The sequence below is a fragment of the Flavobacterium hydatis genome (assembly GCF_000737695.1).
Taxonomy (GTDB): domain Bacteria; phylum Bacteroidota; class Bacteroidia; order Flavobacteriales; family Flavobacteriaceae; genus Flavobacterium; species Flavobacterium hydatis.
Genome location: NZ_JPRM01000039.1, coordinates 1 through 41,023 on the forward strand (window position 1 = coordinate 1; position 41,023 = coordinate 41,023).

General features: G+C 31.9%; 29 protein-coding genes and 1 pseudogene. 19 read left to right on the forward strand and 11 right to left on the reverse strand.

The features are described from left to right. Nucleotides 1–4,574 (reverse strand): FG-GAP-like repeat-containing protein (locus IW20_RS20115; RefSeq protein ID WP_035626698.1); only part of this gene is annotated, 4,574 nt, incomplete at its 3' end. A gap of 597 nt (nucleotides 4,575–5,171) precedes the next feature. On the opposite strand from IW20_RS20115, the gene IW20_RS20120 reads away from it, so the two are divergent. Next, nucleotides 5,172–5,579, forward strand: a complete 408-nt coding sequence (locus IW20_RS20120) for a hypothetical protein (RefSeq protein ID WP_035626701.1) — start codon at nucleotides 5,172–5,174, stop codon at nucleotides 5,577–5,579. A gap of 241 nt (nucleotides 5,580–5,820) precedes the next feature. On the opposite strand, the gene IW20_RS20125 is transcribed toward IW20_RS20120, so the two are convergent. Further along, nucleotides 5,821–8,376, reverse strand: coding sequence for an adenosylcobalamin-dependent ribonucleoside-diphosphate reductase (locus IW20_RS20125; protein ID WP_035626704.1), 2,556 nt, complete (start codon nucleotides 8,374–8,376; stop codon nucleotides 5,821–5,823). 1,248 nt (nucleotides 8,377–9,624) lie between these two features. On the opposite strand from IW20_RS20125, the gene IW20_RS20130 reads away from it, so the two are divergent. Both IW20_RS20130 and IW20_RS20135 read left to right on the forward strand, forming a co-directional pair. After that, complete coding sequence (locus IW20_RS20130) at nucleotides 9,625–10,128, forward strand: CAP domain-containing protein (RefSeq protein ID WP_035626706.1); 504 nt, start codon at nucleotides 9,625–9,627, stop codon at nucleotides 10,126–10,128. 526 nt (nucleotides 10,129–10,654) lie between these two features. After that, on the forward strand, nucleotides 10,655–11,008 hold the full coding sequence (locus IW20_RS20135; RefSeq protein ID WP_316930743.1) for a CAP domain-containing protein: 354 nt from the start codon (nucleotides 10,655–10,657) through the stop codon (nucleotides 11,006–11,008). A gap of 169 nt (nucleotides 11,009–11,177) precedes the next feature. On the opposite strand, the gene IW20_RS20140 is transcribed toward IW20_RS20135, so the two are convergent. Continuing rightward, nucleotides 11,178–12,080, reverse strand: coding sequence for a carbohydrate kinase family protein (locus IW20_RS20140; RefSeq protein ID WP_035626709.1), 903 nt, complete (start codon nucleotides 12,078–12,080; stop codon nucleotides 11,178–11,180). 148 nt (nucleotides 12,081–12,228) lie between these two features. Beyond that, the gene (locus IW20_RS20145; RefSeq protein ID WP_035626711.1) at nucleotides 12,229–13,395 is read right to left on the reverse strand and encodes an MFS transporter; all 1,167 of its coding nucleotides are present in this window, start codon (nucleotides 13,393–13,395) and stop codon (nucleotides 12,229–12,231) included. Between the two features lie 103 nt (nucleotides 13,396–13,498). On the opposite strand from IW20_RS20145, the gene IW20_RS20150 reads away from it, so the two are divergent. From IW20_RS20150 to IW20_RS20190, 9 genes are all read left to right on the forward strand, one after another. Then, on the forward strand, nucleotides 13,499–14,332 hold the full coding sequence (locus IW20_RS20150) for an AraC family transcriptional regulator (RefSeq protein ID WP_035626713.1): 834 nt from the start codon (nucleotides 13,499–13,501) through the stop codon (nucleotides 14,330–14,332). A 466-nt stretch (nucleotides 14,333–14,798) separates the two neighbouring features. After that, nucleotides 14,799–15,788, forward strand: a complete 990-nt coding sequence (locus tag IW20_RS20155) for a PorP/SprF family type IX secretion system membrane protein (protein WP_035626714.1) — start codon at nucleotides 14,799–14,801, stop codon at nucleotides 15,786–15,788. Between the two features lie 309 nt (nucleotides 15,789–16,097). Beyond that, nucleotides 16,098–17,204, forward strand: coding sequence for a helix-turn-helix domain-containing protein (locus IW20_RS20160; protein WP_035626717.1), 1,107 nt, complete (start codon nucleotides 16,098–16,100; stop codon nucleotides 17,202–17,204). 131 nt (nucleotides 17,205–17,335) lie between these two features. Next, nucleotides 17,336–18,130, forward strand: coding sequence for an SDR family NAD(P)-dependent oxidoreductase (locus IW20_RS20165; RefSeq protein WP_035626720.1), 795 nt, complete (start codon nucleotides 17,336–17,338; stop codon nucleotides 18,128–18,130). Beyond that, nucleotides 18,130–19,122, forward strand: a complete 993-nt coding sequence (locus IW20_RS20170; protein WP_035626724.1) for an NAD-dependent epimerase/dehydratase family protein — start codon at nucleotides 18,130–18,132, stop codon at nucleotides 19,120–19,122. Before IW20_RS20165 ends, IW20_RS20170 begins: the two co-directional genes overlap by 1 nt. Before the next feature lie 117 nt (nucleotides 19,123–19,239). After that, the gene (locus tag IW20_RS20175) at nucleotides 19,240–19,800 is read left to right on the forward strand and encodes a 2'-5' RNA ligase family protein (protein WP_051886034.1); all 561 of its coding nucleotides are present in this window, start codon (nucleotides 19,240–19,242) and stop codon (nucleotides 19,798–19,800) included. 108 nt (nucleotides 19,801–19,908) lie between these two features. After that, nucleotides 19,909–20,838 carry a helix-turn-helix domain-containing protein gene (locus IW20_RS20180; RefSeq protein ID WP_035626726.1) on the forward strand — a complete coding sequence of 310 codons (930 nt, stop codon included), beginning with the start codon at nucleotides 19,909–19,911 and terminating at the stop codon, nucleotides 20,836–20,838. Nucleotides 20,839–20,940: 102 nt separating this feature from the next. After that, a complete protein-coding gene (locus tag IW20_RS20185; protein ID WP_035626727.1) occupies nucleotides 20,941–21,666 on the forward strand; it encodes an SDR family oxidoreductase in 726 nt (241 codons plus the stop codon). Nucleotides 21,667–21,685: 19 nt separating this feature from the next. Then, complete coding sequence (locus IW20_RS20190) at nucleotides 21,686–22,453, forward strand: SDR family oxidoreductase (RefSeq protein ID WP_035626729.1); 768 nt, start codon at nucleotides 21,686–21,688, stop codon at nucleotides 22,451–22,453. A 65-nt stretch (nucleotides 22,454–22,518) separates the two neighbouring features. Here IW20_RS20190 and IW20_RS20195 read toward each other — a convergent pair whose 3' ends face one another. Continuing rightward, nucleotides 22,519–23,613 (reverse strand): DUF695 domain-containing protein, encoded by a 1,095-nt coding sequence (locus tag IW20_RS20195; protein ID WP_035626732.1) that lies wholly within the window; start codon nucleotides 23,611–23,613, stop codon nucleotides 22,519–22,521. 425 nt (nucleotides 23,614–24,038) lie between these two features. On the opposite strand from IW20_RS20195, the gene IW20_RS20200 reads away from it, so the two are divergent. The 7 genes from IW20_RS20200 (at nucleotide 24,039) to IW20_RS20230 (ending at nucleotide 31,153) form a co-directional block, all read left to right on the forward strand. After that, a complete protein-coding gene (locus tag IW20_RS20200; RefSeq protein ID WP_035626735.1) occupies nucleotides 24,039–25,130 on the forward strand; it encodes a sensor histidine kinase in 1,092 nt (363 codons plus the stop codon). 5 nt (nucleotides 25,131–25,135) lie between these two features. Further along, nucleotides 25,136–26,455: a sigma-54-dependent transcriptional regulator gene (locus IW20_RS20205; RefSeq protein WP_035626737.1), complete on the forward strand. Its 1,320-nt coding sequence runs from the start codon at nucleotides 25,136–25,138 to the stop codon at nucleotides 26,453–26,455. Nucleotides 26,456–26,675: 220 nt separating this feature from the next. Beyond that, complete coding sequence (locus IW20_RS20210; RefSeq protein ID WP_051886036.1) at nucleotides 26,676–27,248, forward strand: DMP19 family protein; 573 nt, start codon at nucleotides 26,676–26,678, stop codon at nucleotides 27,246–27,248. Between the two features lie 208 nt (nucleotides 27,249–27,456). Continuing rightward, complete coding sequence (locus tag IW20_RS20215; RefSeq protein WP_035626739.1) at nucleotides 27,457–27,840, forward strand: GreA/GreB family elongation factor; 384 nt, start codon at nucleotides 27,457–27,459, stop codon at nucleotides 27,838–27,840. Nucleotides 27,841–27,904: 64 nt separating this feature from the next. After that, a complete protein-coding gene (locus IW20_RS20220; RefSeq protein WP_035626742.1) occupies nucleotides 27,905–28,885 on the forward strand; it encodes a helix-turn-helix domain-containing protein in 981 nt (326 codons plus the stop codon). A 186-nt stretch (nucleotides 28,886–29,071) separates the two neighbouring features. Beyond that, nucleotides 29,072–30,052, forward strand: a complete 981-nt coding sequence (locus IW20_RS20225; protein ID WP_035626744.1) for a helix-turn-helix transcriptional regulator — start codon at nucleotides 29,072–29,074, stop codon at nucleotides 30,050–30,052. A gap of 69 nt (nucleotides 30,053–30,121) precedes the next feature. Beyond that, entirely contained in the window at nucleotides 30,122–31,153 is a 1,032-nt protein-coding gene (locus IW20_RS20230; RefSeq protein ID WP_035626746.1) for a helix-turn-helix domain-containing protein, read from the forward strand. Nucleotides 31,154–31,311: 158 nt separating this feature from the next. Here the strand turns inward: IW20_RS20230 and IW20_RS26415 are convergent, their stop codons facing one another. The 6 genes and pseudogenes from IW20_RS26415 to IW20_RS26420 all read right to left on the reverse strand — a co-directional run. Beyond that, entirely contained in the window at nucleotides 31,312–31,482 is a 171-nt protein-coding gene (locus IW20_RS26415) for a hypothetical protein (protein WP_165571464.1), read from the reverse strand. 327 nt (nucleotides 31,483–31,809) lie between these two features. Beyond that, nucleotides 31,810–33,777, reverse strand: a complete 1,968-nt coding sequence (locus IW20_RS20235) for an OmpA family protein (protein ID WP_035626760.1) — start codon at nucleotides 33,775–33,777, stop codon at nucleotides 31,810–31,812. 20 nt (nucleotides 33,778–33,797) lie between these two features. Continuing rightward, the gene (locus tag IW20_RS20240) at nucleotides 33,798–34,718 is read right to left on the reverse strand and encodes a PorP/SprF family type IX secretion system membrane protein (protein ID WP_035626749.1); all 921 of its coding nucleotides are present in this window, start codon (nucleotides 34,716–34,718) and stop codon (nucleotides 33,798–33,800) included. A 36-nt stretch (nucleotides 34,719–34,754) separates the two neighbouring features. Further along, nucleotides 34,755–36,056 carry a gliding motility-associated C-terminal domain-containing protein gene (locus IW20_RS20245; protein ID WP_051886040.1) on the reverse strand — a complete coding sequence of 434 codons (1,302 nt, stop codon included), beginning with the start codon at nucleotides 36,054–36,056 and terminating at the stop codon, nucleotides 34,755–34,757. Nucleotides 36,057–36,613: 557 nt separating this feature from the next. Continuing rightward, the gene (locus IW20_RS20250) at nucleotides 36,614–39,031 is read right to left on the reverse strand and encodes an autotransporter outer membrane beta-barrel domain-containing protein (RefSeq protein WP_035626752.1); all 2,418 of its coding nucleotides are present in this window, start codon (nucleotides 39,029–39,031) and stop codon (nucleotides 36,614–36,616) included. 72 nt (nucleotides 39,032–39,103) lie between these two features. Further along, nucleotides 39,104–41,023, reverse strand: a pseudogene (locus tag IW20_RS26420) (hypothetical protein); the annotation flags it as partial.

Consider the following 41,023-nt stretch of genomic DNA (forward strand, 5'->3'; position numbering starts at 1 on the left):
GCTGCTGTTACTGCTAAATTTCCATCAACATAATCAAAAATATAATTTGGATCTACTCCGCCACTGGCTACAATTGGATAATTTCCAACTGGACTTCCTAAAGCGGCTGTTGTAGCAATCGTTGGTGGAGTAAGTAAACTTGCCTCTGTTTCGCTATTGAAAAATCCTGAATATGTAATGGTAAGCGTTGGATTTGCTGCTCCGTAAATTTTAGTTTTATTATCGGCAGTAGCTGTTAGAGTTGCTTTATTTACAGTACTAGAAACTGTAGGCACATTTACTGTTATCGCACTATCACTGGTTAAAATTATATCGCCAGAATAACTTCCCGCTGGGACATTCTTTTTTAATCTAATGTAAACTGGCGTAGATGCAATAACTCCAGTTGCTCCAACCGTAACAGTATTTGTAAAAGTAACATCATCTGTACTTATCTCAAATCCTGAAGGTGCAGTAACTAAAATCCCCTCAAGCATATCCGTACCTGAAACATTAAAGGTAGTAGATGCCGAAGCTGTACCATAAGTAGTCGTTAAGGCTGCTAATGTTCCTGTTGTTACAATTGCAGGCAGAGCTGTTCTGGTTACTGTTACCGTATAAGTCTCTATTGTTGTACCATCCTGAGCAATAACTAACGTGTTGATAACATTAGCTCCAACCAGCAAAGAAATTGAAAAAGAAGGACTTCCGCTAGTTACCGTTACTCCATTTACTTTTACAGTAGCATTACTATCTGTTGCAGTTGGCATTACTGTTAAACTTGTAACAGCATTAGCTACATTAGCAGTATAAATCGTAGTTCCTGATGCAAAAACAGGGTTTAACGTACCTTGACTAATCGTTAAATTACTTAATGTCGCTACATTATTTAGAGTGATTACGTTTGCAGGATTACCTGTACTTACTGTCGATAAATACATCTCGTCACCTGCTGAACCATTTTGCTCCACCACCATAACTCTATAATTCGTTGCAAGAGTTAATCCTGTTATATCCACAGTAGTTCCTGTACCATTATAAACACAATACCAGCCTGATGTACCAATTTGTGTTCCTGTACCAAAAGCAGCATTTGCTGTATATACTGTAACATCTATTGGCAAAGGACTACCAATAATACCTGCATTCATGAATACTGCTCTTGAAGAGCCATTACCATTTGTCCAACTGGCTGTCGTTGTTGTTTTCGTAGTAGCTGTAAACACAACATTGGTTGCCTGAACTGTTGGGGCAAATAAAGGATTATTACGAAATACTGAAAGAGTACGATTATTATTAACAGTAGCGATATCACTTTTACCATCTCCATCAAAATCATCGATAACTACACCAGTAGCAAAACTATTATTAATGAAACTTACTTTAGGAACAAAGCTTATAGTTCCTCCAGATCCTGAATTACGTAAAATGTTTAATAAAGAATTCTGCATACCACCTGCCAGGTCAGGAAAACCATCTCCATCAAGATCTCCTATTATAAAATCATTTATACCTGCATCAATTGGCAAATCAATTTTTGGAGCAAAACTGATACTCCCTATTGCAGCCGATGTATTTTGCAAAATATAAATAAAAGTATTTCCTCCTCCTCCAGTTACAATATCAGGTTTACCATCTTTATTTAAATCACCAATTTGTACACGTGTAGCTGTAAAACCTGTACTAAAACCTATTTTTGGATCGAAATTAATTGTACCATTGGTAGAAATATTACGAAAAACCGATATTGTTTCAGTTGTACTGCTATTAGTAACAACCATATCAAGTTTACCATCACCATCTAAATCTCCTAAAGTGACTCCGTAAGGGCTATTAACAACACTAAAATCAACTTTAGCGTTAAAATTAATATTGCCTATTCCTGAGGATATATTTCTTATAACTGAAACCGAATTTCCATTAAGATTTGATGTAACAATATCAGCCTTTCCATCACCATCAATGTCGCCAATTACTACTCCGTATGGTTTATCTCCTGTATTAAAATCTTGATGTGCCGTAAAACCAATATTTCCGGTTCCAGATGAAGTGTTTCTTAAAACAGAAATTGTATTTGTACCTGTAAAAGTATTCGTCACTACGATATCTAGTTTACCATCACCATCAAGATCTCCTGTCCTTATAAAAATTGGAGTCGTACCTGTCGCAAAAGTCCCAGAGGCTGTAAAAGATGATGCATCGATCGTACCGCTAACAGAAGTATTACGATAAATAGCCACAAGATTATCAGAAGAAAAAGTTACCGCTATATCAGCCTTACCGTCTCCATCAAAATCTCCACTTGTAGTAGCTTGTACAAAATTAACAGTTGCAAAATCTACTTTTGGCATAATATCATCAATTGTTATTCTTCCTTTATTAGGTGCAAAAGTTGTAATAAAAGGTATACTCGAATATCCTGACAACACAGTTGTAGTATTTAAAACTGAAATAGCTTGATAAATTGCTCCTACAGGAACCGTTACTGTTAAACTAACTGGAGTTGCCGCTGTAACAGTTGCTCGAGTAGCTCCAAAAAACACTATATTTTCAGCTATTGTAGCTCCAAAATTAGCTCCGGTAATTATTACTGTTGTTCCAACTGGACCTGTTTGTGGGCTAAAATTGGCTATTGTTGGTGATGCGCTTGCTCCCAATGGTTCCCTGTCAACTGTTAGAATATAGTTTTCTATTGTAATTCCATCCTCAGCTGTAACTTCTGTAGTAATAACATTAAGACCAACGACTAAAGTAATTGCTCCAGAAGCTGTTCCACTTGTTACCACAACTCCATTTACCTTTACTGTTGCATTACTATCTGTTGTAGTTGGTGTTAGCGTTAAGCTTGATGTCGAATTAGTTACTGTTGCAGTATAAATTGTAGTACCTGTTGCAAAAACCGGAGCTAATGTCCCTTCACTTATACTTAAATTACTTAAAGTCCCCACATTATTCGGGATAGTAATTCCTCCCGGATTACCTGTACTTATCGTAGAGAGGTATACTTCATTTCCAAGAATCGAAGCACTATATTCAAGCGTCATCACCTGATAGGTCGTTGTGGGAGTCAATCCTGTTATGTTTACACTCGTTCCTGTACCATTATAAACACAATACCAACCAGTTGAACCAATTTGTGTTCCTGAACCAAAAACAGCATTTGCAGTATAACTTGTCAAATCAATTGGCAAAGCACTACCACTAGCTCCAGCGTATACAAATACCGCTCTCGATGAACCGCTTCCGTTTGTCCAACTTGCTGTAGTACTAGTTGCCGTAGTTCCTGTAAAAGCGATATTAGTTGCCTGAACAAGCGGAACTCCTAATGTCTGAATTGTAAACACAGCACCCGTTGGTAAACTTACTGTATTAAAAGAAACCTTATTTCCTGCAAGCGATGCTCCTGTATATTTTACTACAGAACCTCCAACAAAATCTCCCAAACCTGTAGGATCTACTAATAAAACAAAATCATTAGCGTTTTGTCCGGAATAAGTTTGTCCGGTTATATCATAACTTAAAGTTACAGTTCCTGGATTCCCCGTAGTTTGAGCTCTCCAGATTCTTTGTACGCGTTTTGTTAGTTTGCCTCCAATAGTTATATCGGCTTCCGCCAAAAGTCCTATATCATGACCAATCATTATAAAACCATTATTGGCTAATGACGAAGGATTACTTATTATAATATTTCCTTTTCCGCTTTGTCCCGTACCATCTCCGCTACCAGTATTCGCACTGTTCGATTGTGTTTGCACTAATCCAGAAGCATTATCGTGTCCAATCCCGAATACATCATTATCATACAATACATTTGCAACTGCATCCCAAACAACAGTACCAGAACCACTAAGATAATTTCCTGTTTTATGAATACCATATTTTATAGCTAGATAAGATTCTACACTTAATGCAGGAGTTCCTGTTACTAATGATGGATATATGATTACCTCGGCTATATTACCATTCCATTGGTCGCTAGTACTATTTACATAAGAACCTATTCTTCCGCTATTTGGTGCAACTACTGTGTTCCAGCCTGTTTGAATAGCTGTTCCAATAGGTACTCCGGCGTCAAAAAATGATACTGTAGGTACGCTATACATAACTCTACCTAATTTGGGTACATTGGCACTCCAAAAACCAGGGGTAGATTCTGAATCATCATTAACCCCATTTACATAAAGAGCTGTTGAGCCAGATACTTTTCCTATATTAAAAGCTGATGCTAAACTTGCTGTACCATAACCATAAACCCAACTATTACCTGGTTGAGTATTAGTAGATGTAGCTACGACAAATACTGTACGGGCACTATTGCCTGATGGTAAATTAGTTGTTGGAGTTGTTAAATAATTAGCGCCAGAAAAAGTAACTGCCTGATTAAAATTAATACCATTAGTAGTATAAGCAGGCTGATTTACTGTAGTAATTTGTGTGGCGTTATTGGCACTTGTGCTAGAGTCATTCCATACAGCTACATTGCCAGAAACTAAAGATACTCCTGAGTTTGCTTTATACCATAAGACTTCTCCCGAAATCCCACCCGGATTTTGAGCTATTCCACAAAAGGGAATCCCCAAAATCACAATTGACATTGAGCTTAAAAAAAGTTGCTTCTTTTGTTTACAAAATAGAAATACTATCCAACGTAACAAAAAAGATATTATCGTAAAAAAATGCGTAGAGTTATAAACCATGCCAAGTATTTTTTAAATTTTAGGTAAAAAGGGGGCTATTATATTCTAAAACTGCTGTATAATAATTGGTAAACATTCTCGATACACAAAAACAAGACTATTCGCAATTAACTAATATTAGGTATTTTAATAATTTGAAATAAGGCAATTAAATACGTTTTTTTGGGCGGAAAATTAATTTAGGTATCCTGTGGTATAAAAGAATTAATATTGCTTAAATAGGCATCACAATATATTATTCTGAATAAAGATAGTGCCCTCTATGTTGTTTTTTTCTCAAATACATGTTGCATATTCGAAGATGAAACGCGTTTAATTTTGAAACAAACTATCTGAATAACAAGCAAATAAGAAAAACACAATCTATACTAAAAGATAAATTTAGTCTCAGATGAACTGAAATAGCTCGTAATTCAAATCTTTTTTGTTTAAATTCGTTATTCATTTAACAACAACCATAACACACTATAAATTAAATATTTACAAATAAAACATATGAAAAACATTCTAAAAAAAACGCTACTTACTATGCTATTTCTTACAATTATTAGTTGTCAAGAGAAATCCGTATCAGATGAATTGAACGGAACATGGGAACTCAGACATATTGAAGGCATTCAGGTAGCCCAAGTTGATCCAACCTTTAAAGCCGGAAATGGTAATTTGCTAAAATTTGAAGGGCAAAATTATGAACGCTATTATGAAGGCAAAAAAAACGAAAACGGAACCTTTACTGTTACGCCAGAAGATACAGCAATAAATAATCGTAGAGCCAATTATAGTTTTACATTCAATGACAATAAAGAAAAAATATACTTCTCTTTGATAAAAAATAAATTAATCGTTTTTAATGGTATTATTGCTGCAGACGGAACAGAATCTACTTATGAGAAAAAAAGATGATTTAGATTTGGAGATGAAAGACTTGGAGAGAATAGAGAATAGAGAATAGAAAATAGATAAAAGACAAAAACGCCTGCAAAGAATCCTTGCAGGCGTTTTATTTAATATATTTATAATACCGTTTTTCTTAAAAATTTAGAACCTTTGTTCCTAAAAACCTTAGAACCTCAGTATCTCAGAACCTTAGAGCCTCAAAAAAAACCTTAGAACCTCAGTATCTCAGAACCTTAGAACCTTAAAATCACCCACATTTAGATGATCCACAATCATTACAAGTAAGGCAGCCTTCTTGATAAATAAGATTCTCAGAGTTACAATTACTACATTTTTGACCATGGGCTTCGGTACCATCTACGATATAACGCTTAAGCGCACGAGCAACACCATTTTTCCAAGTATTTATAGATTCACCGTCTAACTGAAGACTGCTTATTAAATCAACAGCTTTATCTATTGGCATACCATGGCGTAAAGTACTTGATATTAGTTTGGCATAATTCCAATATTCAGGATTAAATTTATGCGAAAGACCTTCGATAGTTGTTTTATAACCTCTGGTATTTTTATATTGAAAATCATAACGAGTAGTTCCGTCTTCTTTTTTATTCTTGATAATAAGTCCTTCCGAAACCCAACGCGGAATTAAAATACCATCTTCATCATCTACAAGTCCTGTAAAAATTTCATAAGGTCTGCCGTCAAGCAATCCTATAAAAGCAATCCACTTATCTTTACTATTCTGAAAACGAACCACATCGGCTTCTAATACTTGAGGACGTTTAGTCGGGAAAATACTTGGTACCGTAGGAGCAGTTTCTTCTTTCTTCTCGGTATTGGCAATAAGAACTCCCGAACGTGAACAATCACGATATACTGTAACCCCTTTACATCCTGCTTCCCAAGCTTCCATATACAATTTATCCACCATTTCTTCTGGTGTTTCATTGGGTACATTTATAGTAACAGATATGGAATGATCTACCCATTTCTGAATCTTTCCTTGCATACGAACCTTACTCAACCAGTCGATATCATTACTTGTCGCTTTATAATAAGGTGACTTTTTAACTAAATCATCTATTTCTTCCTGACTGTAGTTTTTAGTAACATCATATCCATTAATAAGCATCCACTCCTTAAATCTATGGTGAAATACTACATATTCTTCCCAGCTATCTCCAACCTCATCTACAAAATCTACACGAGCATCTTTGTCATTTGGGTTTACCTTTCTTCTGCGTTTGTAAACAGGCAAGAAAACTGGTTCAATACCCGATGTCGTTTGTGTCATTAAACTCGTTGTTCCTGTAGGTGCTATAGTAAGCAAAGCAATATTACGACGACCGTGTTCTTTCATTTCATAATACAATGCCTCGTCAGCTTCTTTTAATCGAAGTAAGAACGGATTGTTTTTTTCTCTTTCGGAGTCATAAATAGTAAACATACCACGTTCCTTGGCTAAGTTTACTGATCCTCGATAAGCTTCGATAGCTAGTGTTTTATGTATTTTTTCAGAAAAAACAACTCCTTCGTCGCTTCCGTAACGTAACCCAAGCGCTGCAAGCATATCACCTTCGGCAGTTATTCCAATTCCGGTACGACGACCTTCTTTAGCTTTATGTCGGATATTAAGCCATAAATTTTTCTCTACAAGTTTTACTTCGTCACTTTCTGGATCAGCATCTATTTTTCCTAATATAGCATCAATTTTTTCTAATTCAAGATCAATAATATCATCCATTATTCTTTGAGCCCCAGCTACATGTTTCTTGAAAAGCTCAAAATCAAATGAAGCTTCTTTAGTAAATGGATTATTTACATAAGACAATAAATTAATAGCCAATAAACGGCAAGAATCATACGCACAAAGCGGAATTTCTCCGCATGGATTTGTAGAAAGTGTTTTGTATCCTAAATCGGCATAACAATCAGGCAAGGATTCATTAATAATAGTATCCCAAAACAAAATACCTGGTTCTGCAGATTTCCATGCGTTATGAATAATTTTATTCCACAGTTCTTTCGCTTTAATCTCTTTAGTATACAAAGGATTATCACTAAATATTGGATATTTCTGAACATATATTTCATCAGCCTTAACAGCTTTCATAAACTCATCATCTATACGCACAGAAACATTCGCTCCTGTAACTTTTCCTTGTTCCATTTTGGCATCAATAAAATCGGCAGCATCAGGATGATTAATAGATACCGAAAGCATCAATGCTCCACGGCGACCATCTTGTGCAACCTCGCGAGTCGAGTTAGAATAACGTTCCATAAATGGTACTAATCCTGTAGATGTTAAAGCTGAATTTCGAACTGGTGAACCTTTTGGGCGAACATGTGATAAATCGTGACCAACTCCTCCTCTACGTTTCATAAGCTGGACTTGCTCCTGATCCGTTTTCATGATTCCACCGTACGAATCAGAATTGTCATTTCCTATTACAAAACAATTCGATAATGATGCCACCTGAAATGGATTTCCAATTCCTGTCATTGGACTTCCTTGTGGAACTAAATATTTAAAATCTTTTATCAAATCAAAAACTTCAACTTCAGATAAAGGATTAGCGTACTTTTTTTCAATACGAGCAATTTCTCTTGCAATACGTTGATGCATATCGTTAGGAGATAACTCAAAAATATTGCCTTCAGAATCTTTAAGTGCATACTTACTCACCCAAACGGTCGCAGCAAGACTATCGCCTTTAAAATATTCTAAAGATGCTTGCATAACCTCATCCTGAGTGTACATAATTGCATTGTTTTTTGTAGCTAATAATTTGTCCATGATATTGATAATTTTAATATTTAAATCCTGAAGCAAATTTAAAAATAATTAAACTACTAAAAAAATAATAATAAAAAAGTTTACAAATAAATCAATTCAAATAACTAAAAATCAACACGTTAAAAATTTACTAACATCAAAAAGTTAACAAATTTTTATTTTTAATGTAATACTTTGTAATTTTTTAATCACAAAAATACATCATTACTAAAACAGTTTTTATGCTGTTAAATACCATCAATAATTCACAAAAATTTGGACTTTTTTTAGAGAAAACTCCCCTTATTAAGAGTTTTAACAAATAATAAATTTTCCCGTTGAAGATATGTTGCTATCTGTTTTCCGCAATATATTTTAGCGTTACGTTAATTTGGATTCACACAGGTTTTTTTGTTTGGTATTAGGATTCGGTTTATAGATTTGGTTTTCTTTTTAGGATTCGGTTTTAGGATTTGGTTTTAGGATTCAGTTTATGGATTTGGTTTATGGATTTGGTTTATGGAATTTATTACGGGAGACGCACTGCGGTGCGCCTCTACAGAAAACCCTAGAACCTCAGAACCTTTAAAAGAAAAAAAGAGTAAATACTCTCAACCTTTTAAACACACTGCAATACGTCCCTACAAAAAACCTTAGAACCTTAGTAGCTCAGCACCTTTGAACCTTTAAAAGAAAAAGAGTAAATACCCTCAATCTTTTAAACACACTGCAATACGTCCCTATAAAAAACCTTAGAACCTTAGAACCTTAGTACCTCAGCACCTTTGAACCTTTAAAAGAAAAAAGAGTAAATACTCTCAACCTTTTAAACACACTGCAATACGTCCCTACAAAAAACCTTAGAACCTTTGTCCCTTTGAACCTTTGAACCTTTGTAACTCAGAACCTTTGAAGCTAAAATATACATAAAAAATAAATACATACAATGCTGATTTTAAGCAAATTACAAATACAACCAAAAATATTTTTACCGAACTTTACTACAATAAACAACTGCATTATAATTAATAGAATACCCGTTGGGTGTAAATTAATTTTTAGAACATAGAAATATAGCTTACATAAGCATGCATTAAAACTATTTCTTTCGGACAACAAGCTATACATGTTTTAAATAAGAAACGTCTTTTTTTTTTGAAAGTGTCAAATCTACTTTCCTTATTACCTGTTAGATAAAACTTTCATAGACCGAGCGAAGCGAACAGACGGAGTACTTACAGCCTACGAGTTAATAAAATATATTTTATTATGGCAAAAAATTACTACCAAATAGCATTAGTAATCGTACTACTATTTACCATCTATTCTTGTTCTAATGATACTAGTATTAGTAATGAACCGGAGCCTATCCATGAAGTAGTTGTAGAATATAATTACACACCTATAGAACTAGAGACAATGGATTTAATTAATAAATACAGGGTTAGTAAAGGCTTAAATGCCTTAGGTAAGATAAATTACCTTTCTGTTAAAGCCGAAGAACATACCAATTATATGATGGCAAATAACGCTGTAAGTCATGATAACTTTGCTGATCGACTAAAAGATATCGTCAGAACTTTGGGCGTTATAAAAGTCAGCGAAAACATTGCCTATAATTATAATACTCCACAAGAAGCCTTAGATGCCTGGCTAAATAGTCCAGAGCACAAAAAAAATATTATGGCAGATTATACCAACTTCGGTATTTCGGTGAGACAACATCCCATCAATGGAAGAAAATATTACACAAACATCTTTGTAAAATATTAATCTATTAGCTTATACTTAAAGCATTAAGACTTCTATTTTATAATAAGGAATTTCAGGATTTTCTTTCTGACAATCTTCCGTCAGGATACAAATATTTCAATAGATTAATCTTGTTTGTGAAATTAATTTCACAAACAAATTAGTGACAATTCGTGCAATTCGCGTTTTTTCACACTTGTATCCACACAGTAAACTGCCTGCCCCACTACCAAATCTCCATCCGAATCTTTATTCCTTAAAACCTTTACTCTACAAAAGTAAAAAAAACCTATTGTATTGATTTTAAACCCTATACAGATAGAAATAAAAACAAATTGACCTGACCTTTGCCGTATCAAATAAATCTAACTGAATCAGTAAATTATTTTTTATTATAGCAAAAAACATAAGTCTAATTATATCATTAATTACGATAGTATTTACACTCCATTCATGTTCTAATGACAGTAGTAATAGTAATGAAACAACAAAACCTATCCCTGAAATAGTCATAGACTACAATTATAATTCTTCAGAATTAGAAGTAATGGATTTAATAAATGAATACAGAACTAGTATCGGCTTAAATACTTTAGAAAAGATAAACTACGTTTCTGTTAAATCCGAAGAACACAATAATTACATGATTACTAATAATATTGTAAGCCATGATGATTTTGTAGCTCGTTCAGGAGATATTATTAAAGTTCTAGGTGTTATAAAAGTAAGTGAGAATATTGCTTATAATTACAACACCCCAAAAGCTGCCCTGGATGCTTGGTTAGCAAGTCCTGAACACAAAAAAAACATTATAGGTGATTATACTAATTTTGGCATTTCGGTTACCGAAAACCCTATTAATGGCAGAAAATATTACACCAATATCTTTGTGAAATATTAATAATACAAATCAAAAAAGTTTTTTTGATCTTACAATAAATGCAACATCCAATAAAAATTAATTAAAGAAATACCACATCTTAAATTATTGAAATATCCAAAAGCGAAAAAACACTCCTAAAAAGAGTGTTTTTTTTTTATATCATTCTCCATCAAAAACAATGAAAAATCTAAGATTCTTTAAGCATTAATTCTTCTATTTTAGAATAAGAAATTTCAGGATTTGCACCTGCCGACCCTGCTACCAAAGCTCCAACTGCACAAGCAAGATCTATCGATTCCTGAGGTGATTTATCTGTAAGTAATGAAGTAATTAATGTTGCCAGAAAAGAATCTCCTGCTCCTACCGTATCTACTACTTTTATTGAGTAACCACTATTATGATATAACTTACCTTGCCATAATAACGATGCTCCGTGTTTACCTTTGGTTACACACATAGCCTTAGAGTTTGTTTTTTCGGCAATAAACTCCATATTTTCCTCTAAATCAACAAAAGGAGAATCCATAGCCGAAGCAATTTCTAACAATTCTTCGTCATTAAACTTTATAAAACTAGCCGATTGCATTAGCTTCTCGATTATATCGTACGAGTAATGTGGCTTTCTTAAATTGACATCAAAAACCTTATAAACATCATTTTTAAGTAATTCCTCTAGTGCTAAACGCGAAACAGAATCCCTACAAACCAAACTTCCGTAAATAAGTACATCGGCTTGAGCAACCAACTTTTTTGCAGCATCATTTAAAACAATTTTATCCCATGCCGATGGATAATTAATTTCATAACTAGCCGAACCATTTTCATTTAATGAAACTTGAACCAAACCAGTCGGGAATTCCTCCGATTTAATAATAGCATCGGTTTCTAGACCAAGATTTTTGACTTGATTTATAATAGCAATTCCGTCTGGATCATTACCCACACAACTCACCATAGCAACATCGCAACCCAATGCTTTCATACGCAAAGCTACATTAAGCGGAGCTCCTCCTATTTTCTTTTCGTTGCCAAAAACATCCCAAAGTACTTCACCGTAAGAAACCGCATTAAGTTTTTTTCTGTTATTCATCCTGAAATTAATTTAAATATTGCTACCAAAACCTGCATCGTAAAGTAAAAATAATTTTTCATTTTATGTAACCAAATGAGCAAGAAATATTTGAGCAAACAAAAAAGACAAACCGAATAGACTTGTCTTTTTATAAAATATTTATTTTTTAAGCTCTTTGTAATTGCATCACGTATTTTTTTCTTTGTATAAATATAAAGGTAAAGAGCATTCCAAGAAACGACATTCCAACCCCAATTAAATTAGGCGAAGCATAACTGTAACCTGCTATCAGAGGTAATCCTCCTAAAAATGCTCCCAATGCATTTCCTATATTAAAACTTGCCTGAATCGCTGCCGAAGCAATCATCTCTGCTCCAGTTGCTGTCTGAATCATTAACATCTGGATTGGCGCAACGATAGAAAACGAAACGCAACCTGTTAAGAAGGTTAAAAATAAAGAGGCATACTGATTATATGAAAAGAAATAAACCAAAAGCAAATCGATAGCCATTACAAAAAGTAACATGATAACGGTAGTTGCTGCCGAAAATTTATCAGCCAATTTTCCTCCTATAAAGTTTCCTATTACCATTCCTGATCCTGCTAAAATCAAGATATACGGAACATTTTCGGGCGAGAAACCAGAAACATTAGTTAGCAAAGGCGCGATATAACTAATCCAGGAAAACAATCCCCCAAAACCTATTGCAGTTATTGCAATTATTAACCAAGCCTCAGTTTTCTTAAAAAACTGCAATTGAGTTTTCATACTTTCGTTTTTATTTGATTCCAGATTTGGCATCCACAAATAAATAAAAAGAAATGTAAGCAATCCTATTGCTGCAATTAGTACAAAAGTATAACGCCATAAAAAATGATGTCCGATATATGTTCCGATAGGGACACCTATTAAATTTGCCAATGTTAATCCCGAAAACATGATAGAAACTGCCTGAGCTTCTTTTCCTTTATCGGCAAGTCGGCTTGCTACAACAGCTCCAACCCCAAAAAAAGCTCCGTGAGGTAATCCCGAGAGTAATCGCGATGCAAATAATATTTCGTAAGTAGGCGCAATAATCGAAAGTGCATTAAATACAGCCAGCATCATTGCCAGAATTAAAAGCATTTTCTTAGGCGGATAATTCCTTCCTATAATAACCAATAATGGTGCACCTATTACAACACCTAAAGCATAGGCAGAAATTAAATATCCTGCTACAGGAATTGAAACATTCATATTCTGAGCAATATCAGGTAACAAACCCATCATCACAAACTCTGTGATTCCAATAGTTAAACCGCCCAATGAGAGCGCAATAAGACTTTTTTTCATTTTATTTTTCTAGAAAAGGAATAGATTTTCTATGGCGCAAATTTACATCCAGCAACATTTAAATAAATTGTATATTTACAACATTAACTTGTACATATAAAGCATGCCGAAATTAAATCAATTTGAAACACTTGTTATAGATGAATTTGAAGAAGAAAAATTTCACCTTCCTTTTCATGGCCATACCTATTATGAAATTATTTATATCGTGAAAGGCAATGGAGTTCATCATCTTAACAAAAACTTACTTCCGTACAAAACAGGTGATCTATTTGTAATTTCGCCCGAAGATGAGCATTGTTTTGATATCAAGAAATGTACCCGATTTGTATATATAAAATTCACAGATAATTATTTCAATTCAAATAAAAGTCTTTTCTGCGATGATTTATTACTTAATACTCCAGAGTGTTTTATGCGGGATAAACTCTTAAAAGAAACAGTTCTGAAATTAGATGAACCCTGCAAAACAATTCTAAAAAATACAATAGAAAATATTACGGCTTACAATAGCCGAATAGATGTAACAACTTCACCAATCGTATTCTATCAGATACTTTCTATCTTCGGATTAATCAAAGAAACTATACGTAGCATGAATCCTAAAGTACAAGGAAATCATTTTGATAGCGAACAAATTACATCTTATATTCATCAGAATATTTATTCCCCAAAACTAGTTCAGATAAAGGTAATTTCAGCTCATTTTAATATAGCTGAGACTTATTTTAGTGCTTATTTCAAAAGAACATTTACTATTAGTTATCGTGATTATATCAATAATCTAAGAACGCTATTAATCGAAAAAAGAATTACCAACAACCAAATGCCCATCAAGCAAATTGCTTATGAGTTTGGTTTTACAGATGAAAGTCATTTATCAAATTACTTCAAGAAAAGAAAAAACATGAATCCCAGCGATTTCAAAAAATTGTAAATTGTAAGACGTGCGTGTGATAGCCCATAATGGAACGCGGATGATACGGATTCGCTAAAGTGAAAACACAGATAAAAACGGATTTTTTTTTAAGGTTCTAAGGCGCTAAGAGACAAAGGTTCAAAGGTTGCTTAGTTTGGGTTTATAACAATCGTTGTGGTTTTTGACCTTTGCGTAAATGAAAAACAATAAAAAGAAATCACAAACTAAGCAACCTCAGAACCTTAGTACCTCTGCACCTTTCCTAAAAAAACCTTTGTCTCTTAGCACCTCAGAACCTTAGTGTCTCAGAACCTTTCCCAAAAAAAAGCTGGCTTATTCAGTAACTTTTATGGCTTATTGCGGTAATCAGCTCATCCTTTCTAAGCGTACTTTGTAAAAATCCAGGTGTTTATTATATCGTGAAAACAAGTGTGTTTCAGTATAATAGCCTCTTACCATTTTAATAAATACCATTACGGCTTTGATGTATACTAAAATTAGATTTTCAGTTCTTTTATTATTTATATTTTCCTATTCTTATTCTCAAGAAGGAATCCCTATATACTCAGATTATTTATCAGACAACTACTATTTGATACATCCATCAATGGCAGGTGCTTCTGATTGTACTAAACTAAGAGTAACATCACGCAGCCAATGGTCTGGGCAAGACGATGCTCCTTCGCTTCAAACTGTAAGCCTTAGTAGCCGAATTGGAGATAGAACTGGTGCAGGAATCATACTCTTTAATGATAAAAATGGATATCATTCTCAAAAAGGAGTAAAACTTACTTATGCATATCACATTATGTTTTCAAGAGATGAAATGGACTTAAACCAACTTTCATTTGGTGTAAATGCTGGAGTTATTCAGAGTCAGCTAGACGAAACTTCATTTATTGGGTTTGACCCAATTGTTACTGGAGGCGTGCTGAAAGATTCATATTTTAATGTTGATTTTGGTGCATCTTATAATTTTTTAAATTTTTATACCCATGCCACAGTTCAAGGTGCTCTAGAAACAAGACGCCAATTATATACAGAAGCAGAAAGTAAAAATATCCGAAAATATCTTTTGAGCGCAGGATATACTTTTGGGAGTAAAAAGAAAATATGGATAGAACCCTCATTCCTTTTTCAGCTTGTAGATAAGACCAAAGAAAAAATATTTGATATTAACTTAAAAGCCTATAAAAAAATTGGTGAAGGCAATATCTGGGCAGCTTTATCCTACCGAAGAAACTTTAACGGTACCGAATACTATGATGGCATTGATGTTTCTAAACAAAACCTACAATACGTAACTCCTATTTTGGGTGCTAAGTACAAAAACTTCATGTTTGCTTACACCTATTCTAAAGTTATAGGCGATATACAATTTGATAGCGGAGCATATCATCAAGTTACATTAGGAATAAATTTATTCTGCAAAAAAGAACGTTACGAATGTGAATGTCCTGCAATAAATTTATAGTTCCAGAATAATCAAAGACAACCGATTATAACAAACAAAAAAGCGAATAGCCTAAAATGGTTATTCGCTTTTTAAGTAACTTGGCATTGATATTTTTTTTGCTAATATATTGAATCTCAAAAAACATAAAAAATCTTTTCAAACTTAATTTTGTGATTTTTTAAGCAAACACTAAACTGCAACATATTCAATAATATTGACTTAAAAATCAAACAAACCTACCCTATTAATCATGCAGTTTTTTATCTAAAAAAGTTTATCCAAGTCTGAAATGCTTAAATTTGATAAACTATTTTAAACAAAAGCATAATGATCATAAGTGAACTTAATTCCTTAATAATAATTTTGATTTTCGGGTCACTCATTTTGCTTTCATTTCTTAAGATAACTAATCCGCTAAATGTAAACAAGAAAGCAAATTTTTGTTTCGGAATATTTCTGTTTTTATGGGCAACATTCTGGATTGATGAAATTTCATTGTTTCTAGGCAATCACAAAGTAAGTGAGTCTTTAAATTTATTTATCCACTTTATTCAGTTTACAACACCACTTGTATTTTATTTTAGTATTGTGTTTTTTACAAATCCTAATTACAAATTCAGCAAATACGACTTTAAATATCTAGTTCTCCCAATAATATTCTTTTTTGTATTACTCTTGAGTATAAATGAAAACTCAACTTCTCTTAAATTATTTTCGATTACACTTATGCTCGCACAATCTATTTTTTATGTTCTAGCTTCATATTTAAAGATTAGAAAACATAAAAAAAACACACTCCTTTTTTCATCTAATGCTAATGAAATTGATTTAAACTGGTTAGAATACATCATTTTTTTAATTCTGTCAATGAGCATAATTGTTACAGTTTATAATGTGTTCTTTTATTCTTCTACTCTAAACGTTTTTATAAATAGTGCTTCGTTAGTAATCATTTTTATTATTGCATATTACTCTCTTAAACAAAAAGAGATTTTCCCTTTGGATGAAAAGCAACGCTCTGAGATTATCTTAATAAATGAGCAAGAAGAACTAATCGAAATAAAACGAAAAGTTATTTCTGATACCGAATTGGTTGTTATAAAAACGGAGCTAAATCGCATAATGCTTGAGCAAAAACCATATCTGGATAGTGAATTAAATCTCATAAAATTATCCGAACTCGTAAACCGTACGCCACACCAAGTATCGTATGCAATTAATTCTGGTTTTAACGAAAACTTCTTTCAGTTCATTAATAAATATCGTGTAGAAAAAGCAAAAGAGTTATTGGCTAAAGAGGAAATGAATAACCTTTCTATTTTAGGTATTGCCTACGAATCTGGCTTCAACTCAAAAACCTCATTTAATAATACGTTCAAAAAAATCACCAACCAAACTCCATCCGAGTACAAAAAGAATAGTCCAAGTTTATAAGTTCGAACTTTTGCCTAAAAACAACATCTCATTTACAAATACTTACCTCAACACAAAAGGGGTTCTTTGTTATAAACACGAACATTTACGGTTATAATCAAATCTACATTTGCTGCAATAAATTAGAGATTATGTTAACCGAAAAAAAATCAGAAGAATCATTTGTTGTCATCACAGGCGCAAGTCAGGGATTAGGAAAAGAGTTTGCTTTGGAATTTGCCAAAAGAAAAATGAACCTTATATTGGTAAGTTTACCCAATCAGGGACTTTTGGATTTATCCAATGAAATAATGACTAAATACAACGTAAAAACATCTCATTTCGAAACCGATTTATCTGTTTCTGATAATGTTCTAGCGCTTTCTAATTGGATAAACAAGAACTTTGAAGTTCATATTTTAATCAATAATGCTGGAACTGGCGGAACAAAAAAGTTCATCGATGCCAAAGTCGATTATATCAATACTATTATGCAGGTAAATGTTGTAGCAACATCTATACTAACGCATCAGTTATTGCCTAATTTAATGAGACAGAAACAATCTTATATCTTAAATGTTTCGAGTATGGCGGCTTTTTCTCCCATTGGTTACAAAACGGTTTATCCTGCATCCAAAACCTTTATCCATTCCTTTTCAAGAGGTTTATATCAGGAATTAAAAGATACAAATGTCTTTGTAAGTGTTGTAAATCCTGGTGCAATGAAAACCAACGACGAAATTAAATCGAGAATAGAGAAACAAGGTTTTTTAGGAAAACTAACTTTATTAGATCCGGAGAAAGTTGCTCAATATTGCATCAAACAATTATTTAAAAAAGATTGTGTAATCATGGTAAACCCTATTAGTTGGGCAATACTAAAAATTTTACCAATAGGAATACGATTGCCATTAATGACACGAGCAATTAAAAGAGAAATTGTATAATGAAAAAAGTATTCGTAACAGGAATTAATGGTTTACTAGGCACTAATCTGGTCGAAACATTATTAGAGAATAACTATTTTGTAAAAGGATTAATACGTGATAAAGCAAAGTTTGAAGGTAATAATCATTTGAATCTAGAATTATATCAAGGCAACTTATTTGATGATTTAACCTCAGCTTTAAACAACATAGATTATGTGATACATATTGCCGCTGAAACAAATCAAAGCTTAATTAATTATCGTGATTACCAAAAAATAAATTACGATGCTACAATCCAATTATTCAATGCGGCCATTAATTGCAATGTCAAAAAGTTCATTTTCGTTAGCACTGCAAACACATTAGGATTTGGTTCATTATCCGATTTGGGAGATGAAACAAAGAGAATAAAATTGCCTTTTACTACTTCGTTTTATGCCAAAAGCAAATTAGAGACAGAAGAGTATTTATTGCAAAAAAGTGATAAAATGAAACTTATAATAGTAAATCCAACTTTTATGCTTGGTGCTTATGACACAAAACCAAGCTCAGGGAGAATTATCTTGATGGGCTGGAAAAAGAAAATCTTATTTTATCCTCCGGGAGGAAAAAACTTTGTTCATGTAAAAGATGTTGCATCTGGAATTATCAAGAGTTTAGAAAAAGGGAGAAATAAAGAAAAATACATTTTGGCAAATAAAAATCTTAGTTACTTCGAGTTTTTCGAGAAACTTAATTTAATTGCAAATCAAAACCCTATTATGATAAAGATTCCAAAACCTCTTTTAATAGGATTAGGTTATTTGGGAGATCTTATTAGATTATTAAAAATTAAAACAAGCATTAGCTCTACCAATATGAAAGCACTTTGCATTGATAATTTTTATTCTAATGAAAAATCGATACAAGAATTAGGAATAAATTACAGACATACCGAAGTTGCTATAAATGATGCTTTAAAATATTTTGAAAGTAGAACTAAATTTAACAAAACTGCTCATCATAAGTAGTAAATAAATCTATTTATGAAAGACGCCCTGCGGTGCATCTCTACAGAAAATCTTTGTATCTCTACACCTTTGCACCTTTATACCTTTTTCATATTTTTACATCAAAACAAAACCATCATGCAAAAGCATTATTCAGTAGCTATATATCCTCCAGAGACAACAATTGCTTTGATCAAATCGATGAAAGAACAATTGGCTAATGAAATAAAATGGTTTAACAGCAAAAACTCTGTTGCACATATTACCATCTGCGAATTTAAAGCTTCAGACAAAGAACTTGAACTGGTTAAAGCTAAATTAAGCCGTTTATGTGATTCTTTTACTTCATTTGAGGTACAATTAAACAAATTCGATTCTTATTCTAATGGTGCGTTTGTAATAACTCCAAACGAGGATTCTAAAAACAAATTAAAACCAATTATGAAACGGGTTCAACAATCGCTGGTTATTTCGAATATGAAAAAAAGTGATAATCCGCATCTATCTATTGCAAGAAGATTAACTTCTGAAAATATCGAAATTGCAAATCGACTATTCACTACAATTAATACCAACTTTATATGCGATAGTATCGTACTAAGACAATTTGATGAAGTTGTAAAACAATTTTCGGTAATCGACACATTTATATTCAACGGTAATACGCAGCCAGAATTAATACAAGGAACTTTATTTTAGTTTTAAATCTAGCAGAACAAAAAGAATAGCGGCAACCAACAACTATAAACTATAAACTATCAACCAAAAAAACAAATTTCGTATATTTGAATTTCACAAATCATTTGTATGAAAACAACTTCTATAGACGAATTTTACAAAAATCTCACTGAAGGTTCAGATATAGATCCAAGTTCGTTATTACCAAATGATATAAAAAAGGAAATTGGTCACTTTAATGTTTTCAACACAAAAGAACTCTGGGAAAAACTTCGAGAAAAACCTTTTATGCCTTATGACCGAAGAGCTTACTACAAAATAAGTTTAATAAGAGGTAAAAACAGAGCCGAATATGCCGACAAAGTAATTGATATTGAAAAAAATGCTATTCTGTTTGCAACTCCAAAAATCCCTTATCATTATGTACCACAAGACATTTATCAATCGGGGCATTTTTGTGTTTTTACATCCGAATTTATAACAGGAAATAAAAACGGAATAGAACTCGACGAGCTTCCAATTTTTAAATCAGATGGTTATCCTATTTTTCTATTAACGGATGAGGAAACTGCAGAAATCGAATTGATATTCCAAAAGATACATAAAGAAATCAATTCTGATTACCTCTACAAGTACGATTTAATTCGTAATTATGTATCCGAGTTAATTCATTTTGGGCAAAAATTACAGCCCGTAACAGCTTTATATTCCAAACATAATTCTGCAGCCAGAGTTTCATCGTTATTTATAGAATTACTTGAGAGACAATTTCCTATAGAATCTCCACACCAAAGATTGGAATTAAAAACAGCTAAAGATTTCGCAACACGATTATCCATACATATAAATCATCTTAACAAAGTACTTAAAGAAAATACAGGTAAAACAACTACCGAATTAATAAGTAGCCGACTAACTCAGAAAGCAAAAACTCTATTAAAAGAAACAGATTGGAATATATCTGAAATTGCATATTCGCTTGGTTTTGAAGAGCTAGCACACTTTTCTAATTTTTTCAAAAAACAAACTACTCTTACCCCATTATCATTCCGCACATAATTTGTCTGATTTGAATTTTGCAAACATCAGATTGATATTTGCAATTCTTCCGTTTTACTTCGTTCCTACCTTTGTCTTATCAATTTTAAAATAAATATAGCAATGGAATTACAGAACAATAAAATACTAATTACTGGTGGCGCAAGCGGCATTGGTTTAGGACTTACCGAAAGATTTATTAAGGAAAACAATACTGTGATTATTTGTGGAAGACGCGAATCGGTCTTAAAAGAAGTTACCGATAAGTTCCCTACTGTAATTACCAAAGTATGCGATTTATCGATTGAATCTGAACGAATAAATCTTTATAAATGGATATCCGAAAATCACAGCGATTTAAACGTCCTTGTAAATAATGCCGGAATTCAGCAATGGATGAATGTTTCTGACGAAGATTTTTTTGAACGTGCAAAAACTGAAATAGCAACTAATATTGAAGCTCCGTTACATTTAATCTCACTTTTCATTAATTTAAAATCGCTCAAAACGGTTATGAATGTAACATCAGGACTTTCTTTTTCTCCTTATGCCAAAGTGCCTGTTTATTCGGCAACAAAAGCGTTTTTTCGTTCATTTACCTTATCGCTTCGTCATTTGCTAAAAGCAAAAAACATTGAGGTAATCGAAATAATTCCGCCAGCACTAAATACTGACCTTGGAGGTATTGGTTTACATAATACTGCACCAAGCGTAGAAAGTTTTATCGAATCTATTTTTGAACAATTAAAAGAAGGAAAAGACCAACTTACATTTGGTTCTAGCGAAACGAGAGCCAATGCAAGTGCTGCCGATTTAAAAACTGCATTCGACCAAATGAATGCTAATTAATAACAATAAAAGAATCTAAATGACAACAAACACAAAAATAGCCTTAGTAACTGGTGGTAGCAGAGGATTAGGAAGAAATATGGCAATAAGCATTGCAAAAAAGGGAATTGATGTTATACTTACTTATAATAGCAACGAAGATGAAGCGAAAACTGTTGTAGCCGAAATTGAAAAACTAGGACAAAAAGCTGTTGCTTTACAACTTAATACTGGTGGAGATATAAAGAGTTTTGATACTTTTTATGATCGAATTACAGTAGCTTTAAAAGATACTTTCAACGCGGAACGTTTTGATTTTTTAATCAATAATGCTGGCATCGGAATAAATGCTTCTTTCGCTGAAACTACCGAAGAACAATTTGACCAATTACTGAATATTAATTATAAAGGTGTTTATTTCTTGACTCAAAAAGCATTGCCTTTTTTACAAGATGGTGGTCGAATAATTAATATCTCTACAGGATTAGCACGATTTACTGGACCTGGTTATTCAGCTTATGCCTCGATGAAAGGCGCAATAGAAACATTTACAAAATACCTTGCTAAAGAACTTGGTAACCGCAAAATCACAGCCAATGTTGTAGCTCCTGGAGCTATAGAAACCGATTTTGGTGGTGGAGCCGTTAGAGACATTCAGCAATATAATGATTACGTAAAATCTGTAACTGCATTAGGTCGTGCCGGATTACCTGATGATATAGGTGGTGTTGTAGCATTTTTATGTACTGAAGATGCCCGATGGATTAACGCTCAACGTATTGAAGTTTCGGGTGGAATGAATTTATAAAAATAATTAAGGGATTAAGTTAAACTTAATCCCTTATTAAATTATATCAGAACTTTTTACAAAGGCTAATTCATATATCTATTAAATGATTGCCAATATTTGTCTTTATAAATTTCATATTCAATCTCAACTTGAGAGCCAAATTTATCTTTAATTTCCTCAAGTACTTTTGATGGTTTTCTGAAATCTTTGCAGGCAAAATAAATTTCTCTTAAGCTATCGGCAGTCTCACGTCCCAAATTAAGATACCCCTCAGAGTCTTTAAGTTTTTTCGTTAAAAAATTATCCTCAATTTCATTCAATAACTGGAACATTTCATTATCTGGAAATCCGTTATTTTGTTCCCCGTTATAACCTATTTTTACGGTAAGAATCCAAGGATGAGATGGTTTTGCATCCCATTCAAACAATGTAGAATTAATAACTGCAATTAAAGGCAATCCATTATTAAGTGTAGCTTCAAGACTAGAATAACCATCATTTTCGGTATTATGCCTCACTCCTTCATACTTTTCTACAAATTCCTTTTGTCTCCAGATCAGAAAAGCTTGTAGTTTCTCAATAGGTATTAATTCTTTATTTGCTTCATCTTTACCAATTACTTCAATTATGTCTATATTTTCGGTAAAATGTAATTCACCCAGATAATTATCTAAGAAGATATAAGTACCATTAGTTATAATTGGTTTATTTTCTTCATTACAATCCAAATGCACTACTGTAATATCTATTGTATCTGGATATTCTTTATCATCATTTGAATAAAAAAAAAGATTTTCAGTACCAAAAGTATAATCTCCCATTTTTATAGAAACATTTTCAATATTTGTTGCAGGTTTTAAGGCAGTAAATTTCCAATTTGGAAGTTTAGGTGCGGCATTAACCAATTCTTCTACAAAAACAATGTTCTTGATATTACCATCGGCAGTAAGAACCAACTCGGCAGTTTGTTCATTAAGCATTCCTGTCAAGAAGAAATACCCCTCTTTTAAAGCTTGCAACTGAGGAGATAATTTATCAAAAAAGTCTTTCTCGATATTTGTACCTCTACTTACAGCGTTATAAAAATCTTTTTCATTTTTTTCAAACCAATTCCAGAAATCAGCATTTGACTTTATAGCTTCCTCTTTTTTACTAAAAATATTTTTAAGTATACTCATTCTATTATTTTCTAATTATCTTTTAAATTTTCAATTTATATTCAAATATAATAAAGTGAAAAATTATAAAGAAATTAAAGACATAAAAGACAACAAAAATTTTAAAGTTTATTTTCCTCTTTCTTTTATATAAAACTGCATATTTATTTTTTTCAAATATTTATTTTCACTTTTTTAAACTAAAAAAGCTAAAAAAATTTGTTTCATTTTTATTAAAAAAAATACGCTTTTAAGCTAATCAAAAAAGCGATTACAAAACAGCCCTGAAAAGTTATAATAATAGTAAAATAAGTCACATTACATTACCGTATTTAGTTCATTTTTAAATAGTTAAAAGAAAACACGAATTCCTAGTTTCAATTAGGAAATTTATCTAACTTTGATTAGTTTTATAAATTTTTTAACCTTTTTCCTACAAAAAAGTAATGATTAATAGCGCCCCAGAAGAAAAACTTAAAGAAAGAATTAAAGAATTATTATGTCTTTATCAAATTTCAAAAATAATTTCAAAATCTAATAATGTTGATCAAATTGTTCTAGAAGAAATCATTTTTTCTGTAGCAAAAGCATGGAGATTTTGTGAGGATTCTATAGTCGAAATTCAGATAAAAGATTATGTATTAACTACAGCTTTAATTCCAAAAAATAATGTTTCACAACATAGTGATATAATTGTGTCAAAAACAGTCTCAGGATTTATCAAAGTATATTATCCTCATCCAAAATATAACCTTAGTCATTTTCTAAAAGAAGAACAAGAACTCTTAGATACTGTTTCATTTGAAATTGGCAATTATATTGAAAAATATCAAAGTCTAGAAAAAAAAGCTACTCTAAGAAAAACTTTAGAGAGAAAAGACAGATTATCTATTCTTGGAGAAATGACAGCTGGAATTGCACACGAACTTAATACTCCTCTCGCAAATATTTTAGGATTTGCAGAGCTTATTAAAACTGAGACCAAAGATCTGGTAATTATTGATGACATAAGCAAAATCATTAATTCAGCAATCTATTCCCGTGAAATAGTAAAGAAATTAATGTTTTTTTCATGCGGTGTGCCTCAGCAATTACAATTATTGAAAATAAAACCTATAGTAACTGATGCGCTTTCATTTCTTAAACCAAATTTTCAGAAAAAAGGTGTGCAATACCAACTTGATTTTCAGGATGAAAATATGATTGCAAAAGTAGACTCGATTCAACTTACTCAGGTTCTATTTAATCTACTTATAAATGCAATATATGTAGCTCCTAAAAATAGTACTATCCATATAGGAGTAAATAGTGATGAAAAAAATATGATACTAAAAATAGCAGACAATGGTTCTGGTGTTCCTCAAGAGATTAAACAAAAAATATTTGACCCTTTTTTTAGTACTAAGCCTGTAGGCGAAAGCTGTGGTCTTGGACTTAGCGTAGTACACGGAATAGTTAAAAATCATAATGGAGAAATAGAGGTGATTGATAATAAGCCAACTGGAACTATTTTTTTAATAAAGTTACCATTACAATAATTAAGATGAACTTAAAGAAAGAAAACATACTAATTGTAGACGATAATTACGATATGCTAGATTTACTTCAACGGAATCTAAAAGCATTAAATTATCATATATACAAAGCATCGTCAGTTAATGAAGCATTAGGTATTTTAAAACATACCTATATAGATCTCCTTATAACTGACCTTAATATGCCGGAAATAAATGGTATTGAATTGATAAAATTCACCGAAGAACATTATCCATTAATGCCAAAATTGGTAATAACTGGAGTGCCATCAATTAATAGCGCAGTGATTTCAATACAATCTGGCGCATTCGATTATTTGGTTAAACCATTCACAAATGAAGAACTCAAGAAAGCAGTTGAAAATTCGTTCGTAAAAACAAGGAACAAAGCTAAAAAAACGCCAGTAACAATAGATAATGATTTTTCAGGCATTGTAGGTAACTCTGAGCAATTAAGAGATTTAATTGAGGTTATAAAAAGGGTTAAAAATAACATGGCAACAGTACTTATACAAGGAGATAGCGGTACTGGCAAAGAACTTATCGCTAAAGCAATACACTCTAATGGTACTTTAGCAAAAATGCCTTTTATTACTGTTAACTGTGGCGGAATTCCAGAAGGCCTGATGGAGTCTGAACTTTTTGGTTACGTAAAGGGAGCATTTACAGGAGCTAATGAATCAAGAATAGGGCTATTTCAAGCAGCTTCTGGAGGAACAATTTTTCTTGATGAAATTGGCACAGCATCATTGTCTGTACAAACAAGGCTTCTTAGGGTACTTCAGGAAAAAGAAATCACAAGAGTAGGATCACAAATTCCTGAAAAACTTAATGTGAGAATAATTGCTGCATCCAATGCCGATTTGTTTCAAATGGTACAAAAAAACACTTTTAGAGAAGATTTATATTATAGATTAAATGTTATTAATATTAAAACAACACCATTAAGAGAAAGGAAAGAAGATATCATTCCTATAATAGATACTTTTTTAAAAAAATATAGTGTTGAATATGGCAAACCAAATATCTCAATCACCGAAAAAGCGACTGAAATATTACTACGATATTCTTGGCCTGGTAATGTTCGCGAGCTCGAAAATATTATACAACGCATGATAATAATGAGCGATGACAGTATAGATATTCAACAAATACCTGAAAATCTTAAATATCATATTACCAATGGAGAAATGAATATTCTTAAATCACTAAAAGAATATGAAAAAGAACAAATTTTAAAAGTTCTTGCAGCAGTTGACAATAATAAAACTCATGCAGCAAAAATATTACAAATTGATCGTAAAACACTTAATCAGAAAATTATATGAGCCTGAATTGGGTAATTATTCCTCGAATGACACCAAATTCCCATGGCAAAAAAACAAATCCGTTTATGAGTCTATATATCATTAAATTGATTAACAACTTGTTAACTTTTGTAAGAGTTTAAGGCATACCTTTTGCCTTAATTCATACTTAATTACATACAAAAACAATATTTAGTATTGTTACATAATAAATTAAAACAACCTCAATAAAGCAGAAAGAATGGAAAAGATGATGAAAACGAAAATGGATATGACAATGGAAGTGAAAACTGAAATAAAAACAGGAACTTTAAAAAAGACGTTACCAAAAATTACAAAAGAAGAAATTTTAGAAGCTAAAGAAAATACTTGGGACTTTTTCTTTCTATTACTTTCTAAATATTATGAAATAATGGATGTGCAGCATGATGAAGTTGAAAATGAGTTTAATACTGCCCAACATACATTAATGGCATATAATATATTATATGGTGAGGTTACTAATGGTGGCTATTTATCCTTAATACAAAATGGATATGGTGGTTATATATTTGAGACTCTTTTCTCTGACACAATGAAAATTTGGGGAATAAAAGAAATGGCATTAAACATAGATAAAGCCAAAGAAATTTATTTAACACATAAGGCTTTTTTAGAAATAGAAAGAACAGAAGAGCAGTTTTCAAGAATGTATCAGGAATTTCCATATTTTAATTCCATCGATAAAGATTTTTTCATGATTATGGATTCTGAAAGCGAAAAAATAAAAATCCATATTCAAGAAAACATAAGTGATTTTGCAACTGCAATATAAGTATCACTTATAAAAAACTGTAAACATCATCATCCTAAATAGGATAAATAAGACATGCCTTAAGATTATACAATAATATCATTGTTATTCTTTAGGGACGCCTTATAGTTTAACAACAACTTGTTAAAAAATGATGATGCTCATAATTAAAAACAAAAAAAATAGACCGCCGATAAAGCCAGCGTTTATTAAGTAAAACTAAATCACAATGGAAAATAATAAGATAGTAATAGAAGCAAAAGAACTTGAATTATTAAAAGAAATCATATCAACTGTACAAAACAATAGCGATAGAATATATAACCTCTCTCTTAAAAGATTATCAAGAGAACTTGAGACTGCTACAGTTATGACACATAATCAAATGCCCGAAAAAATAGTAAGAATAAATTCAAAGGTAACCGTACAAATAGCAACCAACATTATTAAAAATTTTCAGATTGTCGTTCCAGAAAAAAGCAATCTAAACCTTAACAAACTATCAGTAATGTCACCAATGGGATTAGCTCTATACGGCTATACCGTTAATGATGAAATTTCATGGCAGTTTCCTTCAGGAATAAATAAATTAAAAATATTAAATGTCGAATAAGCAACTTTTAAAAAATAAATATTAAAAAAAACTAGTTGTATAACTTTATTATATCAATATTACTGTGAAAATAATTAAACACTCATATGGAGCCAACTTAGATTGGGTTGCTCCACTAGCAGAGCAAATGGGCGGCAAAGTTGATGGTAATTTTATTATTTCATCAGACAAACTTTTCTCTGGAAATAGATACTTTTTAGATTGTGGAGATGATATTGTTGCTTATTATGTAGACGGAATAAACAATATGGATCTTAACCTGATTCAAAAAAATACAAGTAATGATTTTATCGGAATCTATTATAATTTAACTGAAGGAGGAATAAAATATTCGAGCAGCAATTTCGAACAAGAAATAGGTCGTTGGCATTATAATCTATTGGTTATCGATAGTTCTCTAGAAACAAATTATTTGATTGAATCTGGAACTAAATCATACGTTTTTTGCATTTTCATCAAGAAAAACATGATGGAATCCTATGCCAAGAAAAATAATATTACGCTAAAAGATATAGACAAAATAACAGATCCTACAAAAAATACTGTAATAAGATTTGATAGGATGAGTAGTGATAGTTATCATATACTAACCGACTTACAAAAACTAAAAGTTGGCGGCCCCATATTTGATCTGAACGTTAGAGGTACAGTGCATTTATTGTTATCAAACTTTTTCAAAAAAATGTCAAGTACCAGGATTATTATCCAGACTGTAAATAAAATAGACTTGGCTAATATTGTAGCTGTTCAAATGTTTTTAATAGATAATATTGAAGATCATTTTCCTACCATCAAATTCATTGCTAATAAAGCAAACATGTCAGAGTCTAAATTTAAAAATTTGTTCAAAAAAATAACAGGCATGACACCTAATGCTTTTTTTATGGATAATAAACTACTAAGAGCTAAAGAACTATTAGAAAAGAATCAGCTGTCTATATCTCAGGTATCCGATAAGCTTAATTTTACTAACAATTCTTATTTCGCTTCAAAATTTAAAGAACATTTTGGGATTTCACCAAAAACATTTATTAAACAATTATAACATAGAACAAAACTACTTTTTTATTAACTCTAAAACGACAACCTTATATTCTAAAACAATGAGGTAGGCAAATAGAAAATCATATATGAATAATACAAAACAGATTCACGACTAAATAATAAATACTGACAATCAACATTTTAATATAAAAAAACTTAACTTTATAGTGCATAAAAATATATCTCTGTGAAAATAATAGAACATACTTATGGTGCCGACCTGAACTGGGTTGCTCCTTTTGCATTACAAATGGAAGGAAAAACGGATGGTAATTTTATAGTTATACCAGATAGTATACAAACTGGAACAAGATATGTTCTTGATTGTGGTGATGGCATTATCGCTTATTATATTGATGTAACTTATAATAAAAATTTACACTTAATCCAGAAAAACAATACTAATGATTTTATAGGAATCTATTATAATTTGACCGAAGGAGAAGCTTCATTAAGGAGTAATACCTTTATGCATGATATTGGCCGCTGGAAATATAATTTGACAGTTATTGATGGAGGACTAGAATCTAATTATTTTGTTAAGAATGGAAGTAAGACATATGTTCTTTGCATTTTCGTCAAGAAAACTACAATAGCGACATTCGCAATAAAGAATAATATTACTTTCCAGAATATTGATAAAATTGCCGATCCAGCAAAAAATACCATTATCCGATTGGACAGGATGAGCAGCGAAAGCTATCATATACTAACCGATTTACGTAAATTAAAAGTTGGAGGGCCTGTATTTGATTTAAATCTAATAGGTACAGTCCATCTATTGCTTTCTAATTATTTAAGGAAGATGGCAAGCCATAGAATCATTATTCAAACAGTAAATGAATCTGATTTAGCTAATATCGTGGCAACACAAATGTTTTTAATCAATAATATAGAAGATCATTTTCCGACCATAAAATTAATGGCTAGTAAAGCAAACATGTCAGAATCAAAATTTAAAAATTTATTTAAAAAAATTACTGGAGCAACACCAAATGCATTTTTCATGGATAATAAAATGCTATTAGCAAAAGAACTACTTGAAAAAAAACAATTATCAATATCTCAGGTTTCTGATAAGCTTAATTTCACTAACAACTCTTATTTCGCATCGAAATTTAAAGAGCAATTTGGGATAACTCCAAAATCATTTATTAAACAATTATAAAAAATACCGGATTAAAAATATCCTTAGCAGTGAATAGAAAATAAAAGACTGAACAAAAACTTATCTGCAATGAAAAAAATTACACATTTTTATTCTTTAACTCCAGAATGGCAATACAAACTTGCTGAAGAAATGGGTGGAGAACTTATTGATGATAAAATAATTGTTATTCCTGAAACATTAGGACACGGGCAATCCTATTTTACTCAAATAACACCAGGAATTTCTGCATTATTCATGGATTTTGTTTTAACAACACCACTAAAAATAAACCGCCTTAAATCTGAAAACGAATTATATATATTTCATTTTGACTTAAGTGATCATACTAATTTGATCAAAATAGATGATATCGATTATGAAATTGGTTCTTCAATAAATGTAGGCTTGGCAGTTATAAGCAACGATATAGAGAGTTCGTTTAAACCTGCTGTAGGACAAAGAACATTAGCTCTACGCCTACTTGTTGATAAGAATCTATTAAACGAATTTGTCGAAAGTCATCCAAGTGAAGAGTTTACTAATAGAAGAATAAAAATAAAAAAAACAGTCCCTTATTACTATGACAATATTGATAGTAATAGTATATTACTTATTCAATCTCTTAAGACTAGATCTGTATATGACAGCTCATTTGATCCCTATCTCAAAGGAATTTCTCTAAAACTGTTAGGCAATTTTTTAAATAGATATTCAGACTCTGAAGCAGTAAAGAATGAAACTACTGAAATTGAAATAGAAGCTATTACCAAAACAAAAATGTATCTTTTAGATCATCTATACAACCCATTCCCTTCTGTTCCCTTTTTATCTAAAATGGCAGGGATGTCGCCTTCAAAATATAAAATGCTATTCAAAAAAGAATTTCATAATACGCCAAATAATCTTTTTATAAAAGAAAAGATGCTTCTTGCAAACCGTCTTTTACAAAGTGGGGATTATAACACTTTAACGGAAATAATTTATGAATTAAATTACACCAAATTAAGCTATTTCTGCACAAAGTATTATGATCTTTTTCATAGAAAACCTTCTGAAGACTTTATTAAAAAGAAGAAACAAAAAAGTTTTGCTGTCCTTAGGCCAGACACTTTTCTATAATAATAAATACTACTCTTTTTGATCTAACCCAAAAAGAGTAGTAATTGATAATTCCTTTTTTAATCCTTTGTTTTAGCTCTATTTAATTAGTTACAATCATCTATTCAATCATTTAACAATTACTATCTCCCCTTAGCAATTAATATTTACCATTCTCTTCAAGTATTCGAAATACCTTTCCTGTTTGCATATTTTTTTAGTGTTAATTCAGCAACAACAGTTATTTCATCTATAAGATCACATAAATCTTCGCTTACACCAAAATCAATTATACCTTTCTCATCATTAAGTCTATATAGTGATTTAATTGTAACTTCAAATAATAGCATTTTACTTATTTCTAAACTTCCTCTCCAAGTAGATTTAATTTACTAATAAGATGGTTGAAAATGGCTTTTACTGCATCACAATTCTTATGAGTATATTGTTTCATCTCTATATCATTTTTGTCCTCTGTATCTGCTGAAAAATCATCTATACATCTATCAAATGATAATTGTTCTTAGTTTGGTTTAATTTTCTGGTAAGTAATTTATAATAATCATTTTTACTCGATTTAAATATTATCAACTTATATATTTCATTTTATAAAACAAAAAATGGGTATCATAATGATACCCATTTTTTGTTTTAAATATATTTCAATTCAAAAATCCTTATTCGTGATGAAAAGAAATAATAAACTCTGAACGTCTGTTTAATTGATGCTGTTTCTCAGAACATTTTACACCGTCAGTACATTTATTTATCAATTGAGTTTCACCGTAACCTTGACCTGTAACTCTATCAGCTTTAATTCCTTTACTTACGATATAAGCAATAGTAGCTTTAGCCCTTCTATCAGAAAGTTTTAAGTTATACTCATTATCTCCGCGACTATCTGTATGTGACTTAATATCAACAGTTAATCTTGGATAATCTTTTAAAATCTGAACTACTTTATTTAATTCTTTTTCAGAAGATTTTCTAATATTAGCACCATCTAAATCGAAATAAATTGGTTGCAAATCTAGAGTTTTAGTTAAATCAGATCCGTCTGTTATAGTTTTTCCACCTTCACCTTCTAACTCTTTTACATTAGGATCTGTTACTAAATATTTATCGATTTCAAAACTTTGATTCTCAAATTTATTAGGAATAACTAGTTCATGCGTTTGTTGATAATAACCAACTTTATCATAAACTAAAGAATAATCTCCTACTGGTACCTTTAACAAATATTCACCTGCATTATCAGTATAAAATTCATCAACCATTTTCTTATTTGCATCAAGAACGGTAATCTTAACTTTTGGTAACAATTCGTTTTGTTTACTGTCATACACTTTTCCGAAAACAACAAGATCATATTTCACCTTAATTGGTTCTAATTCTGTCAAACCATAGATTTGATCATCATTAGTTCTATTAGAAGCAAAGAATCCTTTATGTGTTTCAGGATTAATTACAAATCCAAAATCATCACCAGGTGAATTAATTGGCTTCCCAACATTCACAACTTTATAAGTGTTATCTGTATTCTTGATAGCTTCAAAAACATCTAAACCTCCAAGTCCTGAATGTCCGTCAGACGCAAAATAAAGTTGACCTGTAGTTGACATAGAAGGAAAAGTTTCTCTTCCGATAGTATTAATAGTTGGTCCCATATTTTTAACTTCACCAAAAGTACCATCCTCATTGATTGCAACTTCATATAAATCCGTTTGCCCAACAGAACCAGGTCTGTCTGAAGCAAAAATTAAACTTTTACCATCAGGTCTCAAAGCTGGATGAGCATTTGAAAAAGAATCACTATTAAAAGATAAATCCTCAATGTTTGTCCATTTGTCTTTTACAAGTGTAGCTCTGTAAATTCTAAGACGGTTTGTTTTTGTTTCATCAGTACCATATTTATTCCCCAAAAAGTTACTTCTAGTAAAATACATTTGGTTTCCATCTGCTGTAACTACTGCTGTAGATTGATGAAAAACTGAATTCACTTTTCCATTCATTCTTTTGGCATCAACTAAATCACCATCATCAGTAATTGTAGCTTCATAAAGCTTAAAAAATGGTTTTTTATTCCATCTATCTTTCATTCTTTCAACTACATTCGTATCTCTTGCAGAAGTAAAAATAACTTTATTGTCTTTATAAAAAGATACTCCGTAATCAGGCATATTAGAATTAATACTAACAGGTTTAATTGTAAAACGATTTGACTGTTTTTCAATATTCTGTAAATACTCTGTACCCGTAGCAATTGCTTGCTGTCCAGATTTACTATTAAGCTCTTTTATCATTTTTGATGCTTCATCAAATTGTCCATTAGATTTTAAACATTGTGAATATCTAAATAGTTGGTCATTTGTAAAAACATAATTATCTTTTAATTTTGCAATCTGATTATAAGATTTTAGAGCATTCTTGTAATCACCATTGAAGAAATAGGAGTCTCCTAATTTTGCATAAATTCCCGAAGAACCAAATTCTTTTTGAACTAGTTTGTCATATAAATCGCTTGAACTTACGTATGCATATGCCTGTTTATCATAATCTTTTTCTGCTCTATTAACTAATCTGGCTTGCGAATAAGAATTATGCAGACCAAATAATACGATCCAAAGTAAAAAGTATTTTTTCATATGTATTTTTATAATCATTATTAAAAGAATCTTGGATTAATCATTCGTTTATTTGACTTATTGAAAAGGTCAAATCGTAAGAAAAACTCATGAGAACCTGAATTATAGTTTCCTAGGTTTGTAGTTTCATAATCATACGCATATCCAATTTGTATACCATCTGTTACCTGAAAACCTGCTAATCCACTAACACTGGCATCTACACGGTATGCAGCTCCAAGAGTAAATTTATTATTGATCAAGAAGTTAGCAGATACATCGACAGCAATTGGTGCTCCTGATACAAATTTTGCCAAAACAGCAGGCTTAAATCTTAAGTATGGATTAAGATCAAAAACATATCCCGCGATACCATAAAAATGAGATTTTGTAGTATAAACTGATGATGAAACATCATCAAAAAAATCTGTTTTTAATAATTTTGGAACCGATACTCCTACATACCAGTTATAGGTATGTACGTAAACTCCTGCTCCAACGTTTGGTGAAAATTGAGATTCTTTCCCCAATAAATACGGATCCTCTGGATTTTTGATATTTAACTTAGAATAATCCACTACAAAATTGTCAAATCCACCAGAGATTCCAAAAGAAACTTTTAAGTCACCATTATTGCCCATAATTGTATAAGCATAATTAAGCATAACTCCAGTATTTTTTGTTGGTCCTATCTCATCACTTACTACGTTTAAACCAATACCATTTCCGTGATAGCCTAAAGGACTTTGTATAGAAAAATTCATCGTTTTTGGAGCTCCATCAAGACCAACCCATTGGGTTCTATATAACCCCATTGCACTTACCACATCTCTTGAACCAGTATATCCTGGATTAAAAGTCATCGTATTGTACATATATTGTGTGTACTGAGACTCTTGTTGTGCCGAAGCATCAAAAATCCCTAACAATACAATTGTTACTATGTAAAAAATCTTTTTCATTAGTTGTAATTATTTTTAATTTACTGATTTTTAATTTTATTGATTATTGATGTATAAGTATCCTGATTTCTCTTTTCCTTGTACTCCATTGTTATATCTCAATATGTAGAAATAAGTTCCTGTAGGAAGTTTTTCTCCTCTATTTACAGTTACACGACCATCTGAGTATCCTCTAAACATATTATCACTCTCATTATATGATTTTGCATCATAAACTTTAACTCCCCAACGATTGTATATTTCAACGGAATTATCTGGAAAATCTTTAATCCCTTCAATAAGGAAACTATCATTAACTCCATCACCATTTGGAGACACAGCATTATAAACAATTATTTCTTCATCTTCTATCTCTTTATTAACTAAAGCCATAGTGAAAATTCCATAACCACTAACCTGTGCTGTTAGTAATTGAGAGTACCCAGCATCTTTACTTGTATTAGGAATAGGGTCACTTACCTCACCTTTTTCCTCAATCCATTTAGACAAAGCTGCATCCCAACGCACAATAACAACTTTCATTTTTGAATTAACATCAAGGAACTCATTTGGAGTTGTTTGCGAATCTAATGTAAGAGTTAATACAATTTTATCAGTACCACTATCACGTGTTACATTCCAATATTCTTTATCATTAATCAATAAGATAGACTCTTCTTTATTTGTATGTTTATAAAGATTATCCGAATTTTGGTGAAAGTATTGAGCCGTATAAACACTACCATCACCAGTGCCTTCAGTAGCATGAAAAGTAGGTCTGAAATAAAGATCATTCCCAACTGGGAATTCAAACATCTTATTCCCTATTTTTTCCACTTTACCATCAACAAAACTTAAGTCACTAGCATCAGAATGAATGGCATTTTCTTTAAAAATCACTCTACTCTCCTTATGAACTTCAATTATTCCATTTACAAATTCAGCCTTACCATTAACCGTAATTACTTGATTTAAACGAAAGGGAACTAATGTATCCGACTTGCTATCAAAAATCACATTCTGAAAATTACTAGTTGTACGACCATCTAGTATCTGTACCTTTTTACCATTAAAAAAAGTTTTCCCTTCACTTTTCTCGCTGTACAATACATCACCATTATTACTCCAGTTATCAAAAATGTAAACAATTCCATCATTAGTAAAATCTCCTGAAGGTTTATTTACGTAAGGTTCATAAACCGATAATATAGTTTTATCATCTACTTTTATGATACCATCATTAATAAACTGCGCTTGCCCACTTTGAGAAGCCAACAAAACCAGCACAAAACTTAAGATACCACCAGGATATCTAACAATTGATTGTTTTGTCTCTTTATATAAGTCATTTTTTTTCATATATAATATTATAATTCATTACACAAATCACACTTTCTATTATGATACAAAGCTAAATCAATGACAAAATCAACTTAACCTGTAAAAGTTATTGCTATATCAGAATAAGACGAATTTGTTTCATTAATAAAAAACATAGAGATGTTTTTTATTAATTCAAATTTTAGCTATCACATTATTTTTCTAACAGCTGTCTAATCATTTTTATTTAAAACCAATTTTATACAATATATCAATCTGTTAAAAGAAAAAAAGAGAACCTAAGTTCTCTTTCTTACAAAAATCTAATCATCTAAAACAATAATATTCAAAATAAAAAGTTGTCCTTCTTTTCACTCAAATACCCCGTTTCATTAATAATACAAATTTCCAATTAACTCATTATTATTTTTACCCCTAAACGTCTTTCAACTTACAGATTTAGACATAAAAAAGAGAGCAAAAGCTCTCTTTATAAAAAAAACAAAACCTATGATACAGATTTAATCTATATATTATTTAAACACCTCAATCATTATACTAATAAAAGAGGTGTTTTTAGCTTTACTTACTTCGTATTATGGAAGTTTGTAAGTTTGAACTGTGTTATTTTGTACGAAATCTACAGCCCATGCAAAAAGATTCGCATAGAAAATACTATTATATACAGTAACATTAGAATCATAACCATAATTAGCTTTTGCCGCAGGAACACCACCAGCAAGCATTTTTGCAGGGTAATTTCCATTTTGATTATTATTTACTACACCCGCATTATAACCAGCATCTCCAATAAAAACAAATCCATATGTATTATCTCTAAAAGAGAAAACTTTAGACGAACCTTTTTCTGTTGCCAGTACTGTACTATTTGCTGGTGCTGTAGTAAGGAATATTGAGTTATCAACGTCACCTCCCATGTTTAACCCAGCTGTATTACCAAAAGGACCATTTAAAATAGGATCCGCAATATTTGCCAAATCAGTTATATTTCGACCAACTCCATTATTAGCTGCAACAGTTGAAACATTAGCCCCTAAAATACCATTAATAACATTTGGTATATTAGCATCTCTTTCTGAAGCAAAAATTACCACTCCTTTTTTATTCTTAACAAAATCAGCTAAAACTGCAATTACATCTGCATTAGGCTGGAAGTTATATGCAATATGAATGATATCAGTATTATCTCTATTAATGTAACCCTTAAGTACAGTAGCACTTGGCGCACCGTAAGTAAGAAGTTTCAGTCCTTGTAAAATTTGAACTTTACCAGTAGTTCCAAAATTAGTTGCATTATTTAATACTGCATATGAAGTTTGGCCATTGTTAACACTTCCTGGGTTATAAAGACCATCCCCAATACCAGCAACAACCATTGGACGATAAGTGAACAAAATCGCTTTCGAACAAGTTACACTGCTTGAAGTACTGTTCGTACTAATTGTATAAGAATATGAACCTCCAGCTGTAGGAGTTCCAGAAGCTTTTAGTGTTATTGTTTGATTACCTGTAGTTGTAAAAGTTCCAGTAGCTGAGAAAGAAATTCCATTAAGCGTATTAGTAGAAATGTTATAATCTCCTACATAAGTCACATTTACTGGAACTGCCATAGAATTTTCACCCGTCATAGCCACATTAGGCACATAACTCCCCGAAGTTGAAATACTATTACATGTCATTGTAAAAGCAATAGGCTGTTTTGCAATGGTCAAATTATAATAACAAGTTGCTGTAGCCGCCTGAGTCCCTGTCACTGTTAATTCTGCTGTAGCCCCACTCGTAGGAGTTCCAGTTCCTCTAAGCACTACTGTATCTGCACCAAGTTTTGTCAATACGATTGGTCCTGATGTAAAAGATACTCCGTTAACCGTATTAGTCGAAATTGTTGTTGCTCCTGTAGCAGTAACATTTACAGGTAAAGTAATTGTATTATTTGTTGAATTAAGCGCAACATTTTGCATGTATACACCACTTTGTGTAGCCCCTGCACAATCCATAGTAAAAGCTACTGGTGCAACTATTACTGAAATACCAGTACAAGATCCTCCTGCAACAGTGCTTGCATTAGAAATAATATCAAAAAGATCAGTTCCCGAAGCTATTGGAGCACCAGTTCCTAATAATTCAACCGTTTGAAGTCCTGTTTTAGTAAAAGTCCCCTGTCCCATGAATGAATAACCATTTACAGTATTCGTTTTCATACTCCAAAAACCTGTATTAGATACATTAACATCAAGAGTTAACTTATTTTCTCCTGTTAATGGTATTCCAATATTATAAGATCCTAATCTAGTAAGACTTCCACAAGAAATAGCAAAATCAACGTTAGCTTTTTCAATATAGATATGAGGTGTACAATTACATACTACTCCATTTAAAATCACAGTAACTACATCACCAGGATCACCTGCATCATATCCTGAATTAGGTCTTCCTGTTCCTTTTAGTGTTATATCATATACGCCTGCAGAAGGAAAGTTTCCACTAGCTTCAAAATAATATCCATTGGCAGTTGTAGCTGTCATTGTATATGTACCTGCTTGAGTAACCGTAACTGGAACTGTAAGTGTATTGTCTCCTGATAAAGTAACTCCTTGTTTATAAGTTCCATTAGCAATAACTAATGAACATTGTGCTGCAGAAACGTCAAATACAGCTGGTGGTGGTGTGCCACACATACTTAACCATTGCACTCTTAAAGAATCCCAATAATCAAAACAATTTGAATTTGTATTAAATATCAACAATCCGTTTGATAAATTAGCCGTAGGGATCGCATTACGCTGAGCAGTTGTTAAACGTGAGATTAACATCCCTTTATTATTACTCTCCAATTCGAAAATCGCACCATCTTTAGCTTTGGTTGCTCCACCGCTAATAGTTCCGTCTTTGATTTTTGCTGTTTCCACCTGAGCAAAAACAGAACCAAAACTTAATAAACATAGGATAACCGCTAAGATCATCTTCTGCATTTGATTTATATAATTTTTCATATTCTTAAATTTTAATCAGTGTCAAAGCACTTAAAAAAAGTACTTTGACATGATTAATTATTAATTGATTTACTATTTATTTGACATTAATTTTTCCAATTTTTCTAAACGTGCATTCATTTCATCAGTTGCAACTTTCAATGATTTTGATTCCATTTTTAATTTTTCAATCTCATTATTTTTAGCTTCCAATTCTTTGTCCTGCTCAATAATATGTAAATACAACTCTTCTGTTTTTTCAAGTAATTGTATTGATAACTCAGAAACATTGAAAGAATATCCCTCTTTTGTTTTCATCAATTCGTTAATTGGTGTTATACCTGGCAAGTGATTGTTCTTTTTGATATAAGCATCTATTTCTGCCAACGTTTTAAATTTATAATCTGCTTTAATATCAGAGAATCCTTTAAAGTAATCCTCAAACACGTAATCCGCATAATATGAATTCACAGTTGTTATTGCACCGTTTACTCTCAGCTTTTCATTTGGAGCATCAGATGGAGCTGTAAAACCAATTCCAACCCATCCTTGTGTGTAAATATTATCAGTATTTAAAGTCGCTCCTTTTTTAGAATCAACACCATACCAAGGTTCTTTTACAAGATCTGCAAGATCCAAAGGATGTGTAGCTTTGTTTTCATCAGTATAATCTAATGTACCATCATCACTATTTATAACAAGTTTCGTTAATGTTTGATTAGCACCTACCATATCAACCATATTAAAACTTGTAGTAACACCTGCCTCATCTTTATAACTTAATTCACCCAGTGAACCATCATATGCAAGAGAAGTTAACGTTTCAACTCCTTTTACTAAAGTAGACATATCAATAGCATTTTTTGCACCTGTCTCATTTGTATATGTCAAAGTATGCGTTTCGAATACTTGTCCACGTACATCAGTTTCCTCCGTTACAACATCTTCTAAAGAAGTAATCGTTTCTTTAATAGCCGCAGGATTTCCTGCTGCATCTGTAAAAGTTGCAATATCATGTCCAGCAGTTACAGTTGGCACAAATGATGTTACTCCATCAACACCAGGATTTCCTTTTAATCCTGCAAGTTCTTCATCTGTAAAATCTGCGTAAGTGAATGATTTACCATCTTTTCCGTCATTACCACTAACCTTAACCCAATTCCCATCAGCGTCTTTGATATACACAATACCTGATGTAGTATCGATCCAGGTAGTCGTACTTGCAGGTGGCGTAACACCATTTAAGCCAGGAACTCCAGGACCTCCAGCTAAACCAGCTGCGCCGTCAACTCCATCTTTTCCACTTACTTTAACCCATTCTTTAGTAATAGGATCTTGAACATAGATATAACCTGTGGTAGTATCAACCCAAGCAGTAGTGCCTGCAGGAACAGTAATTCCAGGATCTCCAGGAAGTCCAGGACCTCCAGCTAAACCAGCTGCACCATCAACTCCATTGTTCCCACTTACTTTTATCCAGTTTCCTGTATTAGGATCCTTGATAAACACAACTCCTAAGTCATTCACTAATATAGTAGCCTCTGCAGGAATAGTAACTCCAGCATCTCCAGGATCTCCTTTGATACCTATAATACCATCTTTTCCATTGTTTCCACTTACTTTAACCCATTCTTTTGTTGCTGGGTCATAAATATAAACAATACCTGTTTTTGTGTCAATCCAAGCAGTAGTACCTGCTGGTGGAGTAACTCCATCAAGTCCAGGAACTCCAGGACCTCCAGCTAAACCAGCTGCGCCATCAACTCCATCTTTTCCATTTACTTTAACCCATTCTTTAGTAACAGGATCTTGAACATAAACATAACCTGTAGTTGTGTCAATCCAAGCAGTAGTATCTGCAGGAACAGTAATTCCAGGATCTCCAGGAAGTCCAGGACCTCCAGCTAAACCAGCTGCACCATCAACTCCATTGTTCCCACTTACTTTTATCCAGTTTCCTGTATTAGGATCCTTGATAAACACAACTCCTAAGTCATTCACTAATATAGTAGC

Excerpts from the sequence above, each read along its gene's own strand:
- IW20_RS20165 (WP_035626720.1), top strand. The coding sequence starts at position 17,336 with ATGTTAACCGAAAAAAAATCAGAAGAATCATTTGTTGTCATCACAGGC.
- IW20_RS20150 (WP_035626713.1), top strand. The coding sequence starts at position 13,499 with ATGCCGAAATTAAATCAATTTGAAACACTTGTTATAGATGAATTTGAA.
- IW20_RS20145 (WP_035626711.1), bottom strand. The coding sequence starts at position 13,395 with ATGAAAAAAAGTCTTATTGCGCTCTCATTGGGCGGTTTAACTATTGGA.
- IW20_RS20245 (WP_051886040.1), bottom strand. The coding sequence starts at position 36,056 with ATGAAAAAAAATGACTTATATAAAGAGACAAAACAATCAATTGTTAGA.
- IW20_RS20215 (WP_035626739.1), top strand. The coding sequence starts at position 27,457 with ATGGAAAATAATAAGATAGTAATAGAAGCAAAAGAACTTGAATTATTA.
- IW20_RS20180 (WP_035626726.1), top strand. The coding sequence starts at position 19,909 with ATGAAAACAACTTCTATAGACGAATTTTACAAAAATCTCACTGAAGGT.
- IW20_RS20140 (WP_035626709.1), bottom strand. The coding sequence starts at position 12,080 with ATGAATAACAGAAAAAAACTTAATGCGGTTTCTTACGGTGAAGTACTT.
- IW20_RS20230 (WP_035626746.1), top strand. The coding sequence starts at position 30,122 with ATGAAAAAAATTACACATTTTTATTCTTTAACTCCAGAATGGCAATAC.
- IW20_RS20195 (WP_035626732.1), bottom strand. The coding sequence starts at position 23,613 with ATGAGTATACTTAAAAATATTTTTAGTAAAAAAGAGGAAGCTATAAAG.
- IW20_RS20205 (WP_035626737.1), top strand. The coding sequence starts at position 25,136 with ATGAACTTAAAGAAAGAAAACATACTAATTGTAGACGATAATTACGAT.
- IW20_RS20120 (WP_035626701.1), top strand. The coding sequence starts at position 5,172 with ATGAAAAACATTCTAAAAAAAACGCTACTTACTATGCTATTTCTTACA.
- IW20_RS20240 (WP_035626749.1), bottom strand. The coding sequence starts at position 34,718 with ATGAAAAAGATTTTTTACATAGTAACAATTGTATTGTTAGGGATTTTT.
- IW20_RS20185 (WP_035626727.1), top strand. The coding sequence starts at position 20,941 with ATGGAATTACAGAACAATAAAATACTAATTACTGGTGGCGCAAGCGGC.
- IW20_RS20170 (WP_035626724.1), top strand. The coding sequence starts at position 18,130 with ATGAAAAAAGTATTCGTAACAGGAATTAATGGTTTACTAGGCACTAAT.
- IW20_RS20235 (WP_035626760.1), bottom strand. The coding sequence starts at position 33,777 with ATGAAAAAATACTTTTTACTTTGGATCGTATTATTTGGTCTGCATAAT.
- IW20_RS20135 (WP_316930743.1), top strand. The coding sequence starts at position 10,655 with ATGGATTTAATAAATGAATACAGAACTAGTATCGGCTTAAATACTTTA.
- IW20_RS20155 (WP_035626714.1), top strand. The coding sequence starts at position 14,799 with ATGTATACTAAAATTAGATTTTCAGTTCTTTTATTATTTATATTTTCC.
- IW20_RS20250 (WP_035626752.1), bottom strand. The coding sequence starts at position 39,031 with ATGAAAAATTATATAAATCAAATGCAGAAGATGATCTTAGCGGTTATC.
- IW20_RS26415 (WP_165571464.1), bottom strand. The coding sequence starts at position 31,482 with ATGCTATTATTTGAAGTTACAATTAAATCACTATATAGACTTAATGAT.
- IW20_RS20200 (WP_035626735.1), top strand. The coding sequence starts at position 24,039 with ATGATTAATAGCGCCCCAGAAGAAAAACTTAAAGAAAGAATTAAAGAA.
- IW20_RS20160 (WP_035626717.1), top strand. The coding sequence starts at position 16,098 with ATGATCATAAGTGAACTTAATTCCTTAATAATAATTTTGATTTTCGGG.
- IW20_RS20175 (WP_051886034.1), top strand. The coding sequence starts at position 19,240 with ATGCAAAAGCATTATTCAGTAGCTATATATCCTCCAGAGACAACAATT.
- IW20_RS20130 (WP_035626706.1), top strand. The coding sequence starts at position 9,625 with ATGGCAAAAAATTACTACCAAATAGCATTAGTAATCGTACTACTATTT.
- IW20_RS20190 (WP_035626729.1), top strand. The coding sequence starts at position 21,686 with ATGACAACAAACACAAAAATAGCCTTAGTAACTGGTGGTAGCAGAGGA.
- IW20_RS20125 (WP_035626704.1), bottom strand. The coding sequence starts at position 8,376 with ATGGACAAATTATTAGCTACAAAAAACAATGCAATTATGTACACTCAG.
- IW20_RS20210 (WP_051886036.1), top strand. The coding sequence starts at position 26,676 with ATGGAAAAGATGATGAAAACGAAAATGGATATGACAATGGAAGTGAAA.